The sequence below is a fragment of the Pyramidobacter sp. CG50-2 genome (genome assembly GCF_003612005.1).
In the GTDB taxonomy this organism is placed as follows: domain Bacteria; phylum Synergistota; class Synergistia; order Synergistales; family Dethiosulfovibrionaceae; genus Pyramidobacter.
On record NZ_RAWT01000013.1, the window covers coordinates 1 to 49,487 of the forward strand.

Below are 49,487 nucleotides of genomic sequence, written 5' to 3' on the forward strand. Positions count from 1 at the left end.
CGCCTGCGCGAGATCAAGGAGTGCGGCGCCACTATCGTCATCGTTTCCCACTCGCTGGGACAGATCGAAGCCTTCTGTGACCGCTCCATCTGGATCGACGGCGGACGCGTCCGGGCCGACGGCACGCCGGCGGAAACGCATGCCCGGTACGCCGCTTTTATGGACGGCAAGAAGGCTCAACCATGATTCCCGCTTTATTGGGTATGGAAAACGCCATGGGAGAAATGCGCGCGCGGCCGCTGCGGATCCTTCAGGTCGTCGACAAGCTCACGCCCGACAGCGGCGTTGCCGGCGTTGTCCTGCGCTATCACGACGCAACAGACAAAAAACGAATCGTATTCGATTTTCTCGTGCATGAAGAGCCCGACCTCTGGATCAGACGCAGACTTGAAAAAGACGGCTCGAAGATCTTTGTCGCCCCGCCGCTGCGTCTCGCCGCGCTTGTTCCCTATCTTCGCTTCCTGAGACGCTTCTACGCGGAGCATCCCGAGTACGCGATCGTTCACGGTCATCTGCCCAACGCCGCGCCGTTTTATCTGGGCATGGCCCGGGCGGCCGGCGTGCCCGTGCGCATCGTTCACTGCCACAACACCCGCAGCGGCGACACCGCCCCGAAGAGGATCAGGAACAGCCTGCTCTTCAAGCTGATCCCCCTGTGCGCCAACGTGCGCTGCGCCTGCTCGGAGGCCGCGGCCAGGTTCCTTTTCGGCACGCGCGGCGGGCGCATCAAACATCCTTATCATTTGGTCCGCAACGCTCTGCCGCTGGGACCGTACCGTTTCCGCCCCGAGGTGCGGGAACGGGCCCGCGGCGAACTTGGCCTCGGTACGGACTGCCTTGTGGTCGGCCACATCGGCCGCATGTGCCCGCAAAAAAATCAGGCCTTTCTGCTGAAAATCTTTGCCGCGTTTTACGCCAAACACAAGAACGCCGTGTTGATGCTGATCGGCGACGGCGAACTGCATGAAACCCTTCGCCGCCAGGCCCGCGAACTCGTCCCCGAAGGAGCCGTCCTCTGGCTGGGCGTGCGAAACGACGTCCCCGCGCTCCTTCAGGCGATGGACGTTTTCGTCCTGCCCTCGCTTTACGAAGGTTTGCCCCTTGCCGCGCTCGAGGCTCAGGCGTCGGGCTTGCCCTGTCTTTTGTCGGCGAACATCACAGAAGAAGCCCGCATCGTCCCCGGCCTGGCGCAGTATATCAGCCTGCAAGAAACGCCCGCCGAGTGGGCCGCCCTGATCCAGCCCCGGCACGAAAGAACGGCCAACACCGGACGCTTCTTTGCCGCCGCCGGCTACGACATTTCCACTGAAGCGGCAAAACTAGCAACACTGTACGAAAAACTTCACGAAGAACATTGCCGGCAACGCCCGGCGGAGGAGCCTTGACGATGAATGAAACGACAAAACAGACATCGCCGCAGAATCACTATGACGCCAGCTGCCTTGTGACCTTTCATAACGAAGGCTATCTGGCGCACCGAACGCTGATGTCGGTCGGCATGTGCCGGGACTACGCCGAAAAGCGCGGGCTCAGCGTCGAGCTGGTGCTCGTTCTGGACAACGCCGATCCCGTGACCGAATCGGTCGTCGCCGGACATTTTGCCGTGCGCAAGGACGATCAGATCCTGCGCGTGCATCAATGCAGCGCTCCCATTTCACGGAATGAGGGAATACAGGCTGCCAAGGGGAATTTCATCTCCATTCATGATGGGGATGATTATTATTCTGAAAACCTCGTCTACGAAAGCGTAGTATGCTGTCAAGCTCAGCCATATATTATTACACATGCAAACATACATATCGGATTTGAGTCCGACTATTACATGTATAGAGTAGGTAATATAAGATATGGCGATTATACAAGATATGACCTCCTGACACAACATCCTCTCATTGTACAAACGGTAGCTCCTCGACACGTATTTATACAAATTCCTTACCAGTCAACTGGAAACGGTTTTGGTTACGAGGATTGGCATTGGAATACCGAAACAATAGCCGCCGGGTTCGAACACGTTACAGTTCCGCATACATTCATGTTCTATCGGCGCAAAAGACAAGGATCAGTACTTGTAAGAGAATCTGCCAGCAAGTCTTTGATTCGTCCGAGCCGTTTGTTTGATCAGCTGGAATCGCCAGTGTATGAACCGTCCTCCCCCATTTTGCGAGACAATCCGTCGGAAAACATCTCTCAAAAACCGGTCGCTTCTGCCGATCTTGCCGATGTTGTAAAACCTGCCCGAAGAAAATCACGGCTCTACGCTTTTCTTAAACCAGCGGCTAAAAAACTGATTTCCAAATTGCCCGACGACCTGCAACCGCCGGCAAAGGCTTTTGCGTGGTCTTTTCTGACGCTGGCCCGTTCGGTTGGAGAGCATGTCAGAAGCAAACGGCCGACGCCGGCCGTCCCGACGTCGCCAGCTGCCCCGCAGACAGAAAAGTCGGCGCCGGAAAATTTTCCCTCCGTCAGCATGGCCGAATGCGTTGCGGCGCTCAAAAAAATCTCGCGGCTCGACTCGTCGCTTCATCCTGACGTGAACCCGCCGCTTTATGAATGCCGTTTTGTTTCGGACGACCGTCTCGGCCGACTCTTCGCCCTTTTGTACAATCCCATAAAGGGGCAACGTTACGATGCAGTGTACCTCGTGCCGTGGCTTGTACCCGGCGGCGCCGATCTGATGACGATCAACTTCGCCAACACTTTGGCGGGACAAGGCAAAAAGATCCTTGTGATCAGCACTTTGCCCTGCCCGTCGCCATGGCGAAACCGGCTGGCCGAGAACGTGGATTTTGTCGACCTCGGCAACGCGGCCGACGGATTTTTCAACGAGGACAAGAAGCTTCTTCTGGCTCGCATCCTGCTGCAGCTCCAGCCCAAGGCCGTTCACTGTATGCTGTCGCAGCTGGGCTATGAGACTTTCATCGACTACGCTGCCGCCCTGAAACAATACATGAAGCTCTATGCTACGTTTTATTGCGACGAAAAACGCAAAGATGGCTCGGATGTAGGATATACGACTCTATTTTTTACGGCAATGCTGCCGATCGTATCGGGAATCAGCACGGACAACGCCGTTATGCCCCGCGTCTGGCACAGAAAGTACGGCGCGCCCCTTGCGCTTTTCAGTACGGTTTATGGGCGTATGGATTTTGCGCCTTCCGATGGGGAAAATCCTTTTTGCAGCGGGAAATCCGTTCTCTGGGCCGGGCGCTTCTGCCAGCAAAAACGCCCGGAGCTTTTGCTGGAAATCGTCAAAAAAATGCCCGAGACTCATTTCTTCGTTTATGGTGAACCGTATGCGGAAGAGGACAGACACCTGTACAGTTCTTTCAAATCTCTGCCGAACGTCACTCTTGGCGGAAAATATAGTGGTTTTGTCTCTCTGCCGGTCAAAGAGTGCTTCTGCTTTCTCTACACCAGCGCGTATGACGGCCTGCCCAATGTTTTCCTCGAAGCTGCTGCAGCCGGCTTGCCCACAATTGCGCCCGACATCGGTGGCATCAGCGATTTTATCAACGATCAAACCGGTTGGCTCGTGGGACAGGATGCATCGGCCGATGATTATGCGAGAGCAATGGAAGAGATGCGCAGCGCGCCGGAACTGCGCCGGACAAAAGTCCTTGCGGCGCAGAATCTGTTGCATGTACGCCACAATGAAACGGCTTTTAAAAACAGTATATTAAAGTTCTATGGATTCTAGGTGTTGTAAAAAAACATCATATCATCCCATAGAACGTGACCTGTCATAACAACAACGGCTGTCTCATCTTCTCAAATGGGAAGATGAGACAGCCGTTGTACTTCTGTGGCAAGAGAGATCGTTAGCCCCACTGGATCAGGCCCGTGTCGAACAGGTTGTCAAGATCGGGGCTGTAGGCGAGGACGCGCAGGCCGTAGAGGTAGCGGCCGTTGTGGGTGGGGGTGTAGGCGCCTTGATAGACGAGGCGCCCCTGGTCGTCGCTGCCGGTGCAGGAGAGCGCGAGCACGTCGGGTTTTTCGATGAAGTTGCGCTCGTCGCTGCGTCCGGCCACGAATTGGAGCTGCAGTTCTTCGGGTTTCATGGCGCCGGGCACCACGTACGCGGTGACGCTGAGCGGATCGGTGCAGGCCACGGCGTTTTGCACGAGCCCCTGGACCTGGATCTGATCGATGCGCACGCCGGCGAAGCGCGCTCCGACGTCGGCTTTCCAGGCCGCGAGCGTGCGGGGCAGCAGGCGGTTTTGGGCGCGCATTTTCACGTGGCGCTGCGCGGCCGGCCGGTAGCATTCTTCGAAGTACTGGCGCACCATGCGTGCGCTGCTGTACTGCGGGCTCAGCGTGGCAATGCTGTTTTTCATGCGCGCGATCCAGCCGTGGGGGAGGCCGTCGCCGGCGCGTTCGAAGTAGAGCGGCGCCACTTCGTCTTCCAGCAGCGCGTAGAGGCTTTCGGCGTCGGCGTAGTCGCTTTGTTCGGCGGGCGCGTCGTGAATGGAGGTGACGCGGGGGCCGATGGTCCAGCCGTTGAGGCCGTTGTCGCCTTCGCACCACCAGCCGTCGGACACGCTCAGGTTGAGCGTGCCGTTGGGGGCCGCTTTCTGGCCGCTGGTGCCGCTGGCTTCGTAGGGGCGGCGCGGCGTGTTCAGCCACACGTCGCAGCCCTGCACCATGGTTCTGGCGATGTCGAGGTTGTAGTTGGGGATGAAAAAGAGTTTGCCGAGAAGTTCGTTTCGGCTGGCGAGCACGACTTTCTGGATCAGGTCGTTGCCCTGCGTGTCGGCCGGATGGGCTTTGCCGGAAAAAACGAGGATCACGGGACGCCGGGCATCCGAGAGGATCTTCGTCAGCCGCGCCAGATCGGCGAGGACGAGCGTGGCGCGTTTGTAGGGCGCGAAACGGCGCGCGAAACCGATCACAAGCGGCGCTTGTTTCCATTCGGAGGAGGCTTTTTGGAACGCCTTGGGCGACGTCTTCTTGAGCAGCTCCAACAGGGCTTTTTTCTGCTCCTGCTTGGCCTGCCAGAAATCGGCGTCGGCGATCTGTTCCACTTTTTGCCATTGCGGCGACTGCGGCGGCAACGCGCTCCAGTCCGCGCCCACCGCCGTTGCGAGCAGCGCCGCCGCGGGGCGCCCCGCAAAGCTGTTCAGGTGCACTCCGTTTGTGATGTAGCCGATGGGGATTTCTTCCGTGGGCACGCCTTTCCAGTTGAACTGCCACATGGCGCGCGACACGCCGCCATGGAGGCGGCTGACGCCGTTGCTGCGCATGGCGTGGTTCAGCGCCAGCAGCGTCAGCTCGAAATCGCCGGACGTTCCCGGACGGGTGCCCAGGTTCATCAGCTCGTCGCGGCTGACGCCGATGCGCCGCGCCAGCTCGTCGAAATAGCGGTGCATGAGTTCGGCGGAGAAACGTTCGTTGCCGGCGTCCACGGGCGTATGAGTGGTGAAGACGCTGTCGCCGCGCACCACCTCGCGGGCGGCGGCGAAGCTGAGCCCGCGGGTCAGACAGAGGTGGCGGATGCGTTCCAGGACCATGAAGGCCGAGTGCCCTTCGTTCATGTGGTAGGCGCGCGGATGATACCCCAGCGCCGCCAGCGCGCGCGGACCGCCCATGCCGAGCAGGATCTCCTGGCGGATGCGCGTGTCGCGGTCGGCCACGTAGAGGCGCTCGGTGATGCGGCGGTCTTCCTCGGTGTTCTTGGGCGTGTCGGTGTCGAGCAGATAGAGCGGCACGCGCCCGACCTGGACTTTCCAGACGCGGGCGAAAAGCGTGCGCCCCGGCAGATCGAGCGACACGTAAAGGTGTTCGCCGGTCTTTTCGTTTTTGACGCGGCCGATGGGCAGCAGCCGGAAATTGTTCTCGGGATAAAGCGCCGTCTGGTGGCCGTCGGCAGCGATTTTCTGCTGGAAGTAACCGCACTTGTAAAGCAGCCCCACGGCGACCAGCGGGACGCGCAGGTCGCTGGCCGATTTGAGGTGATCGCCGGAAAGCACGCCGAGCCCCCCGGAGTAAATGGGCAGACTTTCGTGAATGCCGTACTCGGTCGAAAAGTAGGCGACGGGCGTCGTGGCCGTCAATTCGGGGACCGACTCGTCGAAAGGCGCCTTCATGTCGGCGTCGAATCGTTCCAGGGCGTGGCCGTAAAGCTGCACGTATCCTTCGTTCTGCGCCAGTTCGACAAAGCGGCTGTGATCGGTTTTTCCCAGCAGCTCGACGGCGTTGTGACCGATTTTGTCCCACAGCGCCGGATCGACGCGGCGGAACAGCGGCTCGTATTCAGGATGCCACGTCCACCAGAGATTGTGCGCCAGTTCGTCGAGGCGGCTCAGCTTGTCCGGCAGCTTGACTGAACTGGTGAAACCGTGCAGCAGCGGCGTCACCGACGGCGTGCCGGTGAAGACGCGCGTCAGGATCTCGTCGTCCATGCGCGAAACCGGCCGCGTGGCCACGCGCTCACGAGCCTGATTGGCGGCGAGGGCGTAGGCGTCGTCGTAGTGCCGGTAGAAGGTGGACCAATCGGTCTTTTCGGCCAGCGCGCGGGCGGCGGCACGGCGCTTCAGCAGCGCTTCCTCCGGCAGCGAAGCCAGCTCGCCCATCAAAAATGTCAGTTTTTTCACCGTCGCTTCGTAGGGCGCGTGACTGCGTTCGATGACGGCGATGCCCTCGTTCTCGCCCTGTTCGCGCGCCCACAGGCCGAAGCCCGCCAGATCGCTGGTGACGGTCGGCACAGAATTGGCCGCGGCCTCCTGAGGCGTGTATCCCCACGGCTCGTACCACGAGGGGAAGATCCCCGCGTCGCAAGCCGACAGCACCTCGTCGTAGGTCATGCCGAAGAGACCGTCCTGCCCGTCCAGCAAGGCGGGATTGAGGACGACCTGCACGGCGTTTTCGGGACGGTTGTCCAGCCCGAGGCGGGCGCAGGCGTTCAGGATCGGGTCGTGGACCTTGTCGAACACCCGATGGGCCGTGATCCAGAAGGGCGCGTCATCGGGTTTCTGGGCGGGATTGCCCGAGAGCGCCCGTTCGTCGGTGCCGTTGTGTCCGTTCATGACGGCGCACAGGGCGACGATGGGTGGTTCGCCCGCGGAACGCGAGCGGTTCAGCGCCGCGGCGGCGTCGAGAAACAGGTCGATGCCTTTGTTGCGGAACTCGTAACGCCCGGAGATGAGGAACAGGCGGCTGTTTTCCGGCAGCGGGCGGCGCAGCAGCCGGGCGACGGCGGCGAGAATTTTCTTCTTGTTGGCGGCGGGCGCGGAACGGTCGCCGCTGTAATCGGGAATGGCGCTCAGGCTCAGGCCGTTCGGCGTCACCAGGTCGGGGCGGCGGCCGAGAAACGCCGCCGCCTCGTGAGCCGTGAGGGCGCTGACCGTCGTGAAACAGTCGGCTTCGCGCGCGGCGGCCGTTTCCATGGAACATTTGGCGGTGACGTTGAAGTTGGCGGCTTCGCGCGCCGCGTTGATCTGGTCCATCTCGGCGTAGATGTCGCGCCCCGCCCCCGCCATGGAGCGTCCCAGCACGGTGGCGTGGGTGGTGAATACCGTGGAAATGGAGGGCGCGTGCTTTTTCAGATAGAGCAGGCCGGCGCCGCACATCCACTCGTGAAAATGGGCGGTGACGGCGCGTTCGCCTTCGTTCTCGTCGGAGATGACCTGCGAGAACGCCGCGATCGCCTCGCCGCAGGCCATGCTGAACATCACCGGCTCCACGTAGTCCCACGCGCCCGTCAGCGAATCGACGCCGAAGTCGCGCCACAGGTCGTAAAGGATCTGATTCTGATTGTAGCGGTCCTTCCAATCCACCAGGACCGCTTTGGGCGAACCGGGGATGTCCCAGCGCCCGAAGCGGCATTTCAGATTGTGAAGCGCCGCGGCGCGTCGGAACGTCTCCCACAGGCGGCCTTCCTCGCCTTCGGCGGAAGCCTCGATGAATCCCGGGTTCTTGTCGCGCGCCGGACCGAGCAGAAAATAGTTCTGTCCGAAGCGATCCACGGCCTGCCGGGCCTTGGTGGCGACCACGGTGTAAATGCCGCCGACTTTGTTGCACACTTCCCATGAGACTTCGAAGAGCGTGGCGGGAAGCTGGGCTGAATCCTTATGCGTCATAAAATACCCCTTTACTCGGATCTCTCGTGATTTTTAGCTGTCCAGCGTCATTTTGAAGTCGGACAGCACGTTCATGTAATTGATGTAGGCGTCGTAGGGCGTGCCGTAGGGATTGAAATACTTGTGCACGTCGCCGTCGGAGAACCATTTGGTGCACATGTAGTAGAAATGGTCCGACGTCTGCAGCCGCCGCCAGGTGCGCACGATGCCTTCGCCGCCGTCGGCCAGGACTTTTTCCTTGAGCGAGTAAACGGTCTCGATGGCGTCGCGCTCCATGTCGTTGCCGATCCAGGCGGTGAGGTCGCGTTCCACGTCGGCCCAGGAGATGGCGTTGGGCACGTCGATGCGGGCGATGGGCGAGTAACGCTCGGCCGCCTGCGAGGGCGTGACGAAGTCGAAGTTTGGATCGGCGAAAACGGCTGCCGGCAGCGCTTCCATGAAGTCGAAGATGCCCGTTTCGGCCCATTGGTGTTCGCCGAACGTCTCGTAGTCCATGAAGAGATTGATCAGCTCGCCGGCTCCGTTGACGGCGTGCGCCCAGCCCGCGAACTTTTCGGCGGTGAGCGGCCACTGGTCCCAGCCGCGGTTGGAGAAGCGGAAGGCGATGTCGTCGGACAGCCGGTAGTTCTTGAGCAGCAGCTTCAGCTTCGTGCAGCTTGACGGCTGGTACATGTAGTTGGGACTGCGCCAGCCGAGGATGTGGTCGGCGCCTTCGGTGAGGATCGCCTCGTAGCCCATGTCCTCGACCATGCGCGCGATGTCGTTGCGGTAGATCAGCTCGGTGTTGCGGAACACGCGCGGCGTCACGCCGAAGTGCTTTTTGATCAGCTCGTCGTGCAGCGCGACCTGCGCGCGGAACTCGTCGGCGTCGTACAGCGCGGCCAGAGAGTGGGCGTAGGTCTCCGAGATCAGTTCGACGCAGCCCGTGTCGACAAGAGCGCGGAAGCTGTCGAGAATCTCCGGCTGGTACTCCTCGAACTGATCCATGGCCACGCCGGAGAGCGAAAACGCGACGCGGAAGCGCCCTTCCCAGCGGCGGATCATTTTCAGCAGCAGTTCGTTCATGGGCAGATAACATTTCTGCGCCACCTTGTCGAGGATCGTGCGGTTGGCTTCGGCGTCCTCGTAGAAATGATCCTGCCCGATGTCGAAGAAGCTGTAGTGTCGCAGCCGGTACGGCTGATGAACCTGGAAATAGAAACAGATCGATGGCATAGCGCTCAACTCCTCCGGATGCAGTCACGATACATTGCGTTCAGGCGATCGGCGGCGGCAGACCAGCGGATGCGGCGCAGATCTTCGCGGCTGTTCTTCACCATCGCTTCGGCCAGTTTCGGGTAGGCAAGCACGGCGCAGATTTTGTTGGCCATTTCCTGAACGTCCCAAAAGTCCACCTTCAGCGCGTTGCGCACCACTTCGGCGACGCCGGACTGACGCGAAAGGATCACCGGCGTGTCGCAGATCATGGCCTCCAGCGGGGCGATGCCGAAAGGTTCGGAGACGCTGGGCATGACGTAGAGGTCGCAGCTGGCATACATCCGTTCCACGTTCACGCCGGACTGGAAGCCGGGAAAGTGGAACGCGGTCCCCATCCCCAGCTGGGCGATGCGGCGCACCATGCGGTGGAACATGTCGCCGCTGCCGGCCATGACGAAGTGCACGTCGGGCATGCGCTCGTGCACGAGCCGCGCGGCTTCGACGAAGTAGTCGGGCCCTTTCTGATAGGTGATGCGGCCCATGAAGAGCACGCGCTTCTCTCGATGCGGCGGGATGCTTCGCCAGCCCAACTGCGATTCGTTGCGGTTGACGGCGTTGTGGACGACGTCGATTTTTTCGTCGGGGATCCGGTAAAGGCGCATCACTTTGTTCTTGGTGTAATAGCTTACGGCGACCACGCGATCGGCGGCGGTCATGCCGGCCCACTCGATGTGGGCGATCTCGGGATTGACGTTTTCGCCGCTGCGGTCGTGCTCCAGCGCGTGGATGTGAGTGATCAGCGGCTTGCCGGTGATCTGCTTGATGAGGATCCCTGCCGGGTAAGTCATCCAGTCGTGCACGTGGATCACGTCGAATTTTTCTTCGCGCGCGATCTGCGCGGCCGCGAGACTGTAGCGGTACACTTCGGACATCAGGTCCTGTCCGTAGCCGCCGTGGATTTCGACCGGCTTCCAGCGGACGGCCGCGTCCTGCGGCTGTGAAGCCGCCGCTGCGGCGTCGGCGGGCCGAATGCTCCCGTCGAACTGCGGTAGACCGAGGCGGCGTAAGAGCTCGCTTTCTCCGCCGGCGCTTTTGGTCCGGCGGTTTGCCCCGCGCTGGCCGAGTCGTTGTTCGTAACTTGCCGCGCTGTCGTAGGGACGAAGGCTCGACCTGATGCCGCGCACGACCATCCGCGCGGCAAACTGCTGAAGCTCTGCGATGCCGCAGTTTTGCCGCGGCCTTGCAGCGTTTTGGGAATGGCTGTCCGGCGCGGCCGTGGCGCCCCCCGCTTCCGGTTCGCTCCGCGAGACGACGGGGATCAGGGTTCCCGAGGCGGAACGCAGTTTGACGTGCGACTCGGGGTGCTCGGTCAGGCGAGTCTGCGGCATGACGAAAAGCACGTCGGTGCCTTTCCGCAGCAGCGCCTGCGTGATGCCGTAACAGGCGGTGCCAAGGCCTCCGCTCTTGTCGGGCGGAAATTCCCAGCCAAGCATGAGCACGCGCATTTACCTCGCCTCCTCTCGCAGGTTTGTCTCCCAGCGACGATACACGCCCGGAGCGGCGCGCTGCATCTTTTTCAGGACGCGCAGCAGTTCCGCCACGCTCCAGGCCTGGGCGACGGCGCCGTTGGGGCGATACGGCGGCGCGGCGTCGAAAATTTCGGCCACTGAACCGACGCCGTACTCGCGCAGATGGGCGGTGCACAGCGGCGTGATCGTCCCCAGCAGATGCCGGGCGGCCGCCGGCCGATCCCATAAAGCGAAGAGCAGGGTATCGCCGTAGGCTCCCAGCAGCCACGGCCAGACGGTACCCTGATGGTAGGCGGAATCGCGTTCCTCCGGCGACCCTTCGTAAAGCGATCGGTAGTTGGCGTCGGCGGGCGACAGGGTGCGCAGTCCATACGGCGTGAGCAGCAGCGTGCGTACCCGCCCCAGCATCTCCGCCGCCAGCGGCCGGTCGAGCACCGGTTCGGGCAGCGAGGCGGCAAAAAGCTGGTTGGGACGAAAGCTCCAGTCGGCGCCGTCCGCGCGCCACACGTCGGCCAGGTAGCCGCGCTCCTCGCTCCAGAAGCGGCGCTGGAATTCCTTTTTCAGCGCCGCAAGGCGCTTTTTGTCCCACGGCGGCGTTTCGCCCAGGGCGGCGGCGGTCTTGCCGGCAAAAACGAGCGCGTTGTACCACAGCGCGTTGATCTCCACCGGGCAGCCCCAGCGCGGCGTCACCGGCCGCCCGCCGACCGACGCGTCCATCCACGTGAGCTGGGTGTCGGGGGCGCCGACATGGAGCAGTCCCGCTTCATCCATGTGCGTGTGGGGAGCGCGTCCGTCCGCGTACGCGGCAATGATCTCTTTGATGGGCTGCCAGCACAGCTTTTTGACGAGCTGCAGCCCATTGGCGGCCTGCTCGGCCATCTGCTGAACGGCCCAGACGTACCAGAGCGAGGCGTCGGCGGAATTGTAACTGTGATGGACGCCGTCGGCGCCGTAACAGTTGGGGATCAGACCGTCCTTTATGGCTCCTCCCGCGCCCGCGAGAATGTCCACGCCCTCCTGGCTGCGTCCGGCGCAGAACGTCAGCCCCGGCAGAGCGATGAAAGTGTCGCGCCCCCAGGCGTCGAACCATGGATAGCCGGCGATCACGGTTTTTCCGTTGCGCGGGCTGTCGATGAGGAATTTTTCGCCCTCCCGCTCGAGATGGGCGGTGAGGCTCCTGTCCTCGCCGCGGCTGAGGCGGCGCCGCGTTTCGTCGTTCCAGAGCCGCGCCAGCCGTCCGGCTTTGCCGGTCGGCTGCAGCGCCGCGCTGAGGATCACGGGACGCTGCGGCGAAAGCTCGATTTCGAACAGGCCGGGCTGGAACAGGTCTTCCGCGTAAGGGAAGCCGCGCTCGCGCTCGATCAGGTATTCGGCGTTGTAGTACCAATCGGGCGACGGCAAGAACGTGAAGCGGCCGTCGGTCTGCATGAACAGCGGCGGCATCCCGTCGTAAGGTTCAACCTTGAAACCCGCGGTCTCCGGCCAGGTGCGCACGTGCAGATTCATGTTGGCGTGCGTGAGCGCGTGAAAATTCCGGTAGGCGAGCAGCGGCTTGATTCTCAGCTTCGCCAGCGCGGCGCCGCCTTCCAGCGAATAGCGGATCAGCACGCGGTGTTCGCCGTGCGGCATGACGATCTCGCGCGTCAGCACGGCATCGCCGATGCGGTAGCGAAACAGCGGCCAGGCGCCGATCTCGGCCTCGCGCAGATATTCGTGCCCCTTGGGGAAGAAGTTGCCGGGATGCTGGCGGCAGGAGAAGAAAAACTCGTGCCCGCCAAGCAGCAGCGATTCTTCCAGCGCCGACAGCAGCACGTGACGTCCCGCCGGGCGGTCGAGATTGGCGACGAAAAGTCCGTGATAACGGCGCGTGTTGCACGAAACGATGGAGCTGGAGGCGTAATCTCCCAGACCGTTGGTTTCCAGCCACTCCAGGCGCAGCGATTCGCGCAGGTTCTGGCAGATCGCTTTGTTGTATTTGAAGTTCATGTCTGTTCCCTCCTCCGAGCCCTGAAGTGCGGCATTGATATTATCTTCCACCTGTATTATAAACACTTGCATGAGTGATTGTAAATCAAATCTGTGTTAAAATCTCAGCGATTTCTCGAACGGGACGAACAGGGCGCAGGCGCGTTCTCGCGGCGGCCCTGGAAAACCCGGAGCGGGAAGGACGGGAGGATTGACTGTGCCTGAACTGCCGGAGGTCGAAACGGTAAAGAACGTGACGGCGCCGCAAATCTGCGGACGCCGCATCGAAAGAGTAACGCTGGACCGGCGCGAGGTGATCGCCCATCCGGCGCCGGACGATTTCGTCAGCCTCGTGACGGGACGTGCGGTGACGGGGATGGGACGGCGCGGCAAATTCCTGCGCTTCTTCCTCGACGACGGCGCCGAGATGGTGTTGCACCTGCGCATGACGGGGCAGCTGCTGGTCGTGCCGCCGGAATTTCCCGCGGAGAAGCATACGCATGCCATTTTTTCGCTGAGCGGACATCTGCAGCTGCGCTTTGCCGACATGCGCCGTTTCGGCCGTTTCTGGCTGCTGCGAAAGGGCGAGAAGGACTGCACCGGCATGAACGGTCTCGGCCTGGAACCCTTCGACGCCGCGTTGACGCCCGTCTGGCTGAAAGAGCGGCTGGGCGCCTCTCGCCGCGCCGTCAAGACCTGCCTGCTCGATCAGAGCGTCGTCGCCGGCATCGGCAACATTTACAGCGACGAAATCCTTTTCGCCGCGCGGATCCGGCCGACGCGCGCCGCGTGTTCGCTGAGCCGTCCCGAATGGGAACGCCTGACGCGGGCGGTCCGCGAGGTGATGCGCTTTCACGTGGAGCGGATCGCCGTTTCGGCGGAGGAGTTTCTGCGCGGACGCGGCAAGGAATATCGCAACACGCCGCTGCTGAAAGTTTACGGACACGACGGCGACCCCTGCCCCGTCTGCGGCGCGGCGTTGCGGCGCGCCGTCGTCGGCGGCCGTTCCAGCGTGTTTTGTCCGCGCTGCCAAAAGCGGAATGGAACAAAAGCGCCTTCGCTTCGGCGGGAAGCGGCGGAAAGAATAAAGGACGTTCGATGAACGACACTGTTCCACGTGGAACAGTGTCCCACGAAAAACGCCGGCGGTCAGACGACCGCCGGCGTTTGCGCATGGAGCGCCCAGAGGCCGTTTCCGGCCGATGCCGATTTTTTTCTGTTCACCGCCGAAGACGGAAGCGCTCCGGTTTCAGCCCCAAGGATGCGCAGAGCCGTTCGCACTCGTCGAACTTGCAGCACAGCGTGGCGGCGCGGTGACTGTCGCTGGACAGGACGACGCGGCCGCCTTTGGCGGCGATGCGTTTCAGCAGCGGCGGCGACGGATAGGGCGTCGTGCGCCAGCCGCGGGAGACGGCGCCGCTGTTGATCTCGAAAGGACGCCCCGTTTCCAGCAGGGCGTCGAGGGCTTCGGTGGCGGCGCGGACGTAGCGCGGATGACTTTCGTCGAAAAATCTTCCGCCCTCGTTGAACTTGCCGATCAGGTCGAAATGGCCGATCAGATCGGCGTGAGTGCGGCCGACCACGTCGGCCTCCTGCCGATAGTACAGTTCGGCCATCGCGTAAAAGTCGCCGCCGAAATATTTTTGGGCGGCCTGCTGAAAAATTTCGGGACTCTCGTCGACGGGCACATAATCGCCGCCGATCTTCAGATAATGCACCGAGCCGATGACGTAGTCGTAGCCGCCGGCGGGCAGATCGGCGAAGTAATCCTGTTCGATGCCGCAGCAGATGACCAACCGCTGCCGGTACTTTTCGCGCAGCGCCGCGATCTCACTCGTGTAGGCGGAGGTCCCTGCCACGGACATGCAGTACGATTCGTCGCAGGGCGTGTGGCTGTGCCCGGAGAAGCCCAGCCGCGTCATGCCCATGGCGATGGCGGCCTGAACGACGGCCTCGGCGCGGTCTTCGCCGTCGCAGAACGTCGTATGGACGTGAAAGTCCTCGCGGATCATGAGGTCATTTTCTCCTGCTTCACCTTGCGGTCGATGACATGCCGCGAGGCAAGCTCGTGCATGACGTCGTCGAGCGAGATCCCGGCCTGGATCATGAGCACCAGCACGTGATAGGCGAGGTCGGCGATCTCGTAGACGGTCTCTTTCCTGTCCTCCGCTTTGGCGGCAATGATCACCTCGGCAGATTCCTCGCCGACTTTCTTGAGGATCTTGTCGAGCCCCTTCTCGAACAGATACGTGGTGTAGGAATTTTCCTTCTTCTCGGTTTTGCGGGAGGCAATGAGCCGCATCAGCTCTTCCAGCGAGAATTCGCCGCGGCTCTCGCTTTGCCAGAGGGGATCGGAGAAGCACGAAGCCGTGCCGAGGTGGCAGGCCGGCCCGTCGGGATCGACCATGACGAGCAGCGCGTCCTTGTCGCAGTCGGCCGTGATGGAGACGATGTGCTGGTAGTTGCCGCTGCTCTCGCCTTTGAGCCACAGGCGCCGGCGCGAACGGCTCCAGAAACAGGTCAGTTCCTTGGCCATGCTGATCGCCAGGCTCTCGCGGTTCATGTAGGCCAGCGTGAGCACGCGCTTTGTGGCCGCATCGGCCACGATCGCGGGGATCAGCCCTTTTTCGTCGAATTTCAGTTCGTCGATGGAAATCATGCAATCGTCCTTTTCTCAGTCAAAGCCTGACGGGAATGCGGTTTCGGGCCATTTCCGCCTTGAGGTCGGCGATCTTCACCTCGCCGAAATGAAAGATGGACGCCGCCAGCCCGGCGTCGACCTTGGGCAGCGTTTTGAACAGCGTGATGAAATCGCCGATGCTGCCGGCGCCGCCGGAAGCGATCACGGGCACCGATACGGCTTCGCAGACGGCGGCGAGCAGTTCCAGATCGAATCCTTTTTTCACGCCGTCGGTGTCGATTGAGTTGACCACCACTTCGCCGGCGCCGTCGCCGACGCAGCGCTCGATCCATGCGACGGCGTCCATGCCGGTATCGTCGCGCCCGCCGCGGGCGAACACGTGAAAAGCGCCGTCCACGCGTTTGACGTCGACGGAGAGCACGACGCACTGGTCGCCGTACAATGCCGCCGCTTCGCGGATCAATTGCGGGCGCGCGATGGCGCCGCTGTTGACACTGACTTTGTCGGCGCCGCAGGAGAGCGCGCGTTCGAAGTCAGCCACGGCGCTGATGCCGCCGCCGACGGTGAGCGGGATGAAAACGCGGCGCGCCGTCTCGCGCAGGATTTCCGTGAAAAGCCTGCGCCCGTCCGACGACGCGGTGATGTCGTAAAACACCAACTCGTCGGCGCCGCAGGAACTGTAGAACTGCGCCAGATCGGGCGGCGACGACACGTCGTGAAGTCCCGCAAAGTTGACGCCCTTGACGACGCGCCCGTCCTTGACGTCGAGACAAGGGATGATCCGTTTGGTAATCATTGGGCCACCTCGATCGCTGCCGCGATGGAAATCGCTTTCGTGTAATAGGCCTTGCCGATGATCGCGCCGTACAGTCCCAGCGCGGTCAGCCGCTTGACGTCGTCCAGCGACGAGACGCCGCCGGAGGCGATGATCCGCATTTTCAGTTCGGTCGAAAGAGTTTTGTACAGCGCCACGTTCGTCCCCTGCATCATGCCGTCCCGGGAGATGTCGGTGCAGACCAGCGTGGCAACGCCGTCGGACTGCATGCGCCGGCAGAACTCGAACGCTTTCAGCGGCGATTTTTCCGTCCAGCCTTTGACGGCCGCGAAGCCGTCTTTGATGTCCACGCCCACGGCGATGCGCGCGCCGTATCGTGCGACGGCCCGGGCCGCGAAATGCGCCTGGGTCGCCGCAGCCGTGCCGAGGATGACGCGATCGACGCCGGCGTCCAGATACGCGGCGATCGCGTCCATGCTGCGGATGCCGCCGCCCACCTGACAGAAGAGGCCGGACCTGTTTTTGACGGCGACGATCGTCTCGAGGTTGGGCGTGCCGCCGCTTCGGGCGCCTTCGAGGTCGACCAGATGGATCTGTCTCGCCCCTTGGGCGGCGAAGTCGACGGCGACGGTTTCGGGACGGTCGCTGTAGACGGTCATCTGCGCATAATCGCCGCGCTGCAGCCGCACCGCTTTGCCGGCGTAAAGGTCGATGGCCGGATAGATCAGCATGAGGCCCCCCCCAGCTCGCAGAAAGCGCGCAGGATGCCGAGGCCGACGGAACCGCTCTTTTCGGGGTGGAATTGGCAGCCGAACACGTTGTCCCGCGCGACCGCCGCCGTCAGCCAGGCGCCGTATTCGGTCTCGGCCGTGACGTAATCGTCGCAGCCTCGCGCGGCGAACGAGTGTACGAAGTAGACGCAGTCGCCTTCCGTGACGTACTTGAACAGCGGCGTCGGTTTTCTGAACCTCAGCGCGTTCCAGCCGATGTGGGGGATCTTCAGTCCCGGCGGGACCGCTTCGGCGATGGCGCGTACTTCGCCGGGAATCAGGCCGAGCCCGGCGTGTTCGCCGTACTCGAAACCTGTGTCGAACAGCAGCTGCATGCCCAGGCAGATGCCCAGAAGCGGCTTGCCGGACGCGGCCTCCTCCAGCAGAGGACGGTCGAGCCCCGAGGCGCGCAATTTGTCGGCCGCGTCGCCGAAGGCGCCGACGCCGGGCAGGATGATCTTCTCCGCACGGCGCAGTTCAGCCGCGTCGGCCGTGACGGTCACCGCCGCGCCGAGGGCCGCGAACGAGCTGCGCAGCGAAAAGAGGTTGCCCACGCCGTAATCGACGATGGCGATCACTTCAGAGCACCCCCTTGGTGGACGGGATCTCGTCGGCACAATCGGCCTCGATGGCTACAGCCTGACGCAGACTGCGGGCCGCCGCCTTGAACGCGCCCTCGATGATGTGATGCGAGTTGCCGCCGGCCAGCCGGCGCAGATGCAGCGAGCAGCCGGCGCAGCGCGCGAAAGCCTGCCAGAATTCCTGCACCAGCTCGGTGTCGAAGGAGCCCACCTTTTGCGCGGGGACCGGCAGGTCGTAACCGAGGCACGCGCGTCCGGAGAAATCCACGGCGGCGAGGACCAGCGCCTCGTCCATGGGCAGGGCGCAGAACCCGTAGCGCGAGATGCCGCGTTTTTCGCCAAGCGCCTGCGCGAAGGCCCGGCCGAGACAGATGCCGATGTCTTCGACGCTGTGATGGTCGTCCACGCTCGTGTCGCCGCGGCAGGTCAGCTTCAGATCGAAACGGCCGTGCCGCGCCAGCAGCGTCAGCATGTGGTCCAGAAAGCCCACGCCGCTGTCGATCTCGCTTTGTCCCGTGCCGTCAAGTTCCAGCCTCAGGGCGATGTCGGTCTCGGCGGTCTGGCGGATGATTTCGGCATGACGCATTCAGCATTCCTCCAAAATAGTTCCAAGCGTGTCCAGCAGGCGGTTCATCTGCTCGCGGCTGCCGATGGTGATGCGGTTGTGCCGGGCCAGCAGCGGCGTGTCGAAATGGCGCACGAGGATGCCGCGGGCGCGCAGTTCCTCGTAGAGCTTGTGACCGTCGATTTTGGGATGGCGGGGAAACACGAAATTGGCCTTCGAGTCTCCGAGTTCAAAGCCCATTTCGCGCAGCGCGGCGGTGACGTCCTCGCGCGTCTCCATGACGGCGTGGCAGTTGGCGCGCGTGTATTCCTCGTCTTCCAGCGCGCCGATGCCGGCGGCCATGGTCATGCCGTTGACGTTGTAGGGATTGGTGGCGTATTTGATCGCGTTCAGGTCGGCAATCAGCTCCTTGCACGCGGCGCCGAAGCCGAGGCGGGCTCCGGCCATGGAGCGCGACTTGGAAAACGTCATGGTCACGAGCAGATTATCGTACTTGTGGATCAGCGGCAGCGCGCTTTCGCCGCCGAAGTCGACGTAGGCCTCGTCGACGACGACGACGCTGCCGGGATTGCCCCTGACGAGGCGTTCGACGTCGGCGAGCGGCAGGGCCAGCCCCGTGGGGGCGTTGGGATTGGCGATGAAGATGGTCTTGTTCAGGCCGACGTAGTCGTTCACGTTCGCGGAAAAGTCTTCGCGCAGCGGGACCTCTTCGTACGGCACGCCGTTCAGCGCCGCGAAGACCTTGTAAAAGCCGTAGGTGACGTTGGGAAAGGCGGCGGGGTGCTCTGCGTCGCAGAAGGCCATGAAGGCGAAGTTGAGGATCTCGTCGGAACCGTTGGTGCACAGGATCTCCTCGGGCGCGAGATGGTAGACCTCGGCCAGTTTCGCGTTCAGGGCGCGGCACTCGGGGTCGGAGTAGAGGTTCAGCCGGCGCGCGGCCTCCGCGGCGGCGCGGATGGCCCGCGGGGAGGGCGGGAAAGGCGATTCGTTCGTGTTCAGTTTGATGAACTCCTGGCTGCGCGGCTGTTCGCCCGGTACATAGGGGACCAGCCCGGCGTATTTGCTGCTGAAAAAGCGGCTCATCGATTTTCCTCCGTTCGGCTCAGGACGCTGCGGGCGTGTCCCGTCAGCCCCTCCTGGCGCGCGAAGCCGGCAACGTCCGGCGCCGCTTTGCACAAAGCGTCGCGCGTGTAATAGATGTACTGCGATTTCTTCACGAAGTCGTCCACCGACAGCGGGCTTGAAAAACGCGCCGTGCCGCCGGTGGGCAGGGTGTGGTTGGGGCCGGCGAAATAATCGCCCAGCGCCTCGGGACAGTGGCGGCCGAGAAACACCGAACCGGCGTGACGGATGCCGTCAAGATAGTCGAACGGAGCGTCGACGCACAGCTCCAGGTGTTCCGGCGCGATCGCGTTGGCGATCTCGACGGCTTTCGTCAGCGTGTCGGCGACGATGATCTTGCCGTTGTTCTCGATGGCGGCGCGGGCGATCTCGCTCCGCTCCAGTTCGGGGAGCTGGCGCTCGATCTCGGCCTGGACGGCCCGGGCCAGCGCCATGGAATCCGTGATCAGCACGGCGCTGGCCATTGTGTCGTGCTCGGCCTGCGAGAGCAGATCGGCGGCGCACCAACGCGGATTGGTCCGGCCGTCGGCGATGACGAGGATCTCGCTGGGGCCGGCGATCATGTCGATGGAGACGGCGCCGAAGACCTGTTTCTTCGCCTCGGCGACGAACGCGTTGCCGGGGCCGACGATCTTGTCCACGCGCGGCACGCTTTCCGTTCCGTAAGCCAAAGCGGCGATGGCCTGAGCGCCGCCGCTCTTGAAGATCCGGTCGGCTCCGGCGACGCGAGCGGCGGCGAGGATAGCGGGATCGACCGAACCGTCCCGGCGCGGCGGCGTCGTCATGATGATCTCGCGCACGCCGGCGATCTTGGCGGGAATGAGATCCATCAGCACCGTCGAAGGGTAGGCGGCCGTGCCGCCGGGCACGTAAATGCCGGCGCGATCCATGGGGATGACCTTCTGGCCGATGACGACGCCTGGCTCGTCGTTGATGATGAAGCCGTTCCTGACTTGGCGCGAATGAAAGGCGCGGACGTTCCCCGCCGCCTTCTCGAGGATGCCGATGAACTCCGGCGCGACCTGCGCCATGGCGGCCTCGATCTCCGCCGGCGTCACCGCCAGCGTCTCGAGCCTGGCGCCGTCGAATTTCTCGGCGTATTTTTTCAGCGCCGCGTCGCCGTTTTTCCGCACGTCGGCGATGATCTCCGCCACGACGCCCTCGACGTCCGCCGTCGGGATGGCGCGCGCGAGGATATCCCCGTCGGCGACCTCGCCGCATTTCAATATTCTGATCATTGTTCTGCCTCCGTCATGGCGGTCATGGTCCGCATGATCTCCAAGATCTGTCCGTTTTTGAATTTGAAGCTCGCCTTGTTGGCGATAAGCCGCGCGCTGATGGAGACGACCGTGTCGAGCACGCGCAGATGGTTTTCCTTCAGCGTCGTGCCCGTTTCGACGATGTCGACGATCACGTCGGAAAGGCCGAGGATCGGCGCCAGCTCCACCGAGCCGTTGATGCGGATGATGTCGATGTCGCGCCCTTTGGCGGCGTAATAGTTCTGGGCGATGTGCACGAACTTGCTGGCGACGCGCAGCGTGCGGTCGGGGTTGTCGCGGAAGTCTGCCCGCGCGGCGACGGCCATGCGGCAGACGCCGGTATGGAGGTCGAGCAGCTCGTAAACGTCGGGCTCGTGTTCGAGCAGGATGTCCTTGCCTGCCGCGCCGAGGTCGGCTGCTCCCCGCTCGACGTAAATGGCGACATCGGAGGGCTTGACCCAGAAATAGCGCACGCCCTTGTGCGGGTTTTCGAAAATCAGACGGCGCCCCGGCTCGAGCACGCCGCCGCATTCCAGTCCGGCCCGCGCGAACATGGCGTAGACCCGCTCGCCCAGGCGTCCCTTGGGCAGTGCCACGTTAAGCATGTTCAAGGAGCTTCGCCTCGTTTCCGTCAAGTCTCATCAGCTGCCTGAACTTGATGCCCTCGGGCAGTTCCTTTTGGGCCATGACGCTGTGTCCGCCGGACGTCAGCTTGGCCGCGGCGGCGCGCAGCGCGCGGGGATCGTCGCGGCGGTCGTAGAGAAGGAGCGTGTCCACGTCGTAGGCGCGTTCGGCGTGGTCGAGCCGTTCGAGCAGGTCCAGATAAATGGCGAAACCGATGGCGCCCGACTGGTGCTTCATCTTGCGCATGAGTCGATCGTACTGGCCGCCGGAAAGGACGCCCGTCGGCACGCCTTCGACGAAGCCGCGGAAGACGATGCCGTTGTAGTAATTGAGGTCGTTGGCGACGGAGAAGTCCACGCGCAGCATGTCCTCGAGGTCAGTCCCTTTGAACTGTACGACGATGCGTTCCAGCTCGTCCAGCTGTTCGGCAAGCCGCGCGCTGCCGGAACGGCTCAGCAGGGCGCGCAGCTTCGGCATGGCCGCGGCCGGACGGTCGCAGAGCGACACCAGCCGGCGGAGGGCGGCGGCCTTGTTCTCCTCGACGCCGGACTGAGCGCAGATCAGGCTCAGCTCGTGCACGTTTTTTTCGTTGATGCACTTGAGGACGGCGCGGCGGACGCTTTCGGAAAAGGAGAAGTCGTCGATGATGGCGGCGATGATGCCAAGATGAGCGACATCGAGCACGCAGCGCGGCGAGATGCAGCGCAGACTTTCGGCGGCGAGCATCAGCACTTCGCCGATACAGTACGCGTCGATGGCGCCCACGCACTCCAGACCGACCTGCATGATCTCTTTGAACGTGCGGGTCTTCTGCGAGACGCGGTAGACGTTCTCGTTGTAGAAGAGTTTCTGGACGACGCCGGGCTCGTCTTTGATGTGGCGGATGATGGAGAGCGTCACGTCGGGTTTGAGGGCCATCAGGCGCCCGTTCGTGTCTGTAAAGGTGATGACGCTGTCGCTGACGAGGAAATCCTTGTTGCGCACGTACAGATCGTACTCCTCGAACTTGCTCATTTTGTAATAGGAGTAGCCGTATTTCGAGTAAAGCGAGCGCAGCGCGAAAATGGCGCGCTCGTCGTACTTGAGGGAATTCGAGTCGATGTTCATTCTTTCACCGCTTTTCCCGCCCGAGCCGCGCCAAGTCGGTCGGTAAGTTCTGAGCTGAGGTAAGTCATGGGGAACCGTTCCGTCCTTCCGGGAAAATTTACGAATGGCATGTTATCACTTTACCATGATAAAGTCAAGAAGCCTCGGCGGATTAAAAAAAGCAGCCTGCCCGAAAGCAGACTGCGAAAAAATCACCGCGAGCGGTACAGTTCCGACTCGACCGGTTCGAGCCATTCGGTGGCTGTCTCCTCGCCGGGGACTTCCACGGAAACGTGCGAGAACCAGCCGTCCCGCGCCGTGCCGGTGCTTGACGTTTGGGGGGATGACGACGACCTGGCCGGGCGTCAGTTCGGCGGGGTCTTTGCCTTCCTCCTGGTACCAGCCGCGCCCGGCGGTTTGTTTTTTCATTGGTGCCTCCTGTGCCGACTGAATTCGAGCCTTGCCGACCCGTGAGTCGATCATACGCTTCCATTCGAAGAAGTCGAATGTCTTTGTTCAATAGGCCGCTATGCCCGCGGCACATGGCGGCGAAAATTTTTTCGGCGCCGATCCGCGTTTTCTCCGGATCTTCTCCCCCGCGCCCGGCGGCAATGGCCCCGGAACGCTACAGACGGCCCTGTTCGCGCAGCGCCTGCACCTTCACGGGCAGTCCCCAGAGGTTGATGAAGCCGGCCGCCTGTGCCTGATCGTAATCGCTCTCGCCGAAGGTGACCAGCTTTTCGGAATACAGCGAATACGGCGAGGTCGTTCCGGCCGGGATGATGTTGCCCTTGTACAGCTTGAGTTTGACCGAGCCGGTCACGTATTTGTTCGCTTCGTCGGCGAACGCCGTCAGCGCCTCCTGCAGCGGCGTGTACCACTTGCCGTTGTAAATGAGGTCGGCGAAATCGACGGCCAGCTTCTGCTTGACGTGCAGCGTGTCCTTGTCCACCGTGATCATTTCCAGCTGCTCGTGCGCAAAATAAAGGATGCTCCCGCCCGGCGTCTCGTAAATGCCGCGGTCCTTCATGCCGACCAGGCGGTTCTCGACGATGTCGGTAATGCCGATGCCGTTCTTGCCTCCGGCCTCGTTCAGCTTCCTGATGATGTCCGACGCCTTCATCTTCTCGCCGTTGAACGCCGTCGGCGCGCCGGCCTCGAAGTCGACGCTGACGTATTCCGGCGCGTCCGGGGCCTGCATCGGCGAAACGCTCATCTCGAGGAACCCCGGCTTGTCGTATTGCGGCTCGTTGGCGGGATCTTCGAGATCGAGGCCCTCGTGGCTCAGGTGCCACAGGTTCTTGTCCTTCGAGTAGTTCGTCTCGCGCGAGATCCGCAGCGGCACGTGATGCGCCTCGGCGTAGTCGATCTCCTCGTCGCGGGATTTGATGTCCCACTCGCGCCAGGGCGCGATGATCGGCATGTCCGGCGCGAAACGTTTGATGGCGAGCTCGAAGCGGACCTGGTCGTTCCCTTTGCCCGTCGCGCCGTGGCAGATCGCGTCGGCTCCTTCCGCCAGCGCGATCTCGGCGAGCTTCTTGCCGATCACCGGACGCGCGAAGGCGGTGCCGAGCAGATACTTTTCGTATTTTGCCCCCATCTTCAGCGCCGGGATGATGATCCCGTCCACCATTTCGTCGACGAGGTCGGCCACGATCAACTTGGCGGCGCCGGTTTTGATGGCTTTTTCCTCCAACCCTTCCAGCTCGTCGCCCTGTCCGACGTCGCCCGAAACGGCAATGATCTCGGGATTGTCGTAGTTCTCCTTCAGCCAGGGGATGATGATCGAGGTGTCGAGGCCGCCTGAGTACGCCAATACGATTTTTCTGATGCTCTTCTTCATGGATCGTTCCTCCCTATCTGTGTGGTTTTTGGGGCGGCGCGCAAATGTGCCGTCCTGCACGGGAACCAGCCGCCCAGTTTTCTTCGTTCGTTCGATTCGCCGTCGGGACGACGTTCTGCGTCGCGGCCGACGCGTCATCCCGTTTTGCCTCCTTCCTTTGCCGAGCATGGGCCACCGCGTGCGACCCGCAGGTCTTAAAATATGAGTTGATATTGTCGTGTGTTACTATACCATAATTTATTTTCTGGTCAATATCGAATTTTCATCGAGATGTAATAAATAAACTTATATTTATTATCGTCCGCCGTTTCATGCGCAATGAGCGCGGGACGCCAACGCCGCATCGTTTTTTTCAGCGAACGGATACGCCTTTCATGCCGAAGATTTCAACGTTTTGCTCCGGAATCTCCGAGACTCGAAACGGAAGTAAATAATTATTCATTATCTATTGACAAATAAACTTTGATGGATTATGATCTGATTCAAGGTTAGTTCATAACCTGTGATAAAATAAACTGTCTTTTAGGAGGTAACAGCATGTGGAAACGTATTCTTGGAGGGGCCGCTTTGTCCGTTCTGGCCGCCACGGCGGCTTTCGCCGCTTCGGCAATGGACAAGGAGACGCTGATCGTCGGCACGTCCGGCGCCTATCCGCCGTATGAGTTTCATGGGCAGTCCGGCGACTTGGTCGGATTTGATATCGACATGACCGAAGCCATCGCCAAAAAGCTGGGCAAAAAATTGCAGTGGCTCGATATGCCCTTTGATTCGCTGCTTCCGTCGCTGATGGCCGACAAGATCGACCTGGTCTCGGCCGGCCTTTCGGCGACGCCGGAGCGCGCCAAGCGCGTCAGCTTTTCGTCGCCTTACGAGATTTCCTACAGCGCTTTCATCACTCGCGTCGACTATCAGCCCAAGAGCACCGACGATCTGGCCGGCAAGACCGTAGCCGTGCAGATCGGCACCGTGCAGGAGACCTTTGCGCGCGCTCTCGGCAACGTCGAAGTCAAGACGTATCAGAAATTCGACGAGTGCGTGCGCGAAGTGGCGCTGGGGCGTGTCGACGCGACCTTCATGGACATTCCCGCCGCCAAGGCCTACGTCAAGGCCAAGGATTTCGACGGCAAGATCGCCATCGCCTTCAACAAGCAGATTACCGGCGCCGACAAGGCGATCGCCATCTCCAAGGAAAACGTGGAACTGACGGCCGCCGTGAGCCGGATCATCGAGGAGATGGACAAAAACGGCGAACTTCAGGCCCTGCGCGACAAGTGGTTCAACGAGTGAACGAACGGGATGTTCCACGTGGAACATCCCGCGGACAAAAAGACATCGGGGTGCCCGCACGGTCATCGTGCGGGACACCCCGATGTCTTTTGGGGCGGGTTCCTCGCGGTTCAGAGTGGGGAACAGAAGAAAGCGAGAAGGACGTTTCCTGCGACAAGAGACTGCTTTTTTGAGAAATCCACGCGTCGCGCCAGTCGAAACAGAGCGGCGCAGTTCGGCTGCAATTTGCCGCAGACAAGGTAGATCATGGTCTTGAAATATTCAAGGTTACCGAATCCCCCTCGCGCAGCGCTTGATATCCTGGATGACGCTGTTCAAGTCTCCAATCATCGCGTTGGTGCGGCGGATGTCAAAGGAGTCGAGGATCTCGTCCGCAGGGGCGTCGATAGTATATAGATTGTATTGAAGAGGGATTCCGGCTCGAGGCAGCGCATTACGCGGGCCGGTAGATTGTCGCCAGGTTCGAGCGATCGACCTGATGAATTGCTCCGCGGCGCCGCGCTGGATATTACCAGACGGGGAACTGGGGGATGTTTTTCGCGCAGGAGGTTGGGCCGAGGGCAGGTGCAGATCAGGCCGCCGTCCGCGCTGTTTTTGCCGCGGACGGCGGCCCTTCGTCGTTACCGCCGGCCGGTCATCGCTCCGACGTCTTCGAGCCAGGCGTCGATGGAGCTTGGCACGTTGCAGAGATGACCGTCGCGGATGTCGGCTTTGGGGGCTGACGCCCGCAGGCTCTCGACGCTCTTCTGGATCGAACTGCCGCCGCTGGTGGCAAAGGGCAGGATGGTTTTGCCATCGAGGTTGTGGGCGTCGAGGAAGGAACGGATGGGCATCGGCTCCACGAACCACCAGATCGGATAGCCCAGCAGGATCAGGTCGTAGTCTCCGATGTCGGGGACGGAGGCGGTCAATTTGGGACGGATGTTTTCGTTTTTTTCCTTTTTGGCCTGAGCCACGGTGTCGCTGTAACCGGCGGGGTAGGGCGTTTCGGTGCGGATCTCGAAGATATCGCCGCCGATTTTTTCATGAATGGCGCGGGCTGCCGCACGCGTGTTGCCACCCCAGGAGAAATACGCGACAAGGACTTTTTTGCCGTTTTTGGCGGTTGAACCGAGCACGTCTTTTTCCGCGGCGGTGGCGTCTACGCGCGCGCGGCTCGTGTTCAGCCAGCCGACGACGGACTCCCATTTCCACGCGGCGCCGCCGGCGGCAACGAGCAGCAGCGCCAGCAGGGCCATCATCAGTTTTCTCATCGGGATCACCTCGTTCGCAGGATCGCGGCCTTATGGACCGCTGTGATGATGTCATCACTATAACACATGGACTGGGCTTTATGGCGAGGGGAATTTTGCATGCTGCCGTCTTTTGAGCGGCGCTTCTTTTTGCGGGGCGCTCCTGCTAAAATGATCTTGGAACGCCGGCAGGCGTTTTCGGCGTGCGGAAGGAAAGCCGCTGCCGCAGCGGCCTCAACAAAGTGAAAAAACGGCACGCACACATCAAGGGAGTGACCAAAATGAGCAAGACAACGAAAAAGATCCTCGTCACCGTGATGCCCGTCACGGAAGAACACAAGATGTGGCTGGAGGAGCAGGCCGGGGGCGGAATTTTCGACTGTCAGTTCGTCTATCAGGAAGGCGGTCTGAGCGCCACCGATCTGGAAGACGTGAACGTCGTCATCGGCAACCTGCCGCCGGAACTGGCCAAAGGCGCGCCGAAGCTCGAATGGCTGCAGCTCAATTCCGCCGGCGCCGATCCCTACGCGCAGCCCGGCGCGCTTCCCCCGGGCTGCCGGCTCACCAGCGCTTCGGGCGCTTACGGGCTGACCGTGTCGGAGCACATGCTGGCGCTGACGTTCGCGCTGGTGCGCCGCCTCGAGCAGTACGCCCTCAATCAGACGCGGCGCGAATGGAGCGCGCGCGGCAGCATCATCTCCGTGGAGGGGGCGACGATCCTCGTCCTCGGTCTGGGCGACATCGGCGGCTCTTACGCGCGCAAGGTGCATGCGCTGGGCGCTCACGTCCTCGGCGTGCGCCGCCGCGTCGGCGAGAAGCCGGATTATCTCGACGAACTGCACGCCATCGACGAGCTCGATCGGCTGCTGCCCCGCGCCGATATCGTCGCCATGGTCCTGCCCGGCGGCGCCGCGACGGAACACCTGATGGACGAGCGCCGCCTCGGCCTGATGAAAAAAGGCGCTTTCCTCATCAACGTCGGCCGCGGCAGCGCCGTCGACCCGGAAGCGCTGAAAAAGGCGCTGCGCGCCAAGCATCTCGGCGGCGCGGCCTTGGACGTGACGGAGCCGGAACCGCTGCCCGCCGGCAACGAGCTGTGGGGGTTCGACAACGTCATCATCACGCCGCACGTGGCCGGATTCTTTTATCTGCCCGAAACGCTGAACCGCATCGTGCGCATCGCCGGGGACAACCTGCGCGCCTGGACGCGCGGCAAGCCTCTGAGCCATGTTGTCGACGTGAAAAAAGACGCTTGAACGTAGAACGGCTCGGCCGTTCATGAAATTTTCTTCATGAGCGGCCGAGCCGTCCGTTTTTGCGATCGCGCGGAAAAAGGACTACAGATACGGCATATAACGCCGTCGTCCGTGCCGCTCGCGCCGCAGCGATTCCCTCGTGACCACGTGATTTTCGGCGAGGAATCCGCTGGAGACGGCGCCGGCCGTCAGAAAGTCGTCCATGGTGCGGATGACGCCGAGCGCGACGTCGTCCCCGCGAGGGCCGACGGTGGCCGTCATGTCGCCGGTTCCGACGGCGAACTCCGCTCCCGGTCGTTGAAGTCGGAGCGCGTAAGATGTTATACTGACCTGCACAAGATAAGTGCAAGGAGAATGAAGCATGAGCTATATAACGACGTACGGCGGCATCCATTTCGATCCGCTGGCGCCGCGGCCGGAGCAGATCCTGGCGGAAGACATCGCCCACGCCCTGTCGCTGATTTGCCGCGGCAACGGACACGTGCGGCGCTTTTACTCGGTGGCGCAGCACAGTCTGGCTTGTTCATACGAAGCGGAAGCCCGCGGACTTTCGGCGCGCGTCCGGCTGGCCTGCCTGCTTCACGATGCGGCCGAAGCTTATCTGTCGGACGTGACGCGCCCCGTGAAGACGCTGATGCCGCAGCTTCGCGCCGCTGAAGACCGATTGCTCGACGTCATCTGGCGCAAATTTCTCGACGAGGCGCCGGACGAGAGCGAACAGGCGTTGGTTTTTGAAATCGACGACGACATGCTCAGCTACGAGTTTCACGTTCTCATGCCCGAGGATATTTCCGATCGCTGGCGCAAAATCCGCTGTGCCGTCGATACACGCTGGGAAGAACCGGCCCGCGCGGCGGCCCGCTTCGAGAAGCGTTTGCGCGAGCTGTGGGCGATGATTTTGGAATAGAATGGGTATCTTTCGAGAGGCGTTTGCGCGGAACGGAAACTGACGCGGCAGAGCGCGGAGAAAGGCGCGCGGCATTTTCAATCCGTTTTCGAGCGCCTGTGCCGTCTCTTGCCGAGGACCGCCCCCGAAGCGGTCGAAAAGTTTCCACGGTGGCTGTTTCAAGAAGGCGGGAGACGTGTGCCGGAAACGATTTCTCCGGCAATGCCGAGAACGCTTCTGCACCGTGGACGCCTCTCCCTTTGGGGGCTTGCCTCGTGATGTATAATGACGGCGGGGAAACGGATTTTTGTTCAATATCTTATGGATTGCGGGGGGATTTGTGATGGATTACAAAGAAGTGCTGGAAACGGCGCGCAAAGTTCTGGCGGCCAAGTGCCGCGTCTGCCCGGTGTGCGACGGGCGCGCCTGCCGCGGCGAGGTGCCCGGCGTGGGCGGCAAGGGAACCGGCGCCACGTTCGTGCGCAACGTCGCCGCCCTTGCGGAAGTGAAGCTCGTGCTCGACACGCTCTACGCCGACCGCGGTCAGGACACGAGCTGCGAGTTCTTCGGACGCACGTTCGCCATGCCCGTGTTCGCCGCGCCGATCGGCGGCATGAAACTCAACTACGGCTCCGACATCGGCGAAGCCGCCAACGGCGAACGCGTCGTCAGAGGGGCGCACGCCGCCGGCAGCGCCGCCTTCACCGGCGATTCGCCCGACGAGGCCTTTTACGGTCCGCTGGAGGCGATCAAGGCGCTGGACGGCTGGGGTGTGCCCACCATCAAACCCTGGGCCATGAAGCAGGCGCTTGCACGCATGGCCGACGCCGTCGCCGCCGGCGTGATGGCCGTGGCCATGGATGTGGACGCCGCCGGCCTGGTCAACGTGAAGCTGCGCGGCGAATCCGTCTATCCCAAGAGCGTCGCCGATCTTCACGCCCTCGTCGAGGCCGCGGGGAAAACGCCGTTCATCGTCAAGGGCGTCATGTCCGTCAAGGGCGCGCTGAAAGCGCTCGAAGCCGGCTGCTACGGCATCGTCGTCTCCAACCACGGCGGCCGCGTGCTCGATCACGGCCAGTCCACCGTGGAAGTGCTGCCCGAGATCGCGCAGGCCGTGAACGGCCGCATGAAGGTCTTCGTTGACGGCGGCGTCAGAAGCGGCGTCGACGTCTTCAAAATGCTGGCGCTGGGCGCCGACGCCGTGCTGATCGGACGCCCCGTCACCATGTCGGCCTTCGGCGGCGGAGCCGAGGGCGTGGAGATCTATTTGAAAAAAATCCAGTCCGAGCTGACGGGAACCATGCTCATGACCGGCGCGGCGACGCTTGCCGAGATCGGCCGAGACATGGTGAGCGTGCCCGCGTATTTTTAGGCGAAGCGCGCCGAAGACGGCCGCCGGAAAAAGGCGAAAACGAAAAAAACGAGACAAGGCGATCATAACGAAACGCCCGACGGTTCAGCGCCGTCGGGCGTTTTTCATGCGGAGTGTTCCGCGTGGAACATTGGCGAACGATCGCTACTCTTCGACTGTGAAAGAACTGTTTTTCTCGATCCGCGCCTGAAAATCGCTGAAGTTGCCGATATGGGTGTAGAGCCCGCGCTCTTTCTGCGTGGCGATGCGGTCGCGGTAGGCTTGGGTGCCGCCGCCCGCGAAAGCAGTTCCTTCACCGGTGCATGAGGCTCTTCTGGGAATACGCCATGGGCACGGAATGGCGCGAGCACGTTTTTTCGTACAACACCATGATGCTGTGATGCGCATCGCAATCAAGGGGTTTGATTGACGGCGCACCGCAAATGAAAGGAGCGGCGTGAAAATTTTGTAACGGGCGAACGAAGATCGCAAATGCCCCTTTCTTACGAAAACAAAGTCATAATCATAAATTTGAAGCATAAGCGATATATAACTGATGTATTAGACGCATGAAGGAGGTCTGCTTATAATGGACCGCGTGTCCGGGGCGAATAGGGAAGAGCGAGCCGTCCTTCTTAAACTGCCGCTGTATTTTAAATAGATTCTCAACGTGTCAGTTAGCTTCAATGACAATTTTATCGAATGGTCTGTGCTAGAATTTCGTCAGGTTGTTATAACCTTATGGTATGTCCTCCCGATAATGTTGGGCGTGGCATATAAAGTTTTAAGCAAGGGCGCTCCGGATGGAGCAGAGGAGAGTATTTCATCTTTGTGAGGGGGAAGTACGATGAACAAGAAGGTTTTGGCAGCAGTTGCGCTGGGCCTGAGCGTTTTGGCCGGCAGCGCGAGCGCGAATCTGATGTACAAGCAGACTCGTCCCACGATCAGCGGCCGCGCCGTCGCTCACGCGGGCAGTCCCGCCGCGGCACTGGCCGGCATGAAGATCCTGCAGGCCGGCGGCACCGCGTTCGACGCGGCGCTGGCCATGGCTGCGGCGCAGAGCTACAGCGAGGTCATGATGTGTCACATCTTCGGCGGCGACCTGCAGCTGATCGGTTATTCCGCCAAGGACAAGAAGGTTTTCAGCTTCAACGGCACCGGCTGGGCTCCCAACAAGGCCAAGGAGCAGCTCGAGAGAGACGCTGAGATTCCCGCCAAGGGCATTTTCTCCATGCACATCCCCGGCGAGTGGTCGGGCTGGATGACGTTCCTGGCCAAGTACGGCACGATGCCCCTGAAGGACATCCTCGCGCCCGTGGTCGACATGGCCGAGAACGGCATCATCGTCGACGACTTCCTGGCCAACATGATCGAGAAGAATGCCGGCCCCATGAACGATCAGGCCAAGGCGGTGTTCTTCCCCAACGGCAAAGCCCTGAAAGCCGGCGACGTCTACGTAAACAAGGACTATGCCGATCTGATGAAGACGATGGGCGAGGTGGCGGCCAAGGCGGCCGAAGGCAAGACGCTTGCCGACGGCTTCAAGGCGGCCGACGACTACTTCTATCGCGGCCCTGTCGCCGAAGAGATCGTCAAATGGAACAACGAAAACGGCGGCGATTTCTCCATCGAGGACTTCAACGAGTTCCATGCCGAGGAGACCACGCCCATCACCACCAACTACCGCGGCATCGACGTGTACTGCACGCCTCCCAACAGCCAGGGCACCGTTCTGATCGAGACGCTCAACATGCTCGAGAACTATGACCTCAAGGCCATGGGGCACAACAGCAAGGATTACATCAACGTCCTCACCCAGGCTCTGCAGATCGCCATCAACCACCGCAACCGCTTCAGCGCCGATCCCCGCTTCCACAAGTTCCCCGCCGCGCTCCTGACCAAGGAGTTCGCCAAGGAAATGACCAAGCAGATCGACATGAACAAGGCCGTCGACGAGATCCCGCTGGGCGACCAGAAGTACTTCGTCGACTACGAGAAGAAGGGGCCCGACACGACGCATATGTTTGTCTGCGACGCCGAAGGCAACATCGTGGCCGTGACGCACTCCATCAACCATTTCTTCGGTTCCAGCATGATGGTGCACGGCATTATGATGAACGACCGCCGCATCCAGTACTCGCCCGACATGGATCTGCCCAACGCGCTCGAGGCTCACAAGCGCACCGTGCAGACGATCACGCCTTCGATCGCTCTGAAGGACGGCGAACCTTACATGGCTTTCGGCACGCCCAACGCCGATCGTCAGGAACAGACGAAGGTCCAGGGATTCCTGAACGTCGTCGAGTTCGGCATGCGCCCCCAGGCGGCCGTCGAGACTCCCCGCATCGCTACGGACGCCGCCGGCGACACGGCCAGCCTGAACAAATATCCCAAGCAGATTTCCTACATGGTCAACTATCCGACCCAGGTCGATCCCAAGGTGCTCGACGAACTGAAGGCTATGGGCTACAAGATGGTCCCCGTGACCAACACCGGTTCTCTCGGCCTTGGCGTGCGCGAGAACGGCTTCTGGAGCGTTGGCGCCGATCCCACCAGAAACGCCTACACCTTCGCCTGGTAAGTTTCTCTTGCCTGGCGCTCAAATCTATCCGTTAAAGGAGATTTTCGCAACGATGAAGAAATTTACGCTTGCGGCGCTTCTCTGCGCCAGCTTTCTCGCTTTCGGCGCGGCCGCTTTTGCCGATCAGCCGGCGCTTCCCACGGTTCAGCAGCCCGTCCTTTTGACCCCCTTCGGTCAGAGCCAGGACGCCAACGCCGTGAAGCTGATGACGAAAAAGTATCAGGTCGACTACGAGATGGCGGTTTTTGCCAAAGACGTTGACTGGACAAAGTACAAGACGCTGTTCGTGGTTCTCGGCGGCAGCGGCAAGGGGCTTGGCGCCGCCGGTCTGGACATTCCTTCCGAACTGGCCCGCTGCACCGAGCTCATCGCCGAAGCCAAGAAGAACAACGCGTACGTCGTGGCGCTCCACATCGGCGGCCCCGACCGCCGCGGTCCGAATTCGGCCCCTTTCCTGACTTTTGCCGGCGACGCCAACTTCATGATCGTTCGTGAGGACGGCAATGCTGACGGTTACTTTACCAACCTCAGCACTGAGAAGAACGTTCCCATGTACACGATTCAGAAGACCGGCGACCTCCGCAAGATCATGCCGGAGATGCTCAAGTAATACAGAAGCATAGATCTGAACGTCATGACTCATTCTTCTTTCGCGGGAGTGAGTCATGATGTTTTAACGGGGCAGGAGCGGATTCTTCGAGCGTCGTTGGAAGACTGTCCCGCTCTCTTTCGGCTTTCCTGCCGACATGACGCCGAAAATTACGCATTACGCAGCCCGTCGTCCTGTCCGAGTGCGGCGCTGTGCGAGCTCTCCTCTCTTGTGTGTGAAATGCGCAAGAGAAGCGGAGGGCTGTAAAAAATTCAAGGAGACTTCAGATGATGATCAATCACGATACTTCCCGTACCTGGGATACGATCAAACGCGATACTGACGAGCGTCTTGCCGCGGCGGCGAAGATCGTCGGCAGCGGCAAGGTCGTCGCGGCGGAGGATGCCGTCGCTCTGCTCGAAGCGGTTATCCGCCCTTTCGACCGCGTCAACATCGAAGGCGACAATCAGAAGCAGGCTGATTTTCTGGCTCAATGTCTGTGTGCCGTCGATCCTGCCAAAGTGCACGATCTGCACATGGTGCAGTCGGTCCTGACGCTGCCCGAGCACCTCGACGTGTTCGAAAAGGGCATCGCCAAGAAGCTCGATTTCTCGTTCTCCGGGCCTCAGTCCGGCCGCATCGCCGAGCTGCTCGGCGCCGGCAAGCTGGATCTCGGGGCCATTCACACCTATCTTGAACTTTACGGCCGCTATTTCCTCGATCTGACGCCCCGCGTGGCGCTGGTCGTGGCTGATGCCGCCGACCGAGAGGGCAACCTCTACACCGGTTTCAGCACCGAAGATACGCCGACGATCGTCGAGGCCACCAAGTTCCGTCAGGGCATCGTCGTCGTCCAGGTCAACGAGATCGTGGACCGGCTGCCGCGCGTGGACATCCCCGCCGATTTCGTCGATTTCATCGTCAAATCGCCCCGGCCGTTCTACATCGAGCCGCTGTTCACGCGCGATCCCGCCAAGATCACCGACGCCCGCGTGCTGACGGCGATGATGACCATCAAGGGCATTTACGCCGAATACGGCATCCAGAACCTGAACCACGGCGTCGGCTACGACACCGCGGCCATCGAACTGCTGCTGCCCACGTACGGCGAGGAACTGGGGCTGAAGGGCAAGATCTGCACGAACTGGATCCTCAATCCGCATCCGACGCTGATTCCCGCCATCGAGTCGGGCTGGGTCAAGTCGGTCCACAGTTTCGGCGGCGAACTGGGCATGGAACGTTACGTGGCGGCCCGTCCCGACGTGTTCTTCATCGGTCCCGACGGCTCGATGAGGTCGAACCGCTGCATGTCGCAGGTCGCCGGCCATTACGCCATCGATGCGTTCGTCGGCGCGACGCTGCAGATCGATCCTTACGGCAACAGCAGCACGGCCACGGCGACGAAGGTCGCCGGTTTCGGCGGCGCGCCCAACATGGGCTGCGATTCCCGCGGCCGTCGTCACTCGACGGCCGCATGGCTCAAGGCGGGCGCCGAAGTCGGCACCCAGACCTCTGCCATCGGACCCGATCTGCACCGCGGCCGCCGCCTGGTCGTGCAGATCCTGAACACGGTCGCCAAGATCAGGGACAAAAAGAATCCCGGCCAGTTCAAGGAAATCCCCGCGTTCGTGGAGCATCTTGACGCCGAGAAACTGATGAAAAACGCCAACCTGCCCATCGAGCCCGTCATGATCTATGGCGACGATCTCACCCACATCGTCACCGAACAGGGCATCGCGTATCTGCACCGCTGCCGCGACATCGAAGAGCGCCGGGCCGCCATCCGCAGCGTCGCCGGCAAGACTCCCGTGGGGCTGCAGGGCAGCGAGGAAGAGTGCCGCCGGATGCGCGAGCTCGGCATCGTCAAAACGCCCGCCGATCTTGGCATCGACGCGGCTACGGCGACCCGCGACCGCCTGGCCGCCAAGAACATCATGGAGCTGGTGGAGTGGTCCGGCGGGCTCTATGATCCGCCCGCGAAGTTCCTCCCCGGGAAAGAGGATTCATCCCGTCAGTGAATAACGGTCCGCCGCGTTCCGTCCGCGGTCGCGGACGGAACGCGGCGGCCGGTTCGAAGTTCCGCGCGTGAAAGTGCTGCCGTGGGGCAGCGAGGCCGAAGTCACAGTTTTACCTTTCTGGAGGTACGAAAGAGAATGACCAATTCGTTAATCGTTTTGGGAGTCATGCTGGCGATCCTGGTGGCAGGTTCGTTCATGCGTAAGATCCCCGTCGCCGTTCTGCTGGTCGTCGCGTCGATCGCGGGGGCCGTCGTCGGCGGCATGACCGATCCCCTTCTGAAACGCGACTACTTCACGTCCATCGCCAGCGTCTTCGTCGGCAACAGCGAGACCGTGCCGTCGCTGCTGAGGCACTTCATGGAGGGCTCCATGCTGTTCCTCAACCTGATGCTGACGGTGGCGGCCGGCATGCTCTTCATGAGCATCCTCAAGGAGAACGGCGCCTTGAATCTGCTGACCCGCGAGATCGTCAGCGGCTTCCACAAGTCGCCTACGCTTCTGCTGGTCCTGATCATGATCCTGATCATGCTGCCGGCCATGCTCACCGGATCGGCCCCCGCGTCGGTCCTGAGCACCGGCGTGCTCGTGCTGCCCATTCTGCTGGAGATCGGCGTTTCGCGCGACGACGCCGCGGCGATCATCGCTCTCGGCTCGCTGTTCGGCATGGTGGCGCCGCCCGTCAACGTGCCCGCCATGCTGATCGGCACGGGCGTCTACATGCCTTACGAGGGCTTTGCGATCCCGCTGCTGATCCTGACGCTGCCGTTGGCCGTTTTCTCGGTGCTGTACATCGCCCGCCGCTCGGTCGGCAAGGTCGACAAGGAAGCCGTTCTCGCCAAGATTCCCGGCGATCCCGCGGTGAAGGGATTCCTGCCTCAGTTCCCGCTGGTGTTCCTGATTGGCTACATGATCGTCAAGAGTTACTATCCGCAGATCGACCCCGGCACGCCGCTGGTGTTCTGCATGGGCATCGTCATGGCGCTGCTGTGCAGCAAAAAGAAGATCAACTTCTGGAAGGTATCCGTCCAGTCCATGTCCGAGTCCGTCGAGGTCATGGCGCTCTTTGCCGCCGTCGGCATGATGATTCAGATCATGGGGCTGACCGGCGCCCGCGGCGCCACGGTGCTTGGCGCCCTCGGATTGAAGGGGCCGCTGCTTTATCTGTCCATCGCGGTGGTCGCGCCCATCGTCGGCGGTCTGCTGATGCCCTTCGGCTGCGCCGGCGTGCTCGGCATCCCGCTGATCATGGCCTTCACGAACAAGAACGCGATCTGGGTCACCTCCGCCCTGACGCTGATCATGTGCGTGGGCGCGCTGCTGCCGCCGACTTCGGTTTCCGCGCAGTTTGCCGCCCGCGCCGTAGGGCTTGAGAATCAGGGCAAGATGCTCAAGAAATGCGTTCTCCCCGCCGTCCTGTCGTTGATCATCAGCGTTGTCGTCATGGTCTATGCCAACGAGATCGTGGTCTTCCTGCGCGGTCTGGGCATTCCCCTGAAGTAAGAGAGGAGTCTTCTCATTATGGCAATCCAGTACATTATCATGAAGTACGCCTATCTGGTCATGGTCGCCTTCTTCTCGGTGCTGTTCATCTATAACCTGTTCACCCAGAAAAGCCTTGCCAAGCAGATCGGCTGCGCCATCCTCCTTATTCCTTTCCTTCTGCGTCTGTTTCTGCTTCACTGATCGGTTCAAGAGGGAGAATGAAAAATGTCTGAAAACAATTCTGCGAACAAAGGCCGTGGCAATTTCCTCACCGGACTGATCCTCGCGGCCGCACTCGGCGCCGGGATCTTCACCGTCGGCAAGGAATTCCGCTATCAGTTCAACGTCGAGCCCATTTACAGGGGCCCCGGCGTCACCAGCGTGAAGATGCTGAGCGATTACAATCCCTTCCTGAAGGGGACCAACGGCGATTCCAAGGTCTACGTCCTTGACAGCGGCAAGCCCGGCGGAAATTTCATCATCATGGGCGGCACGCATCCTACCGAGCCCGGCGGACTGCTGGCGGCTGTTCTCTTCGTCGAGAACGCCGTGGTCACCGAGGGCAAGGTCATGGTGGTGCCTCACTCCAACAACTCCGGCTTCAGCACCTGCGAGCCCGGGCTCGGCCATGTGCCCTATTTCCACATCGCCACGCCCAGCGGCAAGGTCCGTTATTTCCGCTACGGCAACCGCGGCTCCAACCCTGTCGACCAGTTCCCCGACCCCGACATGTACCTGCATTATCCTTCGGGACAGAATCTGGCCGCCGACGAGATCCGCAACCTTGACCGCGCCCATCCCGGCAATCCTCACGGTCTGCTGACCCAGCAGATTGCCTACGCTTTCAACCGCATGTGCTGGGACGAGGGCGCCGACATGATCATCGACCATCACGAAGCTCCGCCCGAAAAGCCTCTGGTCAACGCCATCTGCGTGCATCAGAAAGGCATCGACCTGACCTCCGAGATGGCGCTGATGCTCGAGGAACAGAACATCAGGATGCGCGTCGAAATCTCGCCCATCCCGCTGCACGGATTTTCGCACCGCGAGCTTGGCGACTACACGCCCGCCATCGCTTTCCTTTCGGAGACGCCCAACCCCAGCCAGGGTTCCGCCCGCGGCGTTACCTATGAAGAGCTGATCATCAACGGCAAGGACGAAGTGTACCGCCATCTGCTCGAGGACAAGCTGCTGAAGGTCGACTACAAGAGCGAGGGCGTCACTCTGAACGAGCGCACCGGCCGCAACGTGGCCACCGATCTGTCTCTGGCGGAGATCTACTCCGACCTGGGCGAAGACGCCCGCAACGAGTACGGCGGTTATCCCAAGGATCTCGGCGAACTGAAGCCCGGTGCGGCGCTGAAGATCGACGACGCCGAGGCGCAGCGGATGCTGGCGAAAGGCCCCGAAGGCGAGCGCAAGATCGTGATCACCAACATGCCTTCCTATGACGATATCATGCAGAACGGCATCGGCCGCTATCTGCGCGACGCCGACGCCACGGCCGAAGAAATCGAAGCCGCCAAGAAGGCTGCCGACTAGACGACTTTCGTCCTGAGAGAATCGAAGTCCCGGATCTGCGTCAGGTTCGGGACTTTTTGCAAGGTCGCGAATATGGGGAAGCGTTATGCCTTCCGAATGATATTATTTTCTCAATTAAAAAGCCGAACATAAGGGTGCTGCGGGGAAAATTCACAAAGCGAGCTGCGCAGCAGTCGAGGTAGTTCTGAGTGACTGAACTCCCTCGCAGCGCCCAGAAAACTATGTTTATACTTTCTATCAAGAATAGTATGACATGGCGGGACTCCGTCATGCCGGAGGTGTCTTTTCAAAAAGCCGCGCCGCGTTCCCCTTTTGTCAGGGGAGCGCGGCGCGGTCTTTTGCCGTTCTGAGTGGAACGGTCTGCGGCAAAAACTGCCGTTGACGGCGTTTTTCGAGTTTTGGCGAATCGCTCTTTACAGCGCCGTTCCCGTTTTGGGGACGAAGAAGCGGCTCAGGTCGACGCCTTCGAGGCGCAGCAGGGTCTGTTTTCTGGCGAGGCCTCCGGCGTAGCCGGTCAGGCTGCCGCCGGCGCCGACGACGCGGTGACAGGGCACGATGACGGAGATGGGATTGTGAGCGACCGCGCCGCCGACGGCCCGCGCCGACATATGGCTGAGTCCCCGTTCCGAAGCGATCCGGCGGGTGATGTCGCCGTAAGTCCTGACGGTTCCGTAGGGGATGGCCACGAGCGCGTCCCACACGGCCAGTTGGAATTCGCTGCCGTGCAGGCTCAGCGGTGGAACGGGGCCGGGGTTCTGGCCCGCGAAATACGTGTCTAGCCACGCCGCCGTTTCGGCGAACACGGGCAGGTCGCCCTCGGCGTGCTGTCCCGCCAGCGTACGGGCGAAATGTTTCTGCCCCTCGAACCACAGCCCCGTCAGCGCCGCGCCGTCGGCGGCCATGAGCATTCTGCCGAGCGGCGAATCGTAATATTTTGTGTACGTCATTGTCCGGGCCTCCTCTCGCTTGAAGCGTAGCGCGCGAATCTTTTCGCGATTATTATACCGCCGAACGCGCGCGAAAAACATTGTCTTCGGCGGCGGAGCGGGAAATATCGCCCGCTTCCCGAGAAAAATTTGCCGGCGGCTTCAGCATGGGGATTTTCGTTGACACGCGGCGGCGGGAAATGCTATGATGACGCTGATGTTAGATTTATCTAACTACAATATCCAAGGAGGCTGAGCTATGTTGAAAAAAGGACTGACAGCGGCAATCGCCGCGCTGGCATTGGCGGCGTGCGGAGCGGGGAGCGCCGAGAGCGCGCCGGTTTTCGTGCTGATGAACGTTCCCTACGACGATTTTTACAAGGCGGAACTGACGAAGAACCCCGTGCCGGTGGATGCGGTCACCTCGGCGACCGTCGCCAAGGCGAAAAACGCAAACCTGGTCGGAGGCACCTACCACACCGGCGACGACAAAGCGCTGGTCATCGAAGGCGTGACGTTCCCCGTCAAGACTGACGAGGCGGCGCTGAAGGGATTTGCTCGCGCCGCTTCGGCCGACGAATTGTTCGCCCTCGGCAGCTACGCCTGGACCGAACTGGCGCAGGTTCCCGCGTTCTTCAAGGAAATGAGCGTTGCCGGCGGCGCGCCCGCCTTCGGCAAGGTGCAGGGGCTGCCGGAAGTGGCCGTCGCGGACGTGAAGGGCAGCGTCAGGACCATGACCCGGCGCGGCGACTACCAGATGAAGCTGGACGGCTTCGACACCGACCCCGAGAAGGAAACGCTGTACGGCGTGATCGTCCGCACGGCGCAGAGCGACTACGGCATGCGCCGCCTGGAGAACATCTGGCGCGGCGGCCGCGAGCTGGGCTGGAACGTGGGCCACACCAAATTCATCAAGGACGTCAATCCCACCTTCCCCGCGCACTACAAGACCCTGACCGGCACGACGATCACCGGCCTGACCTACATCACCGACAAGGCCGTCTACAATGTGGACGCGCAGGTTTATCTGCCCGTCCTCACCGGCTGCCGTCTGAAGGCGGAGAACGCCGCGCTCGCGGCCGGCGGCACGGCGTTTGCGATCGAAGGCGAGCTGCCCAGGGACTACGTTCCCGTGTACGACGCCGGCGCGCTTGACGGCGGCGCGGCCGCAGACGGCCGCATCGTTTGGTCCGCGCAGAACAAGCCCGGCGAATACGAGATGAAAATCACGGACGAAAAGGGCGTGTACGAGACGCTGACCGCGATTTTCGTGCTCTCGACCGACGCGCTGCCCGCCGCTTGGGACGCGGAAGGCGGACGCCTCGTCCCCGTCGGCGGAGAAGACGATTTCAAGAACTATCTGCGCTGCGTCCGCGAGCTGACGATCGACGGCACAGCGGTCAATCCGAAGAAAGCGAAGGTCATCGACGGCGAAGGCCGCCTCGACCTTTCCGCGCCGCTCTTCAAGGAGCGCAGCGCCGTGACCGTCCGCGCCGCCGGTTATCCCGACCTGAGCTTCGAAGCCGCGCGCCGCTAGCCGACTGTCCGCGCCCGGCGCGGCATGAAAAAGCCTCCGGAAGTTCCGCAGGAACGCGGGATTTTCCGGAGGCTTCTTGAATTAATTTATCATGAGCTGTTTATCGATGCGTGGGGATGGGAACGAAGGCCAGCACGGAGGCACAGAAAAAAAACGGAAAAACACGATACGCGCGATCGGTGAACCGGGCTGGCCGATCCCGCTTTTATCAGCGTGATGACGCGGCGTTTGCCGCGTCTCTCCGTGGCCTGGCGTCTCCGCGGCATTTTTTGTCCCGCCGCCGTTCTCACCCCAGCATCACGTCCAGCGCCATCATGACGCTGAATCCCAGAGCGAACGAGAGCGTGCCGCAGTCGGAGTGGGGGCCCTGCGACATCTCCGGGATCAGTTCTTCGACGACGACATAGAGCATGGCGCCGGCGGCGAAACTGAGCAGATAGGGCATGGCCGGCACGACAAGGCCGATGGCCAGCAGCGTGCCGGCCGCGCCCAGCGGCTCGACGGCGCCGGAGAGCACGCCGCCCGTGAACGCTTTCCATTTGTTCTGCCCTTCGGCGTGGAGCGGCATGGAGATGATCGCGCCTTCCGGAAAGTTCTGGATGGCGATGCCGACAGCCAGCGCCAGCGCGCTCATCGGCGTGATGTTCGCCGTGCCCGACAGCAGGCCGGCGTAGACCACGCCGACGGCCATGCCCTCGGGCACGTTGTGGATCGTCACCGCCAGAACCATCATCGTCGTGCGCGCCAGACGGCTGCGCGGCCCCTCCGCCTCCTCGCTGAACTGGTGCAGGTGCGGAATGGCGTGGTCGAGCAGCAGCAGAAACAGGATCCCCAGCCAGAAGCCGGCGACCGACGGCACGACGGCGCCCCGGCCGTAGTCCGCCGCCAGATCGATGGCCGGGATCAGCAGGCTCCACACGGAAGCGGCCACCATCACGCCGGCGGCGAAGCCGGTAAGGCTCTTCTGCACGTTTTCCCTCAGGTTGCCCTTCATGAAGAAGACGCAGGCCGCGCCCAGGCTCGTGCCCAGAAACGGGATCAAAAGCCCCGCGGTCACGTGAACAGCGTTTGTCACGATGATTTCACTCCCGTCATTTTCTTCCCGTCAGCAGCGCCGAGCCCGTGAGCATCAGACGTCGGGCCTCCGCCGGGCTCATGAACATGCCTGTGGTCGTGTCGAGCAGCTGAACTTCTTCATACCCCCGCCGCTTCAGTTCGCGGACGAACTCCCGCATGTCGCCGTAGCGCGACGGCGTCATCAGGTCGTGGATGGCGAAGACGCCGCCCTTCTTCAGCACGCGCAGCGTTTCCAGAAGCAGTTCCCGTTTGTCGGCGCCGCGTACGTTGTGATACACGTAGTTGCTGGTCACGGCGTCGAAACTTTCGTCGGGAAAGTCCAGCTTCAGCGCGTCGCCGCGGGCGAAGCCGACGTTGCTCGTGCCCTCGGCCGCCGCGTTGCGCTCGCAAAGCGGCTTGTTGTACGAGGCGTACTCGCGTCCCCAGCGGTCGATGCCCAGCATGGAACCCTGCGGATTGCGCTTGGCGCAGGCGATCGTCAGCGCGCCGCTGCCGCAGCCCACGTCCAGCCCGCGGCCTCCCGGCGGCAGTTCGACGTACCGCGCCGTGCCCTCCACGATCTGGCGCGCCAGCTGCCGTTTGCCATTATAGGAAAAGGCGCGGTACATGACGATGAACTGCGCCGCGAGAAGGCCGCAGAGCGCGCAGATCGTCCCGGCGGCGACGGCCCAAGCGATCCGGGCCGTCCGTCCTACGCCCCAGCCGGCGGCTCCGAAGGCGGCGAAACACAGCCCGCCCGTCGCCGACGCGGCCAGCAGCGCCGCGATCAGCCCCTTCGGCACCCAATTTTTGTAATCGGCTTTCATGATACAAATGCGCCCCCTTCCTGTCAATCCGCTTTCGGCTTACGGCCGACGACGGTATAGATCAGCCCGCGCAGCCGTTCGTTTCTGATCACCGCGAAGCCGTGACGCTCCATGCGCGCCGCGGCGGCGTGCCGGTTTTCGCTGCGGCAGTCACCGCTTCGCAGCAGCGGGAAAATGATGCGGTTGTCGAGCCACGCCCCCAGTCCGCCGACGCCCGTGTCGGAGAGCAGATACAGCCCTCCCGGCCTCAAAACGCGATAAACTTCCCGCACGGCCTCGTCGGCGTAGGGATAATGGTGAAAGCTCTGGATGCACGTGACGACGTCGAAAACGCCGTCCTTCCAGGGCAGTTTGTCGGCGCTTCCCAAAACGAATTCCGCGCCGGGGATCTTTTTCCCGCGCGCGACGTCGATCATCCCTTCCGAGATGTCAAGCCCCTTGTAAACGGCGCGCCGCTGCCGGGCCAGTCCGTCGAGAAGAAAGCCCGTGCCGCAGCCGACGTCGAGCAGCGATTCGTATCGTATCTCCCGGAGATACGCCAGCGCGTCGGCGCCGCTGACCCTGGCCGGGCCGGAATAGTACATGCCGGTGTTTTCGTCGTAGACGGCGGCCTGTCTGTTGAAATGACGGCGGGAAAGTTCTTCGTAATTTTTCGTGCCGATCGCCTCCCATTCGTCTTTTTCGAATTTTAATTAGTTGTAGCTAACTATAAATATATCACGCGCCGGTGCGAATATTCAAGCCAAGAGCAACGAAGTCGAGTGGAAAATCTCATCAGGAGGTTTCCAGGCAAGATATTTACGAGGTCGCGTGTTGAAGCGGCTGACATACATTTGGATAATTTCGTCGGGGATATCCGTGACGTCCTTCCTCTTGGGAAGTATTCCCTCAAAAGCCCGTTGGCGTTCTCGTTCGTTCCCCTCTGCCATGGTTGATGCGGCTCGGGATAATAGAGTTCGATTCCCCCAAGACCGGTGTTGATCTGTTCGCAGTTGGAGAACTCGCAGCCACGGTCGGGCGTGATGTTCTTATGCGGCAGATCTTCCAGCAGGTCGATGATGGTCCTGTCGACGCAGTCGGCGGTCTTGCTTTCCGCTTCGCGGCGCAGGAGAAGGCGGCTCTTTCGGCCGACCAGAGTGACACGACAGGCTTTTCCTCTTGTGCCGCACACGAAAAATGCCGCGAAAATACCCCTCGAAGGCCGGAAACGTTCCGGCTTTCGAGGGGCGTTTTTGTGGAGCGGTATTCGTGTTTTGTCCTTACGCCAGCGTCTTGACGGCCTCCAGCAGCTTGTCGTAGTCGATGGAGTTGGTGGCCTCGGGCACCACTTCGATATAGCGGATCACGTCGTCGCGGTCGACCACGAACACGGCGCGGGCCAGCAGGCGCAGTTCCTTGAGCAGCACGCCGTAGGCCGTGCCGAACGACGCCTCGCGGTGGTCGGAAAGCGTCGCCACCTTGTCGAAGCCCTTGGCGGCGCAGTAGCGCTTCAGCGCGAAGGGCAGATCCATGCTGACGTTGAGCACGTACACGTCGCCCAGCTCGGCCGTGTCCTCGTTGAACCACGTGGCCTGGAGATCGCAGACGGGCGTGTCCAGCGACGGCGTCACGGAGAGCACCTTGATCTTGCCCTCGTAATCCTTCAGCGATTTGGGCGCCATGGCCGTGTCGACCACGATGAAATCGGGCGCCTTGTCGCCGACTTTCAGCTCCGGTCCGACCAGCGTGAGCGGATTCCCCTTCATCGTGACGACGCCTTTTCTTTCCTGCATGTGAATGACCTCCTTAAGATTAACGGCCGCCGCATCGTTCTCCGGCAGCGGGTGAATTCCGAGCAAAAAACACTTCTTTGCTTCTACGAATATTTTGACACACAAAGCGAAAAATTGCAAGGACCGCGGGAAGCCCAAAAAGCCGCCGCGGAAAATTGACAGCGGCGGCGGGAGCGTTTACACTCTTGCAGGATCATTCATAAGGAGGAGTTTTCATGCCTGAAAACTGGAAAGGCGGCGTTCTGCGGGCGATCGCCGGAGCCGACGGCGGCGCGCCGGCGGCGGCCGTTTACGACGGCGCGGCGGACCTGCAGCTTGTCTATAACGGCGGCCGGTTTGTGCCCGCCGGGCTGATGGCGGCGCTGCCGGCGCTGTGGAATCTTTTCGAGCGCGTCGAGGCGGACGGACTCAAGCTGGAAGAACCGCTTCCCGGCGCTTCCATGAGCTGGGAAAACGCGGCCCGCGACGTCTGCGGCGGCAGCGTGGAAGCGGCCAACGCGCTGATCGGCGCGCTCGGCATGGAAGCGGTCAACGCCGCGGCCCGCCGCGCCGGTATGACGCAGACGGAGATCCGTCGCCCGGTGGGCGAGAACGAATCGCTGCGGGGCAACGTCACCTGCGCCGAGGACGCGGCCGCGTTCTTCCGCCGTTTGATCGGCCGCGAAGGCCTGTCGGAGGCCAGTTGCCGGCGCCTGCTGGCGCTGATGTCGGAATTTCGGGGCGATGACAAGTTCGCGTCCGTGGGAGAAAAATGCCTGGCGCATTTCGGCGCTTCGTTTCCCGGCAGCGAATACGACGCGGGGATCCTCTGTCCCGACGGCAAGCGCCCCGTGGCTGCCGCGGCGCTGATCATGCTGCAGCCGGATCGGGAAAAGGCCGCGCTCTTCTGCCGCCGCGTCGCCGAAGCCGTCTGCGGTGAAGGCTGAGAGGCGTAGGGGCGAAGGTCAAGACAAAAGCTGCCACGGAGACACTGAGAAAAGCGAAAAACATGAACTATAGAAATACGAGGGAAGCCGGCAGGAAATTGTTCTCCTGCCGGCTTCCCTCATGTTTTTGCCGCGGCGCGGCGACCGTTTCCCGCCTTTCTTTGTATCTTCGTGTCTCCGTGGCGGTTTTTGTTTACAGCAGACGTTCGATGAACAGCTCGCCTTCGCCGCCCGCGGGCAGTTCGGCGGCGTCGAAAATTTGGCGCAGCGCGCCGCCGCGAAGCACGGCGAGGCGGTCGGCGAGGCGGCGCGCCTGGAGCAGGCTGTGCGAGACCATCACGATCGGATAACGTTCTTTCAGCGACAGCAGCAGATCTTCGACGACCTCGGCAGCGCGGCGGTCGAGCGACGCGGTCGGTTCGTCCAGCAGCAGCACGTCGGGTTCCAGAGCCAGCGTGCGCGCCAGACAGAGGCGCTGCTGCTGGCCGCCCGACAGCGACGCCGCGGACTGATGCAGGCGGCCGGCGACCTCTTCCCACAGCCCCACCTGCTCGAGCGCCTGCTTCATGCGCCCCTCGGCCTCCGTTCCCTTTAGGCCCAGCGTCAGCTGCAAGGGCAGCAGCACGTTGCGGGCGACGCTCAACGGCAGCGGATTGGGCGACTGAAAGACCATGCCGGCGCGGCGGCGCAGCTCCGGCAGCGGCAGCGACGCGTCGTCGACGGCCCGCAGGCGGCCGCCGATTTTCAGCTCCACGCGGCCCGACGTGCGCAACGCCGGAAAACAGTCGTTCAGCCGGTTCAGCGACCGCAGCAGCGTCGTCTTGCCCGAGCCGCTGCGACCGACCAGCACCGTGATCGCCCGGTCGGGACATTCCAGCGACAGGCCGCTGAGAATGTTCTGCGCGCCGGCGCAGACGTTCAGGTTTTCGATGCGCGCGCACAGATTCATGGGCGCTCTCCTTTCCATTTTCGTTCGAGGCTCCTTTGCAGGGCATGGGCGCACAGCAGCAGCGCGCCCGAGAGGATCAGCAGTACCAGCGCCGCGCCGAAGCCGCGCCGCAGATCGTTCCGGTCGGCGTACTGCGCCGAGATGTAGAAGATGAAGAACGGCAGCGCCTCGTACTTGGCCGTCAGCCCGGCGGGCAGCCCCGCGTTGGCGACCGCCCCCGTGACCATGATCACCGCCGTGTCCTCGGCGGCGCGTCCCAGCGCCAGCATCACGCCGCCGAGGATGCCCCGTCCGCCCGCGGGCAGCAGCAGATGGCGCGCCGTCTGCCAGGGCGTCAGTCCCAACGCCTCGCCCGTCAGCCGCAGTCCGTCGGGAAGGCTTTCCAGCACCGTCCGCGTCGTGATGATCAGCGGCGGCAGCACCAGCAGCGCCAGACAGAACGCCGACAGCAGCAGGCACGTGGTGGCCTCGGGCGCGAACAGCCGCCGCAGCGCCAAAATCAGCATGAAACCGAACAGCCCCATCACGATCGACGGCACGCCCGCCAGCAAATCGACCGCCAGGCCGAGCCAGCGCTTTGCCTTCGGCCCGGCGAAGCAGGCCAGGTACGCGCCGCAGCCGACACCGGGGAGCAACGCCAGCACCATCGTCAGCGCCAGCAGCGACATTGTGCCCGCGGCCGCCGGCCAGATGCCGTCCCAGACGGGAAACTGACCGAGTATCGCCTTTAGCGGCGGCGCGTCGCCGAAGAACAGTTCCAGCCCCAGCTCCGGGGCGCCTTCGGCGCACAGATGCCACAGCATGGCGCCGACGGCGGCGGGCACGATCAGCGCCGCGCCCCACGAAAGAATCAGCAGCGCCCGGCTCCTCATGCGCTTTTCTCCTTTTGCGTCTTCAGGCGACGCACCGTCAAACTGGCCGCGGCGCTGAAAAACAGCAGCAGGCCGCCGGCCGCGAACAGCGAATGGTACGCCTGTCCGGTCACGTCCGTCGAGGTGATCAGACCAATGTGAGCGGAGAGCGTCCGCATGGCCTGCAGCGGCGTGCGCGCATACTGCACGGCGTTGCCGGCCAGCATCGTCGGGATCAGCGTGTCGCCCACGGCCCGGCCGAATCCCAGCGTCGCGGCGCTGAGCAGCGCGCGGCGCGACGCCGGCAGCCCGATCCACGCCAGCGACTGCGCGGGCGACAGCCCGAGTGCCGCCGTCGTCAGCGCCGTGCGCTCCTCCATGGCGCGGAGCGCGCCGTCGATCACCAGCGTCATCGCCGGCAGGATCTGCAGGCTGAGGACCAGCCCCGCCGACAGCCAGCACAGCCCCGATCCGCCCAGAGAGCGCCGCACCAGCGGCACGAGCAGGAACACCGAAACGAAACCGTACACCACCGTCGGCACCGCCGTCATGAAGCGGATCACCGCGCCGAGAGCGCGCGCCGCCCCGCGGGGCGCCAGCCCGCGCATGAAACAGGCGCAGCCCAGCGACAGACACCACGACAGCGCCAGCGCCGACAGCGACAGGACCAGCGTCGCCCAGACCATCGGCGCGATGCCGTACTGCCCGGCGTCGGGCCGCCACGCGTCGCCCATCAGCGCCGCCGCGTCGCCGCCGAGCGCCGCCGCGTCGCCGCCGAGCGCCGCCTGCAGCGCGCAGACGATGATAAAGCCGAACACCGACGCCATCAGCGCCCCCACGCAGGCCGCCGCGGCCGAGAGCCACAGCGGCGCTCCGTTTTCCGTCATCGAATCATCTTCCTTTATTTATTGCCCCGAATATTTATCGCCCCGACGCGAAAAGCGGCGGAACGCTCGTCACGATATGGATACGACGACGCGGGGAAAGCGCCGAAGCTTTCCCCGCGTGAATTGTGCGCTGCGAGAACTTTTCCCGCGTCCCGTTATTTGCGGGGCAGGGGAATGTAGCCGCTTTTGCGGATGATCTCGGCGCCCTCGTCGGTGTAGATGTAGTCGATGAACGCCTTCGTCAGGCCTTCCGGCTCGCCCTTCGTGTTCATGAACAGGTCGCGCACCACCGTGTAGGAACCGTCGGCCGCGTTCTCCTGCGTCGCCGTCATGCCGTCCAGCGTCGGCGCTTTCACGGAGGCGTCGATGTGGCCGATGCCCACGTAGCCGATGGCGCGCTCGTCGCCGCCGACGGCCGTCTTCATCGCGCCGTTGGAGTTGACCACGTTCACGCCGGGGGCCAGCTCGCCCTTGTTGATCACCTTGTCGGTGAACACTTCGCGCGTGCCCGAACCGTCTTCGCGCCCGAACACGTTGATGGCGCCCGCCGTGCCGCCCACTTCCGACCAGTCCTTGACCGTACCGGCGTAGATCGCCGCCACCTGTTCCTTCGTCAGCGCGCCGACGGGATTGGCGGGATTGATCACGACCGCCACGCCGTCGATGGCGAAGGGGAACGTCTTCAGCCCGTACTGGGCGATTTCCTTTTCTTTCAGAGGGCGGCCCGTGTTGCCGATGGCGACCAGACCTTCGCCCGCCTGCTTGACGCCCACGCCCGAGCCGCCGCCGGCCACGGTGATGCGGATCTCGGGATTGACGCCCATGATGCGCTTGGCCGCTTCCTTCATCACGGGGATGTGCGCCGTCCCGCCGGCGATGTCCATCGTACCGGACATGCCCTTGAAGGCGTCCAGCGGCGCGGCCGCCGCCGCCGAAGCTGCGGCGAGAGCGAGCGCGAGCGTGGCGGAAAGGAAAATCTTTTTCATATTCATGTTTTTTCATCTGCTCCTTTGAAATGAAAATAATCTATACAACCATAAAGAATATCTTAGACGAAAAGGACCTTCCGTGATACTGCCGAATAACTGAGAACTCCGCAAAGAAATCTAAGCGATTTAAGCTGTTTGTCGTGTATTCCCGAATCCTATCGAGGCGTGCTTAATTCATAACTTCATGTTTTGAAACAAAACCACTACGGAGACACGGGGCCTCCGTAGTGGTTTTTGTTTGATTGCGCCGAAATGGCTTTATTTTGAAAAGGGGATTTAAAGTTCTCGAGCATTGATTAGTTATGACAGACTAACTATAATGATCATGCGTTAGATCCTGTTTTTGCGACGGGATTCGCTTTTCAAAGAGGCGGCGACAGGGCCGAAGAAGAAGCGGCGAGGCAACGAGGAAACTCCCGAAGAGACTTCTCCCCCGCTCGCGAAGCCGAATTCGAGAAGCGCGCAAAAAAATCGTTCGAGGAGGAGTTTTGAGAATGAGTATGAAGAA

General features: G+C 62.1%; 44 protein-coding genes and 1 pseudogene. 16 read left to right on the forward strand and 29 right to left on the reverse strand.

The genetic code is table 11. The annotated features are described in order from the left end of the window. The 3 genes and pseudogenes from D7D26_RS04180 to D7D26_RS04190 all read left to right on the forward strand — a co-directional run. Positions 1 to 186: pseudogene (locus D7D26_RS04180) on the forward strand (ABC transporter ATP-binding protein); the annotation flags it as partial. Continuing rightward, a complete protein-coding gene (locus D7D26_RS04185) occupies positions 183 to 1,385 on the forward strand; it encodes a glycosyltransferase (protein WP_120372152.1) in 1,203 nt (400 codons plus the stop codon). The pseudogene D7D26_RS04180 and the gene D7D26_RS04185, both read left to right, overlap by 4 nt. 2 nt (positions 1,386 to 1,387) lie before the next feature. Continuing rightward, positions 1,388 to 3,700: a glycosyltransferase gene (locus D7D26_RS04190; RefSeq protein WP_120372153.1), complete on the forward strand. Its 2,313-nt coding sequence runs from the start codon at positions 1,388 to 1,390 to the stop codon at positions 3,698 to 3,700. 121 nt (positions 3,701 to 3,821) lie between these two features. On the opposite strand, the gene glgP is transcribed toward D7D26_RS04190, so the two are convergent. From glgP to D7D26_RS04210, 4 genes are read right to left on the reverse strand one after another with little or no spacing between them, the layout of a single operon-like run. Continuing rightward, entirely contained in the window at positions 3,822 to 8,078 is a 4,257-nt protein-coding gene (gene glgP, locus D7D26_RS04195) for an alpha-glucan family phosphorylase (protein WP_120372154.1), read from the reverse strand. 33 nt (positions 8,079 to 8,111) lie between these two features. Beyond that, positions 8,112 to 9,293, reverse strand: coding sequence for a glycoside hydrolase family 57 protein (locus D7D26_RS04200; protein WP_120372155.1), 1,182 nt, complete (start codon positions 9,291 to 9,293; stop codon positions 8,112 to 8,114). Positions 9,294 to 9,298: 5 nt separating this feature from the next. Beyond that, positions 9,299 to 10,780: a glycosyltransferase family 4 protein gene (locus tag D7D26_RS04205; RefSeq protein ID WP_120372156.1), complete on the reverse strand. Its 1,482-nt coding sequence runs from the start codon at positions 10,778 to 10,780 to the stop codon at positions 9,299 to 9,301. Next, complete coding sequence (locus D7D26_RS04210; protein ID WP_120372157.1) at positions 10,781 to 12,790, reverse strand: amylo-alpha-1,6-glucosidase; 2,010 nt, start codon at positions 12,788 to 12,790, stop codon at positions 10,781 to 10,783. It abuts the gene before it with no gap. 196 nt (positions 12,791 to 12,986) lie between these two features. Between D7D26_RS04210 and mutM the strand changes: the two genes are divergently transcribed. Next, a complete protein-coding gene (gene mutM, locus D7D26_RS04215) occupies positions 12,987 to 13,871 on the forward strand; it encodes a bifunctional DNA-formamidopyrimidine glycosylase/DNA-(apurinic or apyrimidinic site) lyase (RefSeq protein WP_078015618.1) in 885 nt (294 codons plus the stop codon). A 118-nt stretch (positions 13,872 to 13,989) separates the two neighbouring features. On the opposite strand, the gene D7D26_RS04220 is transcribed toward mutM, so the two are convergent. The 12 genes from D7D26_RS04220 to D7D26_RS04275 all read right to left on the reverse strand — a co-directional run bounded on the left by D7D26_RS04220 (position 13,990) and on the right by D7D26_RS04275 (position 24,035). Continuing rightward, positions 13,990 to 14,781, reverse strand: coding sequence for a histidinol-phosphatase (locus D7D26_RS04220; RefSeq protein WP_120372158.1), 792 nt, complete (start codon positions 14,779 to 14,781; stop codon positions 13,990 to 13,992). Then, the gene (gene hisIE / locus D7D26_RS04225) at positions 14,778 to 15,428 is read right to left on the reverse strand and encodes a bifunctional phosphoribosyl-AMP cyclohydrolase/phosphoribosyl-ATP diphosphatase HisIE (protein ID WP_120372159.1); all 651 of its coding nucleotides are present in this window, start codon (positions 15,426 to 15,428) and stop codon (positions 14,778 to 14,780) included. Before hisIE ends, D7D26_RS04220 begins: the two co-directional genes overlap by 4 nt. Positions 15,429 to 15,447: 19 nt before the next feature. Further along, positions 15,448 to 16,206 carry an imidazole glycerol phosphate synthase subunit HisF gene (gene hisF / locus D7D26_RS04230; protein ID WP_078015615.1) on the reverse strand — a complete coding sequence of 253 codons (759 nt, stop codon included), beginning with the start codon at positions 16,204 to 16,206 and terminating at the stop codon, positions 15,448 to 15,450. Further along, a complete protein-coding gene (gene hisA / locus D7D26_RS04235) occupies positions 16,203 to 16,916 on the reverse strand; it encodes a 1-(5-phosphoribosyl)-5-[(5-phosphoribosylamino)methylideneamino]imidazole-4-carboxamide isomerase (protein ID WP_120372160.1) in 714 nt (237 codons plus the stop codon). Before hisA ends, hisF begins: the two co-directional genes overlap by 4 nt. After that, on the reverse strand, positions 16,910 to 17,533 hold the full coding sequence (gene hisH, locus D7D26_RS04240) for an imidazole glycerol phosphate synthase subunit HisH (RefSeq protein ID WP_120372161.1): 624 nt from the start codon (positions 17,531 to 17,533) through the stop codon (positions 16,910 to 16,912). Before hisH ends, hisA begins: the two co-directional genes overlap by 7 nt. A gap of 1 nt (position 17,534) precedes the next feature. Then, positions 17,535 to 18,122 carry an imidazoleglycerol-phosphate dehydratase HisB gene (gene hisB, locus D7D26_RS04245; RefSeq protein WP_120372162.1) on the reverse strand — a complete coding sequence of 196 codons (588 nt, stop codon included), beginning with the start codon at positions 18,120 to 18,122 and terminating at the stop codon, positions 17,535 to 17,537. Beyond that, positions 18,123 to 19,184: a histidinol-phosphate transaminase gene (hisC, locus tag D7D26_RS04250; RefSeq protein ID WP_120372163.1), complete on the reverse strand. Its 1,062-nt coding sequence runs from the start codon at positions 19,182 to 19,184 to the stop codon at positions 18,123 to 18,125. Continuing rightward, positions 19,181 to 20,461 carry a histidinol dehydrogenase gene (hisD, locus tag D7D26_RS04255; protein WP_120372164.1) on the reverse strand — a complete coding sequence of 427 codons (1,281 nt, stop codon included), beginning with the start codon at positions 20,459 to 20,461 and terminating at the stop codon, positions 19,181 to 19,183. Before hisD ends, hisC begins: the two co-directional genes overlap by 4 nt. Further along, positions 20,458 to 21,087 (reverse strand): ATP phosphoribosyltransferase, encoded by a 630-nt coding sequence (hisG, locus tag D7D26_RS04260; protein WP_120372165.1) that lies wholly within the window; start codon positions 21,085 to 21,087, stop codon positions 20,458 to 20,460. Before hisG ends, hisD begins: the two co-directional genes overlap by 4 nt. Beyond that, positions 21,080 to 22,213 carry an ATP phosphoribosyltransferase regulatory subunit gene (locus D7D26_RS04265; RefSeq protein WP_078015608.1) on the reverse strand — a complete coding sequence of 378 codons (1,134 nt, stop codon included), beginning with the start codon at positions 22,211 to 22,213 and terminating at the stop codon, positions 21,080 to 21,082. The genes hisG and D7D26_RS04265 overlap by 8 nt, the downstream gene beginning before the upstream one ends. Positions 22,214 to 22,327: 114 nt before the next feature. After that, complete coding sequence (locus tag D7D26_RS04270) at positions 22,328 to 22,621, reverse strand: hypothetical protein (RefSeq protein ID WP_199674688.1); 294 nt, start codon at positions 22,619 to 22,621, stop codon at positions 22,328 to 22,330. 196 nt (positions 22,622 to 22,817) lie between these two features. After that, positions 22,818 to 24,035, reverse strand: coding sequence for an argininosuccinate synthase (locus D7D26_RS04275; RefSeq protein WP_078015607.1), 1,218 nt, complete (start codon positions 24,033 to 24,035; stop codon positions 22,818 to 22,820). Between the two features lie 537 nt (positions 24,036 to 24,572). On the opposite strand from D7D26_RS04275, the gene D7D26_RS04280 reads away from it, so the two are divergent. Continuing rightward, positions 24,573 to 25,322, forward strand: a complete 750-nt coding sequence (locus tag D7D26_RS04280) for a transporter substrate-binding domain-containing protein (RefSeq protein WP_120372166.1) — start codon at positions 24,573 to 24,575, stop codon at positions 25,320 to 25,322. A 620-nt stretch (positions 25,323 to 25,942) separates the two neighbouring features. Here the strand turns inward: D7D26_RS04280 and D7D26_RS04285 are convergent. Further along, positions 25,943 to 26,575 (reverse strand): flavodoxin, encoded by a 633-nt coding sequence (locus D7D26_RS04285; protein ID WP_120372167.1) that lies wholly within the window; start codon positions 26,573 to 26,575, stop codon positions 25,943 to 25,945. 260 nt (positions 26,576 to 26,835) lie between these two features. On the opposite strand from D7D26_RS04285, the gene D7D26_RS04290 reads away from it, so the two are divergent. Further along, on the forward strand, positions 26,836 to 27,810 hold the full coding sequence (locus D7D26_RS04290; RefSeq protein ID WP_120372182.1) for a D-2-hydroxyacid dehydrogenase: 975 nt from the start codon (positions 26,836 to 26,838) through the stop codon (positions 27,808 to 27,810). Between the two features lie 81 nt (positions 27,811 to 27,891). Here the strand turns inward: D7D26_RS04290 and D7D26_RS04295 are convergent, their stop codons facing one another. Then, positions 27,892 to 28,173, reverse strand: coding sequence for a hypothetical protein (locus D7D26_RS04295; protein WP_199674690.1), 282 nt, complete (start codon positions 28,171 to 28,173; stop codon positions 27,892 to 27,894). On the opposite strand from D7D26_RS04295, the gene D7D26_RS04300 reads away from it, so the two are divergent. Together D7D26_RS04300 and D7D26_RS04305 are read left to right on the forward strand one after the other, a co-directional pair. Next, a complete protein-coding gene (locus tag D7D26_RS04300) occupies positions 28,172 to 28,717 on the forward strand; it encodes a phosphohydrolase (protein ID WP_078015604.1) in 546 nt (181 codons plus the stop codon). The genes D7D26_RS04295 and D7D26_RS04300 overlap by 2 nt on opposite strands. A 322-nt stretch (positions 28,718 to 29,039) precedes the next feature. Then, positions 29,040 to 30,068, forward strand: a complete 1,029-nt coding sequence (locus tag D7D26_RS04305) for an alpha-hydroxy-acid oxidizing protein (protein ID WP_120372168.1) — start codon at positions 29,040 to 29,042, stop codon at positions 30,066 to 30,068. A 144-nt stretch (positions 30,069 to 30,212) separates the two neighbouring features. Here D7D26_RS04305 and D7D26_RS12125 read toward each other — a convergent pair whose 3' ends face one another. Further along, the gene (locus D7D26_RS12125) at positions 30,213 to 30,587 is read right to left on the reverse strand and encodes a hypothetical protein (RefSeq protein ID WP_147413044.1); all 375 of its coding nucleotides are present in this window, start codon (positions 30,585 to 30,587) and stop codon (positions 30,213 to 30,215) included. 307 nt (positions 30,588 to 30,894) lie between these two features. Here D7D26_RS12125 and D7D26_RS04310 point away from each other — a divergent pair, with 307 nt between their 5' ends. From D7D26_RS04310 to D7D26_RS04330, 6 genes are all read left to right on the forward strand, one after another. Then, positions 30,895 to 32,628, forward strand: coding sequence for a gamma-glutamyltransferase family protein (locus D7D26_RS04310; protein WP_120372169.1), 1,734 nt, complete (start codon positions 30,895 to 30,897; stop codon positions 32,626 to 32,628). A gap of 52 nt (positions 32,629 to 32,680) precedes the next feature. Further along, a complete protein-coding gene (locus D7D26_RS04315) occupies positions 32,681 to 33,238 on the forward strand; it encodes a DUF6305 family protein (RefSeq protein ID WP_078015595.1) in 558 nt (185 codons plus the stop codon). A 269-nt stretch (positions 33,239 to 33,507) separates the two neighbouring features. Beyond that, positions 33,508 to 35,235 (forward strand): malonate decarboxylase subunit alpha, encoded by a 1,728-nt coding sequence (gene mdcA, locus D7D26_RS04320; RefSeq protein ID WP_120372183.1) that lies wholly within the window; start codon positions 33,508 to 33,510, stop codon positions 35,233 to 35,235. A gap of 135 nt (positions 35,236 to 35,370) precedes the next feature. Next, complete coding sequence (locus D7D26_RS04325) at positions 35,371 to 36,735, forward strand: TRAP transporter large permease subunit (RefSeq protein WP_120372170.1); 1,365 nt, start codon at positions 35,371 to 35,373, stop codon at positions 36,733 to 36,735. Positions 36,736 to 36,753: 18 nt separating this feature from the next. Then, positions 36,754 to 36,918, forward strand: coding sequence for a hypothetical protein (locus D7D26_RS12280; RefSeq protein WP_158606266.1), 165 nt, complete (start codon positions 36,754 to 36,756; stop codon positions 36,916 to 36,918). A gap of 24 nt (positions 36,919 to 36,942) precedes the next feature. Next, a complete protein-coding gene (locus D7D26_RS04330; protein ID WP_120372171.1) occupies positions 36,943 to 38,259 on the forward strand; it encodes a succinylglutamate desuccinylase in 1,317 nt (438 codons plus the stop codon). A gap of 413 nt (positions 38,260 to 38,672) precedes the next feature. Here D7D26_RS04330 and D7D26_RS04335 read toward each other — a convergent pair whose 3' ends face one another. Further along, on the reverse strand, positions 38,673 to 39,206 hold the full coding sequence (locus tag D7D26_RS04335) for a methylated-DNA--[protein]-cysteine S-methyltransferase (RefSeq protein ID WP_078015592.1): 534 nt from the start codon (positions 39,204 to 39,206) through the stop codon (positions 38,673 to 38,675). A 238-nt stretch (positions 39,207 to 39,444) separates the two neighbouring features. On the opposite strand from D7D26_RS04335, the gene D7D26_RS04340 reads away from it, so the two are divergent. Next, positions 39,445 to 40,722, forward strand: a complete 1,278-nt coding sequence (locus D7D26_RS04340) for a hemoblobin-interacting domain-containing protein (RefSeq protein ID WP_120372172.1) — start codon at positions 39,445 to 39,447, stop codon at positions 40,720 to 40,722. A gap of 286 nt (positions 40,723 to 41,008) precedes the next feature. On the opposite strand, the gene D7D26_RS04345 is transcribed toward D7D26_RS04340, so the two are convergent. The 5 genes from D7D26_RS04345 to tpx form a co-directional block, all read right to left on the reverse strand. Next, on the reverse strand, positions 41,009 to 41,797 hold the full coding sequence (locus D7D26_RS04345) for a ZIP family metal transporter (protein WP_120372173.1): 789 nt from the start codon (positions 41,795 to 41,797) through the stop codon (positions 41,009 to 41,011). A gap of 16 nt (positions 41,798 to 41,813) precedes the next feature. Further along, the gene (locus tag D7D26_RS04350; protein WP_120372174.1) at positions 41,814 to 42,605 is read right to left on the reverse strand and encodes a class I SAM-dependent methyltransferase; all 792 of its coding nucleotides are present in this window, start codon (positions 42,603 to 42,605) and stop codon (positions 41,814 to 41,816) included. Positions 42,606 to 42,628: 23 nt separating this feature from the next. Further along, the gene (locus tag D7D26_RS04355) at positions 42,629 to 43,189 is read right to left on the reverse strand and encodes a class I SAM-dependent methyltransferase (RefSeq protein ID WP_199674692.1); all 561 of its coding nucleotides are present in this window, start codon (positions 43,187 to 43,189) and stop codon (positions 42,629 to 42,631) included. Positions 43,190 to 43,311: 122 nt separating this feature from the next. Then, the gene (locus tag D7D26_RS04360; RefSeq protein WP_158606267.1) at positions 43,312 to 43,776 is read right to left on the reverse strand and encodes an IS30 family transposase; all 465 of its coding nucleotides are present in this window, start codon (positions 43,774 to 43,776) and stop codon (positions 43,312 to 43,314) included. Between the two features lie 88 nt (positions 43,777 to 43,864). Then, positions 43,865 to 44,377: a thiol peroxidase gene (gene tpx, locus D7D26_RS04365; RefSeq protein WP_120372176.1), complete on the reverse strand. Its 513-nt coding sequence runs from the start codon at positions 44,375 to 44,377 to the stop codon at positions 43,865 to 43,867. 215 nt (positions 44,378 to 44,592) lie between these two features. On the opposite strand from tpx, the gene D7D26_RS04370 reads away from it, so the two are divergent. Further along, a complete protein-coding gene (locus D7D26_RS04370) occupies positions 44,593 to 45,303 on the forward strand; it encodes a serine hydrolase (RefSeq protein WP_120372177.1) in 711 nt (236 codons plus the stop codon). Between the two features lie 193 nt (positions 45,304 to 45,496). On the opposite strand, the gene D7D26_RS04375 is transcribed toward D7D26_RS04370, so the two are convergent. The 4 genes from D7D26_RS04375 to D7D26_RS04390 form a co-directional block, all read right to left on the reverse strand. After that, positions 45,497 to 46,252, reverse strand: coding sequence for a phosphate ABC transporter ATP-binding protein (locus tag D7D26_RS04375; RefSeq protein ID WP_120372178.1), 756 nt, complete (start codon positions 46,250 to 46,252; stop codon positions 45,497 to 45,499). Next, positions 46,249 to 47,124 (reverse strand): PstA family ABC transporter permease, encoded by an 876-nt coding sequence (locus D7D26_RS04380; RefSeq protein WP_120372179.1) that lies wholly within the window; start codon positions 47,122 to 47,124, stop codon positions 46,249 to 46,251. The genes D7D26_RS04375 and D7D26_RS04380 overlap by 4 nt, the downstream gene beginning before the upstream one ends. Next, on the reverse strand, positions 47,121 to 47,990 hold the full coding sequence (locus D7D26_RS04385) for a PstC family ABC transporter permease (protein WP_120372180.1): 870 nt from the start codon (positions 47,988 to 47,990) through the stop codon (positions 47,121 to 47,123). The genes D7D26_RS04380 and D7D26_RS04385 overlap by 4 nt, the downstream gene beginning before the upstream one ends. A 155-nt stretch (positions 47,991 to 48,145) precedes the next feature. After that, the gene (locus D7D26_RS04390; protein WP_233543457.1) at positions 48,146 to 48,976 is read right to left on the reverse strand and encodes a phosphate ABC transporter substrate-binding protein; all 831 of its coding nucleotides are present in this window, start codon (positions 48,974 to 48,976) and stop codon (positions 48,146 to 48,148) included. Between the last annotated feature and the right edge of the window lie 511 nt (positions 48,977 to 49,487).

Bases quoted from the DNA above. Each gene is read 5' to 3' on its own strand.
- D7D26_RS04185 (WP_120372152.1), top strand. From the start codon at position 183: ATGATTCCCGCTTTATTGGGTATGGAAAACGCCATGGGAGAAATGCGC.
- D7D26_RS04190 (WP_120372153.1), top strand. From the start codon at position 1,388: ATGAATGAAACGACAAAACAGACATCGCCGCAGAATCACTATGACGCC.
- glgP (WP_120372154.1), bottom strand. From the start codon at position 8,078: ATGACGCATAAGGATTCAGCCCAGCTTCCCGCCACGCTCTTCGAAGTC.
- D7D26_RS04200 (WP_120372155.1), bottom strand. From the start codon at position 9,293: ATGCCATCGATCTGTTTCTATTTCCAGGTTCATCAGCCGTACCGGCTG.
- D7D26_RS04205 (WP_120372156.1), bottom strand. From the start codon at position 10,780: ATGCGCGTGCTCATGCTTGGCTGGGAATTTCCGCCCGACAAGAGCGGA.
- D7D26_RS04210 (WP_120372157.1), bottom strand. From the start codon at position 12,790: ATGAACTTCAAATACAACAAAGCGATCTGCCAGAACCTGCGCGAATCG.
- D7D26_RS04220 (WP_120372158.1), bottom strand. From the start codon at position 14,781: ATGATCCGCGAGGACTTTCACGTCCATACGACGTTCTGCGACGGCGAA.
- hisIE (WP_120372159.1), bottom strand. From the start codon at position 15,428: ATGATTTCCATCGACGAACTGAAATTCGACGAAAAAGGGCTGATCCCC.
- hisF (WP_078015615.1), bottom strand. From the start codon at position 16,206: ATGATTACCAAACGGATCATCCCTTGTCTCGACGTCAAGGACGGGCGC.
- hisA (WP_120372160.1), bottom strand. From the start codon at position 16,916: ATGCTGATCTATCCGGCCATCGACCTTTACGCCGGCAAAGCGGTGCGG.
- hisB (WP_120372162.1), bottom strand. From the start codon at position 18,122: ATGCGTCATGCCGAAATCATCCGCCAGACCGCCGAGACCGACATCGCC.
- hisC (WP_120372163.1), bottom strand. From the start codon at position 19,184: ATGAGCCGCTTTTTCAGCAGCAAATACGCCGGGCTGGTCCCCTATGTA.
- hisD (WP_120372164.1), bottom strand. From the start codon at position 20,461: ATGATCAGAATATTGAAATGCGGCGAGGTCGCCGACGGGGATATCCTC.
- hisG (WP_120372165.1), bottom strand. From the start codon at position 21,087: ATGCTTAACGTGGCACTGCCCAAGGGACGCCTGGGCGAGCGGGTCTAC.
- D7D26_RS04265 (WP_078015608.1), bottom strand. From the start codon at position 22,213: ATGAACATCGACTCGAATTCCCTCAAGTACGACGAGCGCGCCATTTTC.
- D7D26_RS04270 (WP_199674688.1), bottom strand. From the start codon at position 22,621: ATGAAAAAACAAACCGCCGGGCGCGGCTGGTACCAGGAGGAAGGCAAA.
- D7D26_RS04275 (WP_078015607.1), bottom strand. From the start codon at position 24,035: ATGAAGAAGAGCATCAGAAAAATCGTATTGGCGTACTCAGGCGGCCTC.
- D7D26_RS04280 (WP_120372166.1), top strand. From the start codon at position 24,573: ATGTGGAAACGTATTCTTGGAGGGGCCGCTTTGTCCGTTCTGGCCGCC.
- D7D26_RS04285 (WP_120372167.1), bottom strand. From the start codon at position 26,575: ATGAGAAAACTGATGATGGCCCTGCTGGCGCTGCTGCTCGTTGCCGCC.
- D7D26_RS04290 (WP_120372182.1), top strand. From the start codon at position 26,836: ATGAGCAAGACAACGAAAAAGATCCTCGTCACCGTGATGCCCGTCACG.
- D7D26_RS04300 (WP_078015604.1), top strand. From the start codon at position 28,172: ATGAGCTATATAACGACGTACGGCGGCATCCATTTCGATCCGCTGGCG.
- D7D26_RS04295 (WP_199674690.1), bottom strand. From the start codon at position 28,173: ATGCTTCATTCTCCTTGCACTTATCTTGTGCAGGTCAGTATAACATCT.
- D7D26_RS04305 (WP_120372168.1), top strand. From the start codon at position 29,040: ATGGATTACAAAGAAGTGCTGGAAACGGCGCGCAAAGTTCTGGCGGCC.
- D7D26_RS12125 (WP_147413044.1), bottom strand. From the start codon at position 30,587: ATGCTTCAAATTTATGATTATGACTTTGTTTTCGTAAGAAAGGGGCAT.
- D7D26_RS04310 (WP_120372169.1), top strand. From the start codon at position 30,895: ATGAACAAGAAGGTTTTGGCAGCAGTTGCGCTGGGCCTGAGCGTTTTG.
- D7D26_RS04315 (WP_078015595.1), top strand. From the start codon at position 32,681: ATGAAGAAATTTACGCTTGCGGCGCTTCTCTGCGCCAGCTTTCTCGCT.
- mdcA (WP_120372183.1), top strand. From the start codon at position 33,508: ATGATCAATCACGATACTTCCCGTACCTGGGATACGATCAAACGCGAT.
- D7D26_RS04325 (WP_120372170.1), top strand. From the start codon at position 35,371: ATGACCAATTCGTTAATCGTTTTGGGAGTCATGCTGGCGATCCTGGTG.
- D7D26_RS12280 (WP_158606266.1), top strand. From the start codon at position 36,754: ATGGCAATCCAGTACATTATCATGAAGTACGCCTATCTGGTCATGGTC.
- D7D26_RS04330 (WP_120372171.1), top strand. From the start codon at position 36,943: ATGTCTGAAAACAATTCTGCGAACAAAGGCCGTGGCAATTTCCTCACC.
- D7D26_RS04335 (WP_078015592.1), bottom strand. From the start codon at position 39,206: ATGACGTACACAAAATATTACGATTCGCCGCTCGGCAGAATGCTCATG.
- D7D26_RS04340 (WP_120372172.1), top strand. From the start codon at position 39,445: ATGTTGAAAAAAGGACTGACAGCGGCAATCGCCGCGCTGGCATTGGCG.
- D7D26_RS04350 (WP_120372174.1), bottom strand. From the start codon at position 42,605: ATGAAAGCCGATTACAAAAATTGGGTGCCGAAGGGGCTGATCGCGGCG.
- D7D26_RS04355 (WP_199674692.1), bottom strand. From the start codon at position 43,189: ATGTACTATTCCGGCCCGGCCAGGGTCAGCGGCGCCGACGCGCTGGCG.
- tpx (WP_120372176.1), bottom strand. From the start codon at position 44,377: ATGCAGGAAAGAAAAGGCGTCGTCACGATGAAGGGGAATCCGCTCACG.
- D7D26_RS04370 (WP_120372177.1), top strand. From the start codon at position 44,593: ATGCCTGAAAACTGGAAAGGCGGCGTTCTGCGGGCGATCGCCGGAGCC.
- D7D26_RS04375 (WP_120372178.1), bottom strand. From the start codon at position 46,252: ATGAATCTGTGCGCGCGCATCGAAAACCTGAACGTCTGCGCCGGCGCG.
- D7D26_RS04380 (WP_120372179.1), bottom strand. From the start codon at position 47,124: ATGAGGAGCCGGGCGCTGCTGATTCTTTCGTGGGGCGCGGCGCTGATC.
- D7D26_RS04385 (WP_120372180.1), bottom strand. From the start codon at position 47,990: ATGACGGAAAACGGAGCGCCGCTGTGGCTCTCGGCCGCGGCGGCCTGC.
- D7D26_RS04390 (WP_233543457.1), bottom strand. From the start codon at position 48,976: ATGAAAAAGATTTTCCTTTCCGCCACGCTCGCGCTCGCTCTCGCCGCA.